Source organism: Streptomyces canus (genome assembly GCF_030816965.1).
GTDB lineage: Bacteria > Actinomycetota > Actinomycetes > Streptomycetales > Streptomycetaceae > Streptomyces > Streptomyces canus_E.
In genome coordinates this window covers 7,246,437-7,304,107 of record NZ_JAUSYQ010000002.1, presented here as the reverse complement: position 1 = coordinate 7,304,107, position 57,671 = coordinate 7,246,437, and the positions used below count along the sequence as shown (strand labels likewise).

The 57,671-nt window shown below is 71.4% G+C and carries 41 protein-coding genes (2 of these 41 cut by a window edge); 12 read left to right on the top strand and 29 right to left on the bottom strand.

All coding sequences use genetic code 11. From position 1 onward, the window contains the following. From QF027_RS34660 to QF027_RS34650, 3 genes are all read left to right on the top strand, one after another. Positions 1-811, top strand: the 3' portion of a protein-coding gene (locus QF027_RS34660; RefSeq protein WP_306975699.1) for a hypothetical protein. 17 nt of this gene lie to the left of the window's left edge; 811 of the gene's 828 nt are visible here — the last part of the coding sequence; its start codon lies off the left edge, out of view; the stop codon is at positions 809-811. 137 nt (positions 812-948) lie between these two features. Next, entirely contained in the window at positions 949-1,275 is a 327-nt protein-coding gene (locus QF027_RS34655; RefSeq protein ID WP_266568565.1) for a DUF397 domain-containing protein, read from the top strand. Positions 1,276-1,580: 305 nt separating this feature from the next. After that, positions 1,581-4,490, top strand: a complete 2,910-nt coding sequence (locus QF027_RS34650; protein WP_307079036.1) for an SCO5717 family growth-regulating ATPase — start codon at positions 1,581-1,583, stop codon at positions 4,488-4,490. 60 nt (positions 4,491-4,550) lie between these two features. Here the strand turns inward: QF027_RS34650 and QF027_RS34645 are convergent, their stop codons facing one another. The 9 genes from QF027_RS34645 to rimP form a co-directional block, all read right to left on the bottom strand. Beyond that, positions 4,551-5,501, bottom strand: coding sequence for a bifunctional riboflavin kinase/FAD synthetase (locus QF027_RS34645; RefSeq protein WP_306975703.1), 951 nt, complete (start codon positions 5,499-5,501; stop codon positions 4,551-4,553). Between the two features lie 124 nt (positions 5,502-5,625). After that, entirely contained in the window at positions 5,626-8,976 is a 3,351-nt protein-coding gene (locus tag QF027_RS34640; RefSeq protein WP_307079034.1) for a trypsin-like peptidase domain-containing protein, read from the bottom strand. An 800-nt stretch (positions 8,977-9,776) separates the two neighbouring features. Further along, the gene (truB, locus tag QF027_RS34635) at positions 9,777-10,682 is read right to left on the bottom strand and encodes a tRNA pseudouridine(55) synthase TruB (RefSeq protein WP_307079032.1); all 906 of its coding nucleotides are present in this window, start codon (positions 10,680-10,682) and stop codon (positions 9,777-9,779) included. Then, positions 10,679-11,131 carry a 30S ribosome-binding factor RbfA gene (gene rbfA / locus QF027_RS34630; protein WP_037708684.1) on the bottom strand — a complete coding sequence of 151 codons (453 nt, stop codon included), beginning with the start codon at positions 11,129-11,131 and terminating at the stop codon, positions 10,679-10,681. The genes truB and rbfA overlap by 4 nt, the downstream gene beginning before the upstream one ends. A 36-nt stretch (positions 11,132-11,167) precedes the next feature. Next, on the bottom strand, positions 11,168-11,461 hold the full coding sequence (locus QF027_RS34625; RefSeq protein WP_031052658.1) for a DUF503 domain-containing protein: 294 nt from the start codon (positions 11,459-11,461) through the stop codon (positions 11,168-11,170). A 139-nt stretch (positions 11,462-11,600) separates the two neighbouring features. Beyond that, complete coding sequence (infB, locus tag QF027_RS34620) at positions 11,601-14,756, bottom strand: translation initiation factor IF-2 (protein ID WP_306975712.1); 3,156 nt, start codon at positions 14,754-14,756, stop codon at positions 11,601-11,603. Between the two features lie 162 nt (positions 14,757-14,918). Continuing rightward, on the bottom strand, positions 14,919-15,200 hold the full coding sequence (locus QF027_RS34615) for a YlxR family protein (RefSeq protein ID WP_306975713.1): 282 nt from the start codon (positions 15,198-15,200) through the stop codon (positions 14,919-14,921). A 124-nt stretch (positions 15,201-15,324) separates the two neighbouring features. After that, positions 15,325-16,317 (bottom strand): transcription termination factor NusA, encoded by a 993-nt coding sequence (gene nusA / locus QF027_RS34610; protein WP_306975715.1) that lies wholly within the window; start codon positions 16,315-16,317, stop codon positions 15,325-15,327. A 2-nt stretch (positions 16,318-16,319) separates the two neighbouring features. Beyond that, positions 16,320-16,832 (bottom strand): ribosome maturation factor RimP, encoded by a 513-nt coding sequence (gene rimP / locus QF027_RS34605; protein WP_307079030.1) that lies wholly within the window; start codon positions 16,830-16,832, stop codon positions 16,320-16,322. A gap of 175 nt (positions 16,833-17,007) precedes the next feature. Here rimP and QF027_RS34600 point away from each other — a divergent pair, with 175 nt between their 5' ends. The 3 genes from QF027_RS34600 to QF027_RS34590 are packed head-to-tail and all read left to right on the top strand — an operon-like array spanning position 17,008 to position 18,930. Further along, positions 17,008-17,529 carry a hypothetical protein gene (locus QF027_RS34600; protein WP_306975719.1) on the top strand — a complete coding sequence of 174 codons (522 nt, stop codon included), beginning with the start codon at positions 17,008-17,010 and terminating at the stop codon, positions 17,527-17,529. After that, a complete protein-coding gene (locus tag QF027_RS34595; RefSeq protein WP_306975721.1) occupies positions 17,526-18,011 on the top strand; it encodes a ferritin-like domain-containing protein in 486 nt (161 codons plus the stop codon). The genes QF027_RS34600 and QF027_RS34595 overlap by 4 nt, the downstream gene beginning before the upstream one ends. Before the next feature lie 28 nt (positions 18,012-18,039). Next, positions 18,040-18,930: an aminoglycoside phosphotransferase family protein gene (locus QF027_RS34590; RefSeq protein ID WP_306975723.1), complete on the top strand. Its 891-nt coding sequence runs from the start codon at positions 18,040-18,042 to the stop codon at positions 18,928-18,930. 48 nt (positions 18,931-18,978) lie between these two features. Here the strand turns inward: QF027_RS34590 and QF027_RS34585 are convergent, their stop codons facing one another. From QF027_RS34585 to QF027_RS34575, 3 genes are all read right to left on the bottom strand, one after another. Further along, a complete protein-coding gene (locus tag QF027_RS34585) occupies positions 18,979-20,682 on the bottom strand; it encodes a proline--tRNA ligase (protein WP_306975725.1) in 1,704 nt (567 codons plus the stop codon). Positions 20,683-20,754: 72 nt separating this feature from the next. Further along, positions 20,755-21,285 (bottom strand): GNAT family N-acetyltransferase, encoded by a 531-nt coding sequence (locus tag QF027_RS34580; RefSeq protein WP_306975727.1) that lies wholly within the window; start codon positions 21,283-21,285, stop codon positions 20,755-20,757. 49 nt (positions 21,286-21,334) lie between these two features. Further along, the gene (locus tag QF027_RS34575) at positions 21,335-22,183 is read right to left on the bottom strand and encodes a GNAT family N-acetyltransferase (RefSeq protein WP_306975730.1); all 849 of its coding nucleotides are present in this window, start codon (positions 22,181-22,183) and stop codon (positions 21,335-21,337) included. A 125-nt stretch (positions 22,184-22,308) separates the two neighbouring features. Between QF027_RS34575 and QF027_RS34570 the strand changes: the two genes are divergently transcribed. Continuing rightward, complete coding sequence (locus tag QF027_RS34570; protein ID WP_307079028.1) at positions 22,309-23,046, top strand: hypothetical protein; 738 nt, start codon at positions 22,309-22,311, stop codon at positions 23,044-23,046. A 10-nt stretch (positions 23,047-23,056) separates the two neighbouring features. Here the strand turns inward: QF027_RS34570 and ispG are convergent, their stop codons facing one another. The 4 genes from ispG to QF027_RS34550 all read right to left on the bottom strand — a co-directional run bounded on the left by ispG (position 23,057) and on the right by QF027_RS34550 (position 29,122). Beyond that, positions 23,057-24,214, bottom strand: a complete 1,158-nt coding sequence (ispG, locus tag QF027_RS34565; RefSeq protein WP_057616679.1) for a flavodoxin-dependent (E)-4-hydroxy-3-methylbut-2-enyl-diphosphate synthase — start codon at positions 24,212-24,214, stop codon at positions 23,057-23,059. Positions 24,215-24,557: 343 nt separating this feature from the next. Then, entirely contained in the window at positions 24,558-25,850 is a 1,293-nt protein-coding gene (locus QF027_RS34560; RefSeq protein ID WP_306986515.1) for a M50 family metallopeptidase, read from the bottom strand. An 8-nt stretch (positions 25,851-25,858) separates the two neighbouring features. Further along, a complete protein-coding gene (gene dxr / locus QF027_RS34555) occupies positions 25,859-27,115 on the bottom strand; it encodes a 1-deoxy-D-xylulose-5-phosphate reductoisomerase (RefSeq protein ID WP_307079026.1) in 1,257 nt (418 codons plus the stop codon). Positions 27,116-27,190: 75 nt separating this feature from the next. After that, the gene (locus tag QF027_RS34550) at positions 27,191-29,122 is read right to left on the bottom strand and encodes an acyl-CoA dehydrogenase family protein (RefSeq protein ID WP_306975737.1); all 1,932 of its coding nucleotides are present in this window, start codon (positions 29,120-29,122) and stop codon (positions 27,191-27,193) included. Positions 29,123-29,723: 601 nt separating this feature from the next. On the opposite strand from QF027_RS34550, the gene QF027_RS34545 reads away from it, so the two are divergent. Both QF027_RS34545 and QF027_RS34540 read left to right on the top strand, forming a co-directional pair. Then, positions 29,724-30,737 (top strand): LacI family DNA-binding transcriptional regulator, encoded by a 1,014-nt coding sequence (locus QF027_RS34545; protein WP_306975738.1) that lies wholly within the window; start codon positions 29,724-29,726, stop codon positions 30,735-30,737. Positions 30,738-30,821: 84 nt separating this feature from the next. Further along, a complete protein-coding gene (locus QF027_RS34540; protein WP_306975740.1) occupies positions 30,822-32,861 on the top strand; it encodes a glycoside hydrolase family 31 protein in 2,040 nt (679 codons plus the stop codon). Between the two features lie 55 nt (positions 32,862-32,916). Here QF027_RS34540 and QF027_RS34535 read toward each other — a convergent pair whose 3' ends face one another. From QF027_RS34535 to QF027_RS34500, 8 genes are all read right to left on the bottom strand, one after another. Then, positions 32,917-33,540 (bottom strand): chorismate mutase, encoded by a 624-nt coding sequence (locus QF027_RS34535; protein WP_307079025.1) that lies wholly within the window; start codon positions 33,538-33,540, stop codon positions 32,917-32,919. 35 nt (positions 33,541-33,575) lie between these two features. Beyond that, complete coding sequence (locus QF027_RS34530) at positions 33,576-34,286, bottom strand: glycoside hydrolase family 12 protein (protein WP_306975745.1); 711 nt, start codon at positions 34,284-34,286, stop codon at positions 33,576-33,578. Positions 34,287-34,323: 37 nt separating this feature from the next. Next, positions 34,324-36,537: a glycosyl hydrolase family 95 catalytic domain-containing protein gene (locus tag QF027_RS34525; protein ID WP_307079023.1), complete on the bottom strand. Its 2,214-nt coding sequence runs from the start codon at positions 36,535-36,537 to the stop codon at positions 34,324-34,326. Continuing rightward, positions 36,534-38,528 (bottom strand): beta-galactosidase, encoded by a 1,995-nt coding sequence (locus QF027_RS34520; RefSeq protein WP_307079021.1) that lies wholly within the window; start codon positions 38,526-38,528, stop codon positions 36,534-36,536. The genes QF027_RS34525 and QF027_RS34520 overlap by 4 nt, the downstream gene beginning before the upstream one ends. After that, on the bottom strand, positions 38,528-40,768 hold the full coding sequence (locus QF027_RS34515; RefSeq protein WP_307079019.1) for a WD40/YVTN/BNR-like repeat-containing protein: 2,241 nt from the start codon (positions 40,766-40,768) through the stop codon (positions 38,528-38,530). Before QF027_RS34515 ends, QF027_RS34520 begins: the two co-directional genes overlap by 1 nt. Positions 40,769-40,890: 122 nt before the next feature. Beyond that, positions 40,891-41,817 (bottom strand): carbohydrate ABC transporter permease, encoded by a 927-nt coding sequence (locus QF027_RS34510; protein WP_031039072.1) that lies wholly within the window; start codon positions 41,815-41,817, stop codon positions 40,891-40,893. Further along, a complete protein-coding gene (locus QF027_RS34505; RefSeq protein ID WP_307079015.1) occupies positions 41,814-42,866 on the bottom strand; it encodes an ABC transporter permease in 1,053 nt (350 codons plus the stop codon). Before QF027_RS34505 ends, QF027_RS34510 begins: the two co-directional genes overlap by 4 nt. Further along, on the bottom strand, positions 42,866-44,545 hold the full coding sequence (locus QF027_RS34500) for an extracellular solute-binding protein (protein WP_307079013.1): 1,680 nt from the start codon (positions 44,543-44,545) through the stop codon (positions 42,866-42,868). The genes QF027_RS34505 and QF027_RS34500 overlap by 1 nt, the downstream gene beginning before the upstream one ends. A 327-nt stretch (positions 44,546-44,872) precedes the next feature. Here QF027_RS34500 and QF027_RS34495 point away from each other — a divergent pair, with 327 nt between their 5' ends. Further along, positions 44,873-47,710, top strand: coding sequence for a glycoside hydrolase family 3 C-terminal domain-containing protein (locus QF027_RS34495; RefSeq protein ID WP_307079011.1), 2,838 nt, complete (start codon positions 44,873-44,875; stop codon positions 47,708-47,710). A 96-nt stretch (positions 47,711-47,806) separates the two neighbouring features. On the opposite strand, the gene QF027_RS34490 is transcribed toward QF027_RS34495, so the two are convergent. From QF027_RS34490 to QF027_RS34480, 3 genes are all read right to left on the bottom strand, one after another. Further along, positions 47,807-49,252: an aldehyde dehydrogenase family protein gene (locus QF027_RS34490; protein WP_307079009.1), complete on the bottom strand. Its 1,446-nt coding sequence runs from the start codon at positions 49,250-49,252 to the stop codon at positions 47,807-47,809. 94 nt (positions 49,253-49,346) lie between these two features. Next, a complete protein-coding gene (locus QF027_RS34485) occupies positions 49,347-51,008 on the bottom strand; it encodes a PucR family transcriptional regulator (RefSeq protein ID WP_307079007.1) in 1,662 nt (553 codons plus the stop codon). A 106-nt stretch (positions 51,009-51,114) separates the two neighbouring features. Next, complete coding sequence (locus tag QF027_RS34480) at positions 51,115-53,226, bottom strand: ATP-binding protein (protein WP_306975765.1); 2,112 nt, start codon at positions 53,224-53,226, stop codon at positions 51,115-51,117. Between the two features lie 226 nt (positions 53,227-53,452). Between QF027_RS34480 and gabT the strand changes: the two genes are divergently transcribed. Together gabT and QF027_RS34470 are read left to right on the top strand one after the other, a co-directional pair. Continuing rightward, positions 53,453-54,787 (top strand): 4-aminobutyrate--2-oxoglutarate transaminase, encoded by a 1,335-nt coding sequence (gabT, locus tag QF027_RS34475; protein WP_307079005.1) that lies wholly within the window; start codon positions 53,453-53,455, stop codon positions 54,785-54,787. 186 nt (positions 54,788-54,973) lie between these two features. Beyond that, the gene (locus tag QF027_RS34470) at positions 54,974-55,798 is read left to right on the top strand and encodes a phosphatase PAP2 family protein (protein WP_306975769.1); all 825 of its coding nucleotides are present in this window, start codon (positions 54,974-54,976) and stop codon (positions 55,796-55,798) included. Between the two features lie 131 nt (positions 55,799-55,929). On the opposite strand, the gene QF027_RS34465 is transcribed toward QF027_RS34470, so the two are convergent. Together QF027_RS34465 and QF027_RS34460 are read right to left on the bottom strand one after the other, a co-directional pair. Continuing rightward, positions 55,930-56,385, bottom strand: coding sequence for a hypothetical protein (locus QF027_RS34465; RefSeq protein ID WP_306975771.1), 456 nt, complete (start codon positions 56,383-56,385; stop codon positions 55,930-55,932). A 121-nt stretch (positions 56,386-56,506) separates the two neighbouring features. Then, positions 56,507-57,671 carry the 3' portion of an NAD(P)/FAD-dependent oxidoreductase gene (locus QF027_RS34460; protein ID WP_307079003.1) on the bottom strand. It continues 254 nt past the right edge of the window, so 1,165 of the gene's 1,419 nt are visible here — the last part of the coding sequence; its start codon lies off the right edge, out of view — the gene reads right to left on this strand; it ends in the stop codon at positions 56,507-56,509.

Sequence of the window (57,671 nt, the reverse complement as noted above, 5' to 3'; positions counted from 1 at the left end):
CCGTTCCTCAGGGCGCTCCGGCTTCGGATCGTCGACTCCGGGCTTTCCCGGACAGCGTCCCGGGCATCTGCCCCGCTCCCCCGAGCCCGCCCGGCTCGGTCCCGAGCGGCGTCTGCGCGAGGCCTTCGGTCTGCTCGGCCCCCGGCGTGAGCGTCACCTCGTCGACGCCGACGTCCTGGCGCAGCTGACGCTGCCCGTCGGTGACGACGGTCTGATCCTCGGTATCGACCCCGACAACCAGCCCGCGGTGCTGGGACTGTGCCGCCCCACCCGCCTGGACATGGTGCTGGTGGGCGGTACCTGGCTGGCCCAGGTCATCGCCCTGCGGGCGGCGGCGATCGGCGCGCGCGTGGCCGTGGAGACGGCACGTCCGCAGCTGTGGGCGCCGATGGCGCAGGCCGCCGGCGGCGGCCAGCAGTGCGTGACGGTGCACCAGGTGGGCCGGATCGCCCCGCAGGGCCCGTCCCCGGCCAGCCCGGTGCTCATCATCCGCGACCTGGGCATCCGCCCGCCGCGCAGCCGTCTCACCACGGCGCCCTGGCAGTCGGTGCTGACCCTGCTCCCCTACCTCGGCCCGACTGCCCCGCGGCTGCTGGCCAACGCGGATGTCGTCGGCGTACAGCGGATCTCGCCGCAGGAGTCCCAAGTGGTCGGCAGGTCCATGCGGTTGCCCCAGGGTGATGCCGCGTCCCTGCCGTCCCTCTCCGACAACGTCGCCCTGTGGTGCACACAGAAGCACCGGCAGTACGTGATGACCCAGCCCACCGACGCGGAGACCGGTCTCCTCGGGGCGCCCCGCCGGATGGACTGACGGGCGGGCTCGTGACGCGGCCAAGGTGTCGGCCCCTCACACGAGTTCGTAACCGAACCGTTGCGCCGTGTGAGAGGGCCCAGGCCAAGTAGGGTGCTCGTGCACGAGGTTCGCTCATGAGAAAGGGCCCGCCGACCATGACCGACGCGGACGACATCGCCGCAAAGACACCGGACGAGGACGTCAAGGCGCGAAAGGCGAGGGAACGGGACGAGCTGTACGGCCTGGACATCTCCGGCGTCGAGTGGCACAGCGCGCCCGGCACCGAGGAGCACGAGGAGCGCGTCGAGATCGCCTACCTCCCCGAGGGCGCGGTGGCCATGCGGTCCTCCCTGGACCCGGACACCGTGCTGCGGTACACGGAGGCGGAGTGGCGGGCCTTCGTACTCGGCGCACGCGACGGCGAGTTCGACCTGGAGGCCGCACAGCACCAGGGCGGGCTCACCGCGGAGCAGGCGGAGTAGGCAGCACGGCCCGGCCCCGGCCGGGACAGAGCCAACCGCGCCGGGCTTCAAGAGACGGACAACCGTCACAAGACCGACATCGAGGCAGGCACCGGCCCGTTGGGCGCGAGCGCACAGCGGACGGGCCTGCCCCGCCGACGCCGGTGGCGTTTACGCTTGATGCGGGTGCGACGTAAGAACCCACGGCTGGGTTGTTCGCGTCCAGGGGACTTCAGACGGATCGGACACCAGGAACGGTCGCCCCCAGCCCGGCACATGAGTGCCCACACGGCACGAGGGTGCCCGACCCCACAGCAGGAGGAATTGTGCAGAGCGATCGGGACGGGCTGCGCGCGGGCTGGACCACGCCCAGCGACGACCAGTCCGACGCGGAGTCCGCCACCGAGATGACGGGCGAGTTCACCATCGACTACGCCGCGCCTGCCTGGTATACGCAGAGCGCGGCGCCCGAGGCCGAGGCGGAACCTCCCGCGCCCGCCGCTGCCCCCACCGCGCCTGCACCGCACCCCGGTTACCCCGACACGTCCGGTTCCGCACCGTCGGCTCCCGTTCCCGGCCCGCAGTTCGACCCGTCCGCGGGTCCGGCCGGCGCGACGCCACCGCCTCCGCCGCCGTGGGCGGGGAACCCCGGCGCGGCCCCCCAGCCCCCGCAGAGCGGCTACGGCTACCCTCAGCCGCCCGCACCCCCGAACCCCCAGAGCGGTTACGGCTACCCGCAACCGCCCGCACCCCCGAACCCCCAGAGCGGCTACGGCTACCCGCAACCGCCCGCACCTCCTACGGCACCCACCGCGGCGCCGGTGGCTCCCGCACCCCCCGCGGCCCCGGTGACCCCCGCACCTCCCGCGCCCCCCGTGGCTCCCGCACCCTCTGCAGCCCCCGGCTCCCCCGCCGCAGACGGCGGTGCGGCTTCCGCCGGAGGTGAAGCGGAAGGCCGTATCGACGCGTCCTCCGCCACGGCGACCAGCGCCCCGCAGCCCCCCGCAGCCCCGTCGCCGGAGGCACCCGCCGCGCCCACCGCCCCCGAGCCACCGGCCCCCGCCGAAGCCCCGCAGGGGTCCGCGGAGGCGGACGCCGAGGCACCGGCGGCCCCGTCCCCGAGCGAGGCCGGATCCACATCCGCCTCCGACGACGAGAAGGGAACCGACGAGGGCACAGCCGCCCCCCAGGCGCCCACCGCCGGAGCCTCGGCACCGGAGGCTCCTGAGGCACCGGAAGGCCCGGAAACCAACACGCCGCCGGCCTCCGCCCCGGGCGGTGACGCCGAGCCGCAGGCAGCCGCGCCCGACGCTCCGACCACGCAGACCACCGCACCGGACCAGCCCCAGGCTCCGCCGGCCGCCGCACCCGAGCAGCCCGACGCCCCGCAGGAAGGCTGGCGTCCCCCGCCGGCACCCCAGGGCGCCGTCCCGCCCCTCCCGCCCCAGTTCGCGTCGGCGGCCCCCGGTGCGGCACCGACGTCGGCCCCGGAGTGGACCACGGGTGGACAGCCCGGTGCCCCGCTCCCGCCCGCGCAGCCGACGGCCGCACCCCAGCCCCAGGCGCCGCAACCGGCACCCGGGGGCTGGCCGGCCACTCCGCCGCAGCCCGAGGGCCAGCCGGCACAGGGCGGCTACGGCTACCCACAGCCGCCCGCTTCCCCGAACCCGCAGAATCCGCAACACCCGCAGAGCGGCTACGGCTTCCCCCAGCCCCCTGCGCCCCAGCCCGGCCAGGGCGGCTACGGCTACCCTCAGCAGCCCGCGCCCCCGAACCCCCAGAGCGGCTACGGCTTCCCGCAACCGCCCGCACCCCAGCCCGACCAGAGCGGTTACGGCTACCCCCAGCAGCACCCCGCACAGCCCGGCCAGCCGGGTCAGCCCGTGCCGCCGCCCCCGGCACAGCCGCAGGCCCAGCCGGGGCAGCCGCAGTTCCCGGGACAGCAGCCGCCGCAGGCACCCCAGCCCGGCCCCTACGCGGGCGCTCCGGGCCAGCCCGGCGTGGACCCCCGTACCGGTGGAGCCTGGCCCGCGGCCGTCCAGCACGACCAGCGGCAGCAGGTCGCCGGCGCGGGCGCGCCGCTCGGCTACAACGCCGCGGTCGAGCTGACCTCGGACCGGCTGGTCAACAGCAAGAAGCAGAAGGCCAAGAGCAGCCGTCCCACTCCTGGTGGCTCGAAGTTCAAGCTCGGCGGCAAGAAGGAGGAGCAGGAGAGGCAGCGCAAGCTCGACCTCATCCGCACCCCGGTGCTGTCCTGCTACCGGATCGCGGTGATCAGCCTCAAGGGCGGCGTGGGCAAGACCACCACGACCACCGCCCTCGGCTCCACCCTCGCCACCGAACGGCAGGACAAGATCCTCGCCATCGACGCCAACCCGGACGCCGGCACCCTCGGCCGCCGGGTGCGGCGCGAGACCGGCGCCACCATCCGCGACCTGGTCCAGGCGATCCCGTACCTCAACTCGTACATGGACATCCGCCGGTTCACGTCCCAGGCGGCCTCGGGCCTCGAGATCATCGCCAACGACGTCGACCCGGCCGTGTCCACGACGTTCAACGACGAGGACTACCGGCGCGCGATCGACGTGCTGGGCCGCCAGTACCCGATCATCCTCACGGACTCGGGCACGGGTCTGCTCTACAGCGCCATGCGAGGGGTCCTGGACCTCGCCGACCAGCTGATCATCATCTCGACCCCGTCGGTGGACGGCGCGAGCAGCGCCAGTACGACGCTGGACTGGCTGTCGGCGCACGGGTACGCGTCCCTGGTCTCGCGGTCCATCACCGTGATCTCGGGTGTGCGCGAGACCGGCAAGATGATCAAGGTGGAGGACATCGTCACCCACTTCGAGCAGCGCTGCCGGGGCGTGATCGTCGTACCGTTCGACGAGCACCTGGCGGCCGGTGCCGAGGTCGACCTCGACATGATGCGGCCGAAGGTCCGGGAGGCGTACTTCGACCTCGCCGCGATGGTGGCCGAGGACTTCGTGCGGGCCCAGCAGGAGCAGGGCCTGTGGACGGGGCAGGGCGGCCACCAGCCGCCGACCATGGCTCCTCCGATGCCGGGCCAGCAGCAGCAACCCCCCGCCGGACAGCCGCAGCAGCCCCAGCCGCCGTTCCAGGGCTTCCCCGGCGCACAGCCCGGCCAGCCCTGGCAGACCGGCCAGCCGGGTCAGCCGCAGCCCGGGTTCCCGCAGCCGCCGTACGACCCGAACGCGGGTCAGCCGCCGCAGTAGCCGAAGGAAGAGGGCCGGCACCTTGAAGGTGCCGGCCCTCTTCCTTTGTCCCTACGACCTTCAGCCGCCGGCGCCCTCGGTCAGCTCACGGCACCGCTGCACATCGACGGCCATCGCCTTGAGCAGCGCGTCCAGCGACTCGAACTTCTGCTGTCCGCGCACATAGGCGAGGAAGTCCACCGCCACGTGCAGGCCGTACAGGTCGAGCCCGACGCGGTCGATCGCGTACGCCTCCACCGTGCGCTCGGTGCCGTCGAACTGCGGGTTGGTGCCGACGGAGATCGCGGCCGGCATCGCCTCGCCCTGGGCGTGCAGCCAGCCGGCGTAGACGCCGTCGGCGGGGATGGCGGTGTGCGGGAGGGTCTCGACGTTGGCGGTCGGGAAGCCGAGCTCGCGCCCTCGCTGGGCGCCGCGGACGACCACGCCCTCCACCCGGTGCGGGCGGCCCAGGATCTCGCCGGCGCCCTCCACGTCACCTTCGGCGACCAGACGCCGGGTCAGGGTGGAGGAGAAGGGCTCGCCGCCGCCCGCCGTGCCCGACACGTACAGGTCGACGATCTCGACCTCGAAGTCGTAGGTCTTGCCCTGCTCGGCGAGGAAGTCGCAGTTGCCCGCGGCCTTGTGGCCGAAACGGAAGTTGGGGCCCTCGACGACCGCCTTGGCGTGCAGCTTGTCGACCAGGACCTTGGCGACGAAGTCGGCGGGCGAGAGCTTCGAGAACTCCGTGGTGAAGGGGAGGATCAGGAGCGCGTCCACGCCCAGCTCGGCCATGAGCTCGGCGCGGCGGTGGTGCGGGGCCAGCAGCGGCGGGTGGCTGCCGGGGCGGACGACCTCACTGGGATGCGGGTCGAAGGTGACGACGACCGAGGGGACGCCCAGCTCGCGCGCCCGGTCCACGGCATGCCGGATGATCAGCTGGTGCCCGCGGTGGACCCCGTCGTAGGAACCGATGGTGACGACGCTGCGCCCCCAGTCCTCGGGGATGTCCTCCAAGCCACGCCAGCGCTGCACTGTGACCGCTCCTCGTCGAACCCGTGTCCGTATTGACTCTTGCGACTTACGCAGGTCTAAGGGTGCCATGCCGCGTGCCCGTCGCTCGCATCGGCATGGGGGCTGTGACCCGACGCACGCGAAGTCAGGCGGGAACCGGTGCACCCGCCAGGTTCTCGATCATCCGCCGGGTGCTGGGGCCGACCACCCCCGCCCACTCCTGCGGGGCGTCGGCGAGCCAGCCGGCCACCAGCGCGGCGAACCCGGGCACGTGCCGGCCGAGGTCGACGAGAGCGCGGTCGAAACTGATCGCACCCAGGGGGGTACGGACGAGGAGGAGGCCCGTGCGCCGGACGAGGTCGCGGACGCCGTCCCCGCCGCGCGCGGCGGCCGCGGGCAACAGGGCGACCAGGACCGCGGGCTCCCGTTCGTGGTCCAGGAGGAAATCGAGGAGTTCCTGGCGCAGCGGGCGCGAGGCGGGGGTGCCTGGGCCGACGAGCACGGCCGCCAGCGCGGCCCGCACCCTTTCCGGGGCGCCTTCGAGCAGTCCGGTGACCAGCGGGAGGAGCACGGCCCGGGCGGCCGGGCCCTGGTCGAGGCGCCGGTCGACGTACGCGGCCACGTCCCCGGCGGTCTCCGGGCGCCGCTGCACCGCCTCCCGCACCAGCACGGCCACCCGACGGGCCAGGGCGGGCGTGGTGACGTCGGCGAGCGTGCGCAGCGCCTCCCCGCCACCCGGTCTGCGCAGCCGCTCCCGGAAGGCTTCCAGGACCGGATCGGGGTCGGTGGCGAGTGCGGGGACCAGCGCGCCGGGCGGGAATTGCGGGTCGCCGGCCGTGAAGTGCCCGAGTGCCTGCGGGAGATGCCGGGCACGCGTGCGCGGGTCGCGCACCAGCAGGGCGAGCGCGCCGCCGTGCAGGGTGCGGTCCTCGGGGCGGGCGAGCAGCGCGAGGGCGGCGTAGCGCAGGAGTTCGCGGTCGGCCTCGGTGCGTACGTGCGGGGCGGCCCGCAGTCCGTACGCCACCGCCGCCACCCGCCGTGCCGGCCGCTCGTCGTGCGCCCACCGGTCCACGGCCCGGCACACCGCCGACGGCTCGTCCTCGGCCAGCACGGCGAGCAGTTCATCGGCCCGCCGGTGCGCACAGCCGACGAGCACCTCGGTGAGGTCGTCCAGGGCCCGGGTCCGGTGCGTGTGCAGCAGCGCCTGCGCGGCCTTCGCCACGGTCGCGTGCGGGGTCGCGGGCAGCGGCCGCTCGTCGTCGAACCAGCGGGTGAGATGCGGCTGTACGGCGGTGGGGTCCGTGGCCAGCAGCTCTGCCACGGCGTCCAGGAACCGGGGGCCGGGCTCGTGCGGGGGCCCGTCGGCGAGGACGAGGCGGCGCAGCAGGTCGATGCGGGCGCCGTGCGGGAGCGGGAGGGCGGTCCAGAAGGCGGGCCCGAACGCGGGCGGGACCGCTTCCTCCTGGCGGCGCCGGTCCACCAGGCGGTCGGTGAGCCGCCGCAGGACATCGGTGTACGGCGTCGCGTCGGGCACCCGCAGCAGGGTCTCGGTGAGAAGGTGGGCCGCCCACCAGGAGTGCGGGTCGGCGTCGAGGGCGCCGAGCAACTCCTCCAGTCGGTACGCCAGTTGCGGTGCGCCGTGCTGGCGGGCGACGAGGAGCAGCGCCTGGACGACGGGGCCGATGCGGTGGTGCGGGACGGGGAGGGGGTGTTCCCGTCCGGTGCTGTGGTGGACCAGGGCGCGCAGGGCCTCGTCCAGGTCGAGGTGGGTGCCCTGGATCCAGTCGGCGAGTTCCTCGTGGGCGAAGCGGTAGCCGCTGCCGGCGGGGAGGAGGAGGCCCTCGGTGAGGACGGCGGAGGCCCAGCCGGTGCCGCCGAGCCGCTTCGGCGCCGGACCCCAGGGGAACACCGCCTCGAACGACTCCCGGTCCAGCTCCCCGTGCCCCGGACCGAGGCTGCGGCGGGCGGCCTCGTGGACCTGGCCGGAGACCTTCGCGGCGAGCCTGCGGACGGCGGTGCCGCGCAGGCCGCTCGCCGTGGCCAGCCGTACCGCGATGCGCAGGCACATCAGGTCGAGGTACGCCGAGAAGACCTCGTCGCGGCCCACGGGGGCGTGAGGGGGGTCCGGGAGAGCCGCGCGGACCTCGGAGAGGAGCCGGAGGGTGAGGGGGTGGCGGTCGTCGGGGGCGGTGAGGACGCCTTCGGGGAGGGCGTGGCGGGCCCGGGCGCGGCGGGCCTCCTCGTCGGTGAGGTCGGCGAGGCGTACGCAGGGCGGAAGGTGCCCCTCCGGGTTGCCGTACAGCAGTTCCTCCGGGAAGTCCGCGCCCTCCCAGTACTCCTCCCGGCACGCCACCACCAGCCGCGCCCCCGTCCTGGCCAGCCACTTCGCCGTGCCCTCCGTCCACTCGGCGAGGCGGTGGGCCAGGACCGGGGGCATCTCCTCGGGGCCGTCGAGGAGGAGGAACAGGGGGCGGCCTGCGATGCCGGAGAGGCGGGCCAGGCGTTCGGGGGTGAGGTCGCCCAGGTCGGCGGGGACGATGTCCGTGGAGGTCGCCACGATCCGGGCGGCCCTGGTGAGCGCTCGGCTTGCCGCGTCGGCCACCGAGGCGTCGGTGTCCTCGAGGTCGGCGCCGCGCAGCCAGAGGGTGGGGGCCGGGGCGGGGCTCCGGTGGCGGCGGGCGGCGAGGGCCGCGAGTTGTGTCGTACGGCCGCTGCCGGGCGGTCCGACGAGGCCGAGGACGCCGGCCGAGCCCGCGGTGAAGGCGGCGAACTCCCTTGTGACCGCTGCCCGTTCGACCGGCTCGGTCGCCTCTTCCCGGCCCACGTGACCGGCGAGCGTGCCCGGCGGGCCGTCCTGGGCCACCGAGGTGGCCGTCAGTTCCAGCACGCCGGCGAGGTTGAGGTCGGCGCCGTACGCCGGGACCGTCGCCGCGTTCTCCGCGAGCAGGTCGGCGAGGGGGCCGGTCCGGACGGAGCGGAGCGGGACCGCGTATCCGCTGTCGCGGTGGCCGCACTGCAGGGCGGTGCCGAGGACGGCGACCACCGCGCCGGTCTCGGCGTCGAGCACGGGGCCTCCGGCGGCCCCGCCACCCAGCCGCAGGGCGTCCCGTCCCGCGGTGCCGATCGCCAACTCCAGGACGTCTTCGAGGAGATGGAAGCGGTCGGTGGCGGTGTAGGTCACGGAGGCCGGGCCGAGCACACGGGCCTCGCGCCAGCAGCCGGCCGGGAGCCGGACGTAGGTGCCGGTCTCGACGGTGTCGCGCACGGACACCGGCAACGGGTCCACGCCGAGTCCTTCGGCGCGGACGAGCGCCAGATCCAGCTCGGGCAGCGCGGTCACGGCATCGGCGGACACCACGCGACTGCGGTCACCGCCGACGTGCAGCACGAGCCGGGCCAGCCCGTCGACGGCCTCATGGCTGGTGACGACGGTGCCACGGTGATCGGCCACGAACCCGAGCCCTCGGGGCCGACCGGCCAGATCAAGGATCCGCACGAGTCCCTCGTCCCGCCCGGCCCCGGGAACCAGCCCGCGTTGCCGCCCCCGCGCATGCCGCGACCGCTCCTCGCACCCGCTCCGGCCGGGCCGTTCGGTATCGCCGGTCTCGCGACGGCCACCCCGATCGGACCGTACGGCCTTACCGACCTCCCGGTCACCCGGCCGGACCCGCCAGATCTCCTGATCCGTCCCGCGGTCATCGCGCCCGCCGGAACCTGCCGCCGGGTCGCTCTGCCGGAACCGTGGGTTCTCCTCGCGGGCCGCGCGGTCACCCCACCGGACCCGCGGACCCGTCTCACGCGGCTCCCGGCCCGCAGACCCCGTAGGCAGGCCCGTCTCACGCGACTTCCGACCCTCGGACTCCGCAGGCCAAGCCACATCCCGCGACTCCCGACCCCCAGACCCCGCAGACCGACCCGGCTCCCCCGCGATCCCTTCCCCCCGCCCCAGCGTCTCCGCGCCGGTGCCGGAGGCGAGAGGCGCCGTTGCGTCGGCGGAGTCATCTCCTGCCGCCATGGCCGTACCTCCCCGCCGTACGCACGTTCCTGTTGTCGACGGTAGGCGTGCGGTGATCGGCGGCACAGATCGTGTGGTGAACGCGCCCCCTTCCACTCCCCCGGTTCACTCCGAGCGCCTGCCCGCGCGGGTGAATGGAAGCGGGCGGGCGGATACACCCTAGGGGTGGGGGAACCGAGGGGGGACCGTGGAGCGGCGGCACAACCCCGTGACCGCCGCTCCACGGCCAAGCAGCCTCGGTGCTCCCCCGGAGGGGGCCCCAACGCCCCGTCAGACCAGGCCTAACCGAAGACGGCCAGACTCTTCGCCTTGCCCTTCTGTTCCTCGACCAGTGCCAGGAAGCGGCCCTCGGGGTCGAAGACGGCCACCGTTCCGGCGCCCGTGTACTCGTCGGGCATGTCGAGCCGTACGCCGTTGGTGAGCAGCTTGGCCCGGCGGCCGTCGACGTCCCAGCGGGGGAACGCGGCTGTCGCGGCCTCGGCGATCGGCATCACCGTCAGCTCCTGCTGGAGCTGGTCGAGGGTCCTGGCCGAGTCCAGCTTGTAGGGGCCCACACGCGTGCGGCGCAGAGCCGTCAGGTGGCCGCCGACGCCCAGGTCTGCGCCCAGGTCGCGGGCCAGGGCCCGGATGTAGGTGCCGGAGGAGCAGACCACGGAGACCACCAGGTCGAGGACCGGGGTGCCGTCCCCGGCGACCGCGTCCCGGACGTCGTGGACCGCGAAGGACGAGATGGTGACGGGGCGAGCGGGGATCTCGAAGTCCTCGCCCTCACGCGCCCGTTTGTACGAGCGCACGCCGTCGATCTTGATGGCGCTGACCTTGGACGGCACCTGCATGATGTCGCCGCTCAGCTTGGCGATCCCGGCGTCGACGGCCTCTCGGGTGACCTTCGAGGCGTCTGCCGACCCCGTGATCTCGCCCTCCGCGTCGTCGGTCAGTGTCGTCTGGCCGAGCCGGATCGTGCCCAGGTACTCCTTCTCGGTCAGCGCGAGGTGCCCGAGGAGCTTGGTGGCCTTCTCGACACCGAGGACCAGCACGCCCGTCGCCATGGGGTCGAGGGTGCCGGCGTGTCCGACGCGGCGGGTCCTGGCGATCCCGCGCATCTTGGCGACCACGTCGTGCGAAGTGAAGCCCGACGGCTTGTCGACGATGACAAGGCCGTCGGGCGGCGGGTTCTTCTGGGTCATTCGGCGGCGTCGTCCGTCTCGTCCTCGTCGCCCGGCTTCCGGTACGGGTCCGCGTCACCGGCGTAGGCGGCACCCGCCGACACCTCGCGCACCTTCTCGTCGGACTGTCGGGCCTTGTCGAGGAGGTCGTCGATGGTCTTGGCGGTGTCGGGCAGCGCGTCCGCGACGAAGGTCAGCGTCGGCGTGAACTTCACACCCGCCGCCGCCCCCACGGCGGACCGGAGCACGCCCTTGGCGCTCTCCAGTCCGGCGGCCGCGGCCGCCCGCTCCTCGTCGTCCCCGTACACGGTGTAGAAGACGGTCGCCTCCCGCAGGTCACCCGTGACCCGGGTGTCCGTGATGGTGACATTCGAGCCGAGCCGCGGGTCCTTGATCCCGCGCAGCAGCTTCTGGGCCACCACCTCTCGGATGAGGTCCGCCAGCCTCTTGGCGCGCGCGTTGTCGGCCACTGGTCCGTCTCCTTAGTAACTGTCTTGCTGCTTGCTTCAGTCTTCGTCGCTGTGGAGCCTGCGTCGAACCGAGAGCAGTTCCACCTCGGGCCGCGCGGCGACCAGCCGCTCGCAGCGGTCCAGCACGTCGGTGAGGTGTCCTGTGTCCCCGGAGACCACCGCGAGCCCGATCTCGGCCCTGCGGTGGAGGTTCTGATTGCCCGTCTCCGCCGCGCTCACCGCGTACTTGCGCTGGAGCTCGGCCACGATCGGACGGACGAGAGAGCGTTTCTCCTTCAGCGAGTGGACGTCACCGAGGAGCAGGTCGAAGGACAGAGTCCCCACATACATGTGTGTATCCGGATGTCCCGCCGGTTCGGGGTACGGGCGCCGCGCTTGGACGCCAATACGGGGAACCGTACACGCAACGGCCGGGGCCGATCGACGGATATTACGTCCGCCGACCGGCCCCGATCGCGTGCTACGACGATCAGCCGCGCGGCTTCTCGCGCATCTCGTACGTCGCGATGACGTCGTCGACCTTGATGTCGTTGAAGTTTCCGAGGTTGATACCACCCTCGAAGCCTTCGCGGATCTCGGTGACGTCGTCCTTGAAGCGACGCAGACCGGAGATGGTGAGGCTCTCCGCGACGACCTTGCCGTCGCGGATGAGGCGCGCCTTGGTGTTGCGCTTGACCTCGCCCGACCGGACCAGGACACCGGCGATGTTGCCCAGCTTGGACGACTTGAAGACCTCGCGGATCTCCGCCGTACCGAGCTCGACCTCTTCGTACTCCGGCTTGAGCATGCCCTTGAGGGCTGCCTCGATCTCCTCGATCGCCTGGTAGATGACCGAGTAGTAGCGGACGTCCACACCCTCGCGCTCGGCCATCTGCGCCGCACGGCCTGCCGCGCGGACGTTGAAGCCGATCACGATGGCGTCCGAGCCCATCGCCAGGTCGATGTCCGACTCCGTGACCGCACCGACACCGCGGTGCAGGACGCGGATGTCGACCTCTTCGCCGACGTCCAGCTGGAGCAGGGAGGACTCGAGGGCCTCGACGGAACCAGAAGCGTCACCCTTGATGATGAGGTTGAGCTGCTGGACCTCGCCGGCCTTGAGCACCTTGTCCAGGTCCTCGAGCGACACACGGCGCGTGCGCTTGGCGAACGCGGCGTTGCGCTCACGGGCGGCGCGCTTCTCAGCGATCTGACGGGCCGTACGGTCCTCGTCGACCACCAGGAAGTTGTCGCCCGCACCCGGGACGTTGGTCAGGCCCAGGACCTGGACCGGCGTCGCGGGTCCGGCCTCGGCGACGTTGTTGCCGTTGTCGTCGAGCATGGCGCGCACGCGGCCGTAGGCGTCGCCCACCACCATCGTGTCGCCGACCCGCAGCGTGCCTCGCTGGACGAGGACCGTCGCCACGGCACCGCGGCCGCGGTCGAGGCGGGACTCGATCGAGATGCCCTGCGCGTCCTGGTTCGGGTTGGCCCGCAGGTCGAGCGAGGCGTCGGCCGTCAGGATCACGGCCTCCAGCAGGGAGTCGATGTGCAGACCCTGCTTGGCGGAGATGTCGACGAACATGGTGTCGCCGCCGTACTCCTCGGCCACCAGGCCGTACTCGGTCAGCTGACCGCGCACCTTGGTCGGGTCGGCACCCTCGACGTCGATCTTGTTGACCGCGACGACGATCGGGACGTCGGCCGCCTTGGCGTGGTTGAGCGCCTCGACCGTCTGCGGCATGACGCCGTCGTTGGCCGCGACGACCAGGATCGCGATGTCCGTCGACCGGGCACCACGGGCACGCATGGCGGTGAACGCCTCGTGACCCGGGGTGTCGATGAAGGTGATCGCGCGGTCTTCTTCGTTGACCTGGGTCGAGACCTGGTAGGCACCGATGTGCTGGGTGATGCCGCCGGCCTCGCCCGCGATGACGTTCGTCTTGCGGATGGCGTCGAGGAGTCGGGTCTTACCGTGGTCGACGTGACCCATGACGGTCACGACCGGCGGACGGACGACCAGGTCCTCGTCGTCGCCCTCGTCCTCGCCGAACTCGATGTCGAAGGACTCGAGCAGCTCGCGGTCCTCCTCCTCGGGGCTGACGATCTGAACCGTGTAGTTCATCTCGCCCGCGAGGAGATGCAGCGTCTCGTCGGAGACGGACTGCGTGGCCGTGACCATCTCGCCGAGGTTCATCATGACCGCGACGAGGGACGCCGGGTTGGCGTTGATCTTCTCCGCGAAGTCGGTGAGGGAGGCACCGCGCGACAGGCGAATGGCTTCGCCGTTGCCGCGAGGCAGCATCACGCCGCCGACCGACGGGGCCTGCATGGCCTCGTACTCCTGGCGCCTCTGCCGCTTCGACTTGCGACCGCGACGCGCGGGACCGCCGGGACGACCGAAGGCGCCCTGCGTGCCACCACGGCCACCGGGACCGCCGGGACGACCACCGAAGCCGGGACGACCGCCGCCGCCACCGCCGGGACCACCCGGACGGCCGGCGAAACCGCCGCCACCGCCACCGGGACCACCGGGACGACCGGCGAAGCCGCCGCCACCACCGGGACCGGCCGGACGACCGGCGAAGCCGCCGCCGGGACGACCGCCGCCGCCACCGCCGGGACGACCGCCGCCGCCGGGACCGCGGCCGCCGGGGCCACCGCCGCCGGGACGCGGGCTGCCGGCAGCCGGACGCTGCGGCATCATGCCGGGGTTGGGACGCGGGCCGCCGGGGCCACCGCCGCCGGGACGGGGACCGCCCTGCGGACGGGGCATGCCGCCCGGGCTCGGACGCGAGCCGCCCGGAGCCTGCGGACGGGGACCGCCCGCCGCGCCCTGGGGACGGGGACCGCCCTGGCCCTGGCCCTGCGGACGCGGGGCGCCGCCGGGACGCTCACCGGGACCGCCAGGGCCGCCGGGGCGCGGGGCACCGCCCGGACGGGGCGCCTGCGGGCGCGCCATACCGGTGGAGCCACCAGAGGTGAAGGGGTTGTTGCCCGGACGGGGACCGGCCGGACGAGCGCCGGGACGGGCACCCTGGCCGCCCGGACGCGGAGCGCCGGGACGGTCGCCGCGCTCACCGCGGCCCTGGCCACCCTGGCCGGGACCGCCGGCGGGACGCGGGGCGCCCGGACGCGGGGCCTGGGAGGCCGGACGCGGAGCACCCGGACGCGGGCCGGAACCCTGGCCCTGGCCGCCCTGGCCCTGGCCCTGGGAGGCCGGTGCGGCGGGAGCCGCCGGGGGTGCCGTGAACTCGGGCGTGGTCGGAGCCGGGGACGCCGGGGCGGGCCGCGGCGCGGGCTTCGGGCCCGGAGTGGGACGGGAGCCGGGAGCGGCCGGGGCGGCGGGAGCCGCGGGCCTCTCGGCGGCGGCCGGCTTGGGAGCCGGCGGGCGCGGGGCGGCCGGACGGGCGGCCTGCGCGGGAGAGGGGGCTGCCGGCCTGGCCGGGGCAGCCTTGCGTGCGGGGGCGGACTTGCCGCCTCCGTTGCCCTGCTGGAGGGCGTCCGTCAACTTACGGACAACGGGCGCTTCGATGGTCGAAGACGCCGAACGGACGAATTCACCGAGTTCTTGGAGCTTGGCCATGACGACCTTGCTCTCCACCCCGAACTCCTTGGCGAGTTCGTATACCCGGACCTTAGCCACTTCGCTCCTTTTAGGTCCGGGTGCGTCCGGACCGTCGCTACTTCATGGGCGTACTCATCGCGTGCTCATCGAGTGCTCATCGCAATCTCGACCTACTTCCAACTCGCGGGGTACCAGGGCCGCACGGGGGTTCCGCGCGACGCTTCTTACGGTGTTGCCTGCTCAGCAACTGTCTGTCTGCTCGACGTACTGGCGCAACGCCTTTATGTCGAGCGCTCCCGGGGCGCGCAACGCCCTCGTGAACGCCCGGCGGCGTACCGCCTGGTCGAGACAGACCAGGGCGGGGTGTACGTACGCACCCCGGCCGGGCAGCGTACCGCGAGGATCAGGGACGCATGCGTCCTCGATCGCCACGATGCGCAGCAGATCGGTCTTGGCCGCTCGCTGCCTGCACCCCACACAGGTGCGTTCAGGGCGTGCTCGGGCGGGCGTCCGGCCAGACACTCTTAAGTCTACCTCCCCGTACCGACCTCACCCCTTCGGGGCAGCGATCGAACGGTTGTTGTCGTGATCTAAGCCACCTACGGCTTGGATCTATTCCCCAGCGCCAATGCGCCGGCGCCATGCGTCAGCGCTCTTCGCCGGCCTGCTCGGTGTCCGGCCGGATGTCGATCCGCCAGCCGGTGAGCCGGGCCGCGAGCCGGGCGTTCTGCCCCTCCTTGCCGATGGCGAGGGAGAGTTGGTAGTCGGGGACCGTCACCCGCGCGGAGCGGGCGGCCATGTCCACGACCTCGACCTTGGACACCCGGGCCGGCGACAGCGCGTTGGCGACCATCTCGGCCGGGTCGTCCGACCAGTCGACGATGTCGATCTTCTCACCGTTCAGCTCACCCATGACATTGCGCACACGTCCGCCCATGGGACCGATGCAGGCGCCCTTGGCGTTCAGGCCCGACCGGGTGGACCGTACGGCGATCTTGGTGCGGTGACCGGCCTCGCGGGCGATCGCGGCGATCTCGACGGACCCGTCGGCGATCTCCGGCACCTCCAGGGCGAAGAGCTTCTTCACCAGATTGGGGTGCGTGCGGGAGAGGGTGACGGACGGACCGCGCACACCCCTGGCCACTCGTACGACGTACGACCGCAGCCGCATCCCGTGCGGATACGTCTCACCGGGGACCTGCTCCTGCACCGGCAGGATGGCCTCCAGCTTGCCGATGTCGACGAGCACGTTCTTCGGGTCACGGCCCTGCTGGACCACACCCATGACGATGTCGCCCTCGCGCCCCGCGTACTCGCCGAGCGTCGCGTCGTCCTCGGCGTCGCGCAGCCGCTGCAGGATGACCTGCTTGGCGGTGGTGGCGGCGATACGGCCGAAGCCGGAGGGGGTGTCGTCGAACTCGCGGGCCTCCTGACCCTCCTCCAGGTCCTCGGGGTCCTCCTTCGCCCACACGGTCACATGGCCGCTCTCGCGGTTGAGCTCCACGCGCGCGTGACGGCGGCTTCCCTCGGTGCGGTGGTAGGCGATGAGGAGGGCCGACTCGATCGCCTCGACCAACAGGTCGAAGGAGATCTCCTTCTCCCGTACCAAGCCCCGCAGGGCACTCATGTCGATGTCCACGGCTACGCCTCCTCTTCCTGCTCGTTTTCGTTCTTGCTGTCCTTGCGGCTGAACTCGACCTGCACGCGTGCCTTGTCGAACTCGGAGAAGGCGAGTCTGCGGGCGGTGGCCTTGCGGCCCTTCACGCCGGGCACTTCGACGTCGAGGCCTTCGTCGTCGACGTTCAGGATCCTGGCGACCAGCTCGCCGCCCTCGGTCAGCTGGAACTTCACCAGCCGGCCCACGGCGCGCACGTAGTGACGGTGCTCCTTGAGGAGGCGCTCCGCGCCCGGGGTGCCGACCTCGAGGGTGTACTCCCCCGCGCCCATCGCGTCGCTCTCGTCGAGCTTCGCCGAGAGCGCGCGGCTCACATCGGCGATCTGGTCCAGGTCGGCACCGGTGTCCGAGTCGACGACGACGCGCAGCACTCGCTTTCGCCCTACGGAGTCCACTGCGATCTCTTCGAGATCCAGGCCCTGGGAGGTGACGAGCGGTTCCAGGAGCTCTCGCAGCCTCTCGCTCTGGGTGGTGCTCATCCGGGTGACTCCTCGGCCGCGTGTGCTGTTGTGGGTAGGTCGCGTGTCTGGTGAAAGGGTATCCGGTCGCAGGGGGTGTTGCCGTCCAGGTGACCTCGGATGCGCGGGTACCGTGATCGCCAGCGGGGTGACCTCCCGCCCGTGTGTTCGTACGAGCTTCCTGAGGACGTCTGTCGTGCCGTACCCCCCTCCGCCGCGCGTCCCCTCGTGGCCGCGCAGAAGATCCCTGCTCGCCTCGGTCGCCGGGGGCGCCCTGCTGGTCGGCTGCTCCGACGGGACCGGGAGCACCGAGGAGGGCACCGCCGGCAGTCCGTCCGTCGTCGAGCGGGCACGCGTGCGTGCGGCTCGGGACAGCCGGGGGATCGTCGAGCGGTACGACGCCGTCCTCGCCGCCCATCCGGCGCTGGCGGAGCGGGTGGGGCCGTTGCGGGCGGAAGCCGTGCGGCATGTGGAGGCGTTCGGGGAGACGGTCGCCAAGTCCTCGCCCACCGCGTCGCAGGCCTCGCCCGCACCGTCGGTCACGGTGCCCGCGACCGAGAAGGACGCCCTCGCCCAGCTCGCCGCCGCCGAACGGGCGCTCGCGGACCGGCGGGCCAAGGCGCTGCTGGACGTACCGGGCGAGCTGGCCCGGCTGCTGGCCTCCGTGGCGGCGGCCGGTGCGGCGCACGCCTATCTGCTGATGGAGGGGACCCGGTGAGCGACGACAACGACAAGGAGCTGGAGGCCTTCCAGAAGGCGCTGGCCGCCGAGCACGCGGCCGTGTACGGCTACGGCGTCGTCGGCGGCCGGATCGGTCAGGGCCGGCGAGCGGAGGCGAAGGCCGCCTATGACGCCCACCGGGCCCGGCGGGACGGGCTGGTGCGCCAGGTGCGGAACATGGGCGGAAAGCCGGTGGCCGCGGCCGCGGCGTACGCGCTGCCCTTCCCGGTGCCGGACTCGGCCGCGGCGATACGGCTCGCCGCCGATCTGGAGGAGCGGGTGGCCGGGGTGTACTCCGACCTGGTGCGGGCAACCGAGGGCGGGCGGCGGAGCACGGCCGCCGAGGCGCTGCGGGAGGCCGCGGTGCGGGCGGTGCGCTGGCGCGGCGAGAGCGTAGCCTTCCCTGGGCTCGCCGAGCGGGCGGTCACGGTGTCGTCCTCGGCCTATGGCCCGGTTTCTTCGTCAGCTCCCACGGCGTAACGCGGTACAGGAAGGAAACGACTCGCGCATGGCTTTCGAACCACCGCAGCGGCTGGTGCGGGCGCTCGGCGAGAGCGCGCCGGACGGTGACGACTGGGTGGAGAGGCTGCCCGAGACCGCCGAACAGGCCGTCGCGCTGCGCGAGTTGACCGTGGAGCGGGTTCAGGTGCCCGGGGGACGCAGCAGCCTCGTGGTGCTCGTGCGGCGCGCTGACGGGACACCGGCCGTGCTCAAGCTGGCCCCGGCCCGAGCCCGGCCGGAGAGCGAGCGGGCGGCGCTCGCGCACTGGGACGGGCGGGGGGCCGTACAGCTGCTGGAGCCCTTTGTCGCCGAGGGAGTGCTGCTGCTCGAGCGGCTGCATCCGGATGTGTCCGTGCGGTCCCTGCCGGAGGCGAAAGCGCTGCTCGAGGCTGCCGGGGCGCTGCGGCGGCTGTGGGTGGAGCCGCCCGGTGACCATGTCTTCGAGACGGTGGCCGAGCGGACCGGGCGGCAGGCCTCGCTCATGCGGGGTGCTTCCGCGGAGGTGGCGGGACTGGTGAGCGCGGCTCTCGATGCGCGGGAGTCGTTGCTGGCCGCGCCGCCGGAGGAGCGGTTGCTGCATGGGACGTTCCGGCAGAGCAAGGTGCTGTCCGGTGTGCGGTCTCCCTGGCTGGCTGTCGGGCCTGATCCTGTCGTCGGGGAGTGCGCGTTCGATCTCGCCCGGCTGGTGCGGGACCGGGTGGAGGACCTGATCGCCTCGCCGTCGGGGGCGGCGACGACCCGCCGGCGGATCAAGCGGCTTGCGGAGTCACTGGAGGTGGATCAGGAGCGGTTGCGGGGGTGGACGTTGTTCCGGGCCGTGGAGTCGGGGGTCCGGGCGCTGCGGGTGGGGCGGCCGAAGGACGCCGAGTTGCTGTTGGAGTTCGCCGGGTGGCTCTGAGGCCGTACGGCGGCGGCCGCCGGTGCGACGGCCGCCGTACGTTCCCTCTCAAGCGGTCAGGCGGGCGATCGCCTCGTCCACCGTCAGCTCCTCGCGCTCACCGCTGCGGCGGTCCTTGAGCTCCAGGACGCCCTCGGCGGAGCGGCGGCCCGCGACCAGGATCTTCGGTACGCCGATGAGCTCGGAGTCGGTGAACTTCACACCCGGGGAGACACCCGCGCGGTCGTCGACGAGGACCCTGAGGCCCGCCTCACGCAGCTTCTCGGAGACGTCGAGGGCCAGTTCGATCTGGAGGGCCTTGCCGGCGGCGACGACGTGCACGTCGGCCGGGGCGACCTCGGCGGGCCAGCACAGGCCCTTGTCGTCGGCGGTCTGCTCGGCGAGGGCGGCGACCGCGCGGGAGACGCCGATGCCGTAGGAGCCCATGGTCACACGGACCGGCTTGCCGTTCTGGCCGAGGACGTCGAGCTTGAGGGCGTCGGCGTACTTGCGGCCGAGCTGGAAGATGTGGCCGATCTCGATGGCGCGGTCCAGCTTGAGGCCGGTGCCGCACTTCGGGCACGGGTCGCCCTCCTGGACGACCACGACGTCGACGTACTCGTCGACCTCGAAGTCACGGCCCGCGACGACGTTCTTCGCGTGCGTGTGCTCCTTGTTGGCGCCGGTGATCCAGGCGGTGCCGGGGGCCACCCGCGGGTCGGCGATGTACTTCACCTTCTCGCCCAGGCCCTGCGGACCGACGTAGCCGCGGACGAGGTCGGGGCGGCCGACGAAGTCCTCGGCGCTCACCAGCTCCACGGCGGCGGGCGCGAAGTGCGCCTCCACCTTGTCCATGTCGACCTCGCGGTCGCCGGGGACGCCGACGGCCACGATCTCACCGTCGACCTTCACGAGGAGGTTCTTGAGGGTGTCGGAGGCCTCGACGCCGAGGTGGGCGGCGAGGGTCTCGATGGTCGGGGTGTCGGGGGTGGGGATCTCCTCGAGGGCGGCGACACCGGCCGCGTCCACCGGCTTCAACTCGTAGGTGATCGCCTCGGTGTTGGCCGCGAAATCGCAGTTCGGGCAGTCCGCGAAGGTGTCCTCGCCGGCCTCGGCGGGGGCGAGGAACTCCTCCGACTTGGAGCCGCCCATCGCGCCGGCGGTGGCGGCGCAGATGCGGTAGTCGAGGCCCAGACGCTCGAAGACCTTCTGGTAGGCCTGGCGGTGCAGGGCGTAGGACCGGGCCAGGCCCTCGTCCTCGGTGTCGAAGGAGTACGAGTCCTTCATCAGGAACTCGCGGCCGCGCAGGATGCCGGCCCGGGGGCGGGCCTCGTCACGGTACTTGTGCTGGATCTGGTAGAGGATGACCGGCAGGTCCTTGTAGGAGGACGCCTGGTCCTTCACGATCAGCGTGAAGATCTCCTCGTGGGTCGGGCCGAGGAGGTAGTCGCCGCCCTTGCGGTCCTGGAGCCGGAACAGTTCGGGGCCGTATTCGTCCCAGCGTCCGGTCGCCTCGTACGGCTCCCTCGGCAGGATGGCGGGGAGCAGCACCTCCTGGGCGCCGATCGCGTCCATCTCCTCGCGGACGATCCGCTCGACGTTGGCCAGCACCTTCTTGCCGAGCGGCAGCCAGCTCCAGATACCGGCCGCGGTCCGGCGGACGTACCCGGCACGGACGAGCAGCTTGTGGCTGAGGACCTCGGCGTCCGCCGGGTCGTCGCGCAGCGTCTTCGCCATCAACTGGGACATGCGCTGGACCGGTGCGTTCGCCATGGTTCTCGTACTCCTGCTGCGTCTAGGTGATGCCAGGAGGGTAGCCGGGCGGGCTGGGCCGGTGGAAATCCGTCAGCGGCGGCGCAGGGGCAGCGGTGCGCCCATCACGGCGTACGGCTTCGGGGCGCTCGGGAAGAGGACCTGGCGGGCGAGGTCCTGGTAGCCGAGGGAGTGGTACAGGCCGCGGGCCGGGCTGTCGGTGTCGATCGCGGAGAGGATCGAGCGGGGCTCCGCGGCGCTGTCGGTGATGGTGGTGATCAGGGTGCGGCCGATGCCGCGGTTCTGGTGGTGGGGGTGGACATGGAGCTCGGTGATCACGAACGAGTCGTCGAGCCAGATGTCGTTGTGCTGGGCGCGGAGGTAGGGCTCCACGACGGTGGACCACCAGTGGGTGCGGTCGTTGGGCATGCCGTACACGAATCCGACCAGGTGCCCTCCGACGGTCGCGCCGAGGGCCCTCGCGCCGGGATAGGTCATGTGGCGGAGCACGATCTGGCGGCGGACCGCTACCTCGTCGACGCCGAGGCCGAATGCGATGGCCTGTACTGCCAGGGCCTCGTCCACGTGGGCGGACAGGTCCAGGGGGCCGATGACGAGGTCCATGCGGGCAGCGTACAGGGGGGTTTCAGGTGTGTGCCGGGGGCGGGTCGGCTCAGAAGAGGATGCTCATGAAGGCGCCGATCTCCTGGAAGCCCACCCTCGCGTAGGCCCGCCTCGCCGGGGTGTTGAAGTCGTTGACGTACAGGCTCACCACCGGTGCCACGTCCGCCAGGGCGTACCGCAGTACCGCCGCCATGCCCGGGGCCGCCACTCCCCTGCCCCGGTACTCGGGGGCCACCCACACACCCTGGATCTGGCAGGCCCGGTCCGTCGCGGCGCCGATCTCCGCCTTGAAGACGACCTTGCCGTGTTCGTCGAGGCGGGCGAAGGAGCGGCCGGAACCGACCAGTTCGGCGACGCGGGCCTGGTAGAGCAGGCCGCCGTCGCCGGCCAGCGGGGAGACGCCGACCTCTTCCGTGAACATCGCCACGCACGCCGGCATGATCGTTTCCATCTCGTCCTTGCGGATGCGGCGGACGTACGGATCCGGGGCGATGTCGGTGGGCATGCGGTCGGTGACCATGAGGGGCTGCTGGGCGCGGACCTCCCGCGCCGGGCCCCAGCTGGGTTCCAGCAGGCGCCAGAGCTGGGCGGTGGGTTCGGCGGGGCCGACGATGGAGGAGCAGCGGCGGCCGGAACGCCGGGCGCGGTCGGCGAAGGCGCGGACGGCTCGGGGGGTCGCGCAGATCGGGACCAGGTTGGCGCCGGCGTAGCAGAGGGACGTGAGCATGCCGTCCTCGTACCAGCCCCACATCTCGCCGCCGAGCCGCCACGGGTCGAGGCCGGCGACCTGCACCCTCGACGTCACGAAGGCGTTCGCGACCGGATCGCGGTCGAGCACGGCGAGCGCGGCGTCCAGGTCGCTCGGTTCGAGGACCCGGGAGGTCGTCTGGGTCAACACGGGCGGGGCCTCACACTGGGGTCTGCTGATCTCCGCACTGTACCTGCGGAAGCTGAGCCGTGCCGCCCCCGGTTCGGGGGCCGTTCGTTGCTGACACGCCCGACCCGCGCTGATAGGAACGTCGGATGATCTCGACCCCAGTGCGATCCGACGCCCGGAACTGGCCCGACGAGCAGCTCGCGGAGTTGTTCGGCGAGGGCTTCCCCTCGTTCATCACCGCCGACCGGCTGGTGAAGGAGTACATCGGCCGGGTACGGGAGTTCTTCGCGGGGCTGGATCTGATGCTGCTGGACGCGGACGGGGTTCCCGTCGCCGCCGGATGGGGGGTGCCGCTGCGGTGGGACGGCCGGGCCGACGCGCTGCCCTCGGGGTACACGGACGCGCTGGTGTGGGCCGTCGAGGGTCATGAGCAGGGCATCGAACCCGACACCCTGGTGATCTGCGGGGCGATCGTCACCCCGTCGCTGACGGGGCAGGGGCTCGCCGGGCGGATGCTCACCGCCTTGCGGGAGGCCGGACAGGATGCGGGGCTGGCGCGGGTCATCGCGCCCGTGCGGCCCACGACCAAGGCCCGCTATCCGCTGACGCCCATCGAGTCGTTCCTGCGATGGCGACGGGAGGACGGCACCGCCCTCGATCCCTGGATCCGGACCCACGAACGGCTCGGCGCCCGGATTCTCGCGCCGGCCCCCGTCTCACAGACGATGACCGGCACGGTCGCCGAGTGGGAGGGCTGGACGAGCCTCGCCCTCCCCGAGTCCGGCGACTACGTCATCCCGGAGGGGCTGAGTGTGCTGCGGGTCGACCGGGACGCCGACGTCGGCCTCTATCAGGAGCCGAACGTCTGGATGCGGCACCGGTGAGCCACGGGCGTCAGCCCGCGACCGACACCGACGGCTCGCCGGAGGCGATGCCCTCCGCCTCCATCTGCTCGGCGATCTTCATCGCCTCTTCGATGAGGGTCTCCACGATCTTCGACTCGGGGACGGTCTTGATGACCTCGCCCTTGACGAAGATCTGGCCCTTGCCGTTGCCGGAGGCGACGCCGAGGTCGGCCTCGCGGGCCTCGCCGGGGCCGTTCACCACGCAGCCCATGACCGCGACGCGGAGCGGGACCTCCATGCCGGTCAGGCCCGCGGTGACCTCTTCGGCCAGCTTGTAGACGTCGACCTGGGCGCGGCCGCAGGACGGGCAGGAGACGATCTCCAGGCCTCGCTGCTTGAGGTTCAGGGATTCCAGGATCTGGTTACCGACCTTGACCTCCTCGACCGGCGGGGCACTCAGCGACACCCGGATGGTGTCGCCGATGCCCTGGGAGAGCAGCGCGCCGAAGGCGACGGCCGACTTGATGGTGCCCTGGAAGGCGGGGCCGGCCTCGGTCACGCCGAGGTGCAGCGGGTAGTCGCACTGGGCGGCGAGTTGGCGGTACGCCTCGACCATCACGACCGGGTCGTTGTGCTTGACCGAGATCTTGATGTCCCGGAAGTCGTGCTCCTCGAAGAGGGAGGCCTCCCACAGGGCGGACTCGGCCAGCGCCTCAGGGGTCGCCTTGCCGTACTTCTGGAGCAGCCGCCTGTCCAGGGATCCGGCGTTGACGCCGATCCGGATCGGCGTGCCGTGGTCCTTCGCGGCCCGCGCGATCTCCTTGACCTTGTCGTCGAACTGCTTGATGTTGCCCGGGTTGACGCGTACGGCCGCGCAACCGGCCTCGATCGCCGCGAAGACGTACTTGGGCTGGAAGTGGATGTCCGCGATCACCGGGATCTGCGACTTGCGCGCGATGGTCGCGAGGGCGTCGGCGTCGTCCTGGGTCGGGCAGGCCACGCGCACGATCTGGCAGCCGGACGCCGTGAGCTCGGCGATCTGCTGGAGCGTCGCGCCGATGTCCGAGGTACGCGTGGTCGTCATCGACTGGACAGAGACCGGGGCGTCGCCGCCCACAGCCACCGTGCCGACCTGGATCTGCCGGCTCTTCCGGCGTTCGGCGAGCCTGGTCGGAACGGACGGCATGCCGAGAGAAATCGCAGTCATCTGCTGTGCAACCCCAAGTCGTGGATCAAGGTCCAGGTCCCGTCAGCGCCGGGCTCCGGACTTCGAGATTACGGCAAGGGACCGGGCGCGAGCACATCACGGCCGTCAAACCCGCCCAATGGAAGACGGCCCGGCACAGAGCATGCCGGGCCGCCTCGAACGCCGTATGACTAGGAGATTCTCACCGGGTCAACCACACGGGCACCCAGCGAGATACTGGGCTGTGGCTCAGCGATCGGTCCCGAGCTGATGGACAGCACCGGAGCGGTTCCGTGGCTCAGCGCAGGAGTGCCCTCTCCCTCCTCGCTGAGGATCTCCACGAACTTCGGAAAATGACCGGTTCTCAGCTGAGGCGGACCGGGTTGACCACATCGGCGACGAGCACCAGCAAGGTGAAGCAGATGAAGATCCCCGCCACCACATAAGCGACCGGCATCAGCTTCGCCACGTCGAACGGGCCCGGGTCCGGGCGCTTCAGGACCTTCGCCAGGTTGCGGCGCAGGGACTCCCACAGGGCGCCCGCGATGTGGCCGCCGTCCAGGGGCAGCAGCGGGAGCATGTTGAAGAGGAACAGGGAGAGGTTGAAGCCCGCGACCAGCATCAGCGCCATGGCGAGTTGCTGGGTCGGGGGGATGTCGAGCGTGAAGATCTCGCCGCCCACCCTCGCCGCGCCGACCACGCCCATCGGGGAGTCCGGCTCGCGCGGGGCGTCGCCGAAGGCCGCGTTCCACAGGGCCGGGATCTTGCCGGGCAGGGCGGCCAGGGAGTCGACGGCCTCGCCGACGCGGTCACCCATCCAGACCAGGGAGTCGCCGAAGTCCTGCTTGACGATGCCGGTGGCCGCGCTGAAGCCGAGGAAGCCGGCGGTGACGTACTCGCCCTGGACGTACTGCCCGCTGGAGTCCTTCTTGGCGACCTGGTTGCTGGCGATCTTCGCGGTGAGGGTGACGTCCTTGCCGTCGCGCTCGACGACTATCGGGACCGTCTTGTCGGGGTTGGCGCGGATGAGGTCGGAGAGCTTGTTCCAGTCATCGGTCTTCACGCCGTTGAACGCGATGATCTTGTCGCCCGCCTTGAGGCCGGCGGCCGCTGCCGGGGAGGCGGGGTCGGAGGCCTTGCAGTTCTCGCGGTTCTGGCTCTGGGCGATCACGCACTTGGAGACCGAGCTGACCGTGTTGGTCTGCTGGGAGATGCCGAAGCCCATGAGGACCGTGAGGAACAGCGCCACCGCGAGGATCAGGTTCGCGAAGGGGCCCGCGAACATCACGATGACGCGTTTCCAGGGCTTACGGGTGTAGAAGAGGCGTTTCTCGTCGCCGGGCTGGAGCTCCTCGAAGGCGGCCGAGCGGGCGTCCTCGATCATGCCGCGCCAGGGGGAGGTGGAGCGGGCGCTGATACGGCCGTCGTCGCCGGGCGGGAACATGCCGATCATGCGGATGTAGCCGCCGAAGGGGACGGCCTTGATGCCGTACTCCGTCTCGCCCTTCTTGCGCGAGAAGACGGTCGGTCCGAAGCCGACCATGTACTGCGGCACGCGGATGCCGAAGAGCTTGGCGAAGGACAGATGTCCCAGCTCGTGCCACGCGATCGACACCAGAAGGCCGAAGGCGAAAAGCCCTGTGCCGAGGATGAACATCAGGGTCGTCATGCACGGGCCTCCGCCGTCTGTGCCGTCAGTTCCCGGGCCCGGGTCCGCGCCCAGGTCTCCGCTTCGAGGACGTCCGCGACGGTGAGCGAGGTTCCCCCGCGCGGGGTGCCGTGCTCGTCCACCACCCGGGTCACGGTCTCCATGATCCCGTTGAACGGCAGCGCGCCGGCCCGGAAGGCCTCCACGCACTCCTCGTTGGCGGCATTGAACACCGCCGGGGCCGTGCCCGCGAGCTGTCCCACGTGTCTCGCAAGGTTGACCGAAGGAAACGCGTCGTTGTCGAGCGGGAAGAACTCCCAGGTCGACGCCTTGCTCCAGTCGAAGGCGGGCGCCGCGTCGGGGACGCGCTCGGGCCAGCCGAGACCAATGGCGATCGGCCCGCGCATGTCGGGGGGCGTCGCCTGGGCGATCGTGGATCCGTCCGTGAACTCAACCATCGAGTGGACATACGACTGGGGATGCACGACCACCTCAATGCGGTCGAAGGGAATGTCGTAGAGGAGGTGTGCCTCGATGACCTCCAGCCCCTTGTTGACGAGCGTCGCGGAGTTGATCGTGATGACCGGGCCCATGGCCCAGGTGGGGTGGGCGAGGGCGTCCTCGACGGTCACCTGAGCGAGGTCGGCTCTGGTACGGCCGCGGAAGGGGCCGCCGGACGCGGTGACGACGAGCTTGCGTACGTCGGCCCTGGTCCCGGAGGCCAGGGCCTGGAAGAGGGCCGCGTGCTCGGAGTCGACCGGGATGATCTGCCCGGGCTTGGCGAGGGACTTCACCAGCGGGCCGCCCACGATGAGCGACTCCTTGTTGGCGAGCGCGAGGGTGCGGCCCGTTTCCAGGGCGGCGAGGGTCGGGGCGAGGCCGATGGAGCCGGTGATGCCGTTGAGGACGGTGTGCGCGTCGGAGGCGGCGACCTGTGTGGCCGCCTCCGGGCCGGCGAGGATCTCGGGGAGCGGCTCGCCCGTGCCGTAGAGACCGCTGAGCGCTTCGCGCAGCTGCGGTACGACGTCCTCGCGGGCGACCGCGACGGTCCGCGCCTTCAGCCGGTGCGCCTGCTCGGCGAGGAGCGCGACCCGGCCGCCGTTGGCGGACAGTGCGGTCACCCGGAACCGGTCGGGGTTGCGCAGCACGAGGTCGATGGCCTGGGTGCCGATGGAGCCCGTGGAGCCGAGGATCACCACGTCCTTGGGACCGTCGCCCGGGAGGGGGTCGTAGACCAGGTGTGGGTCGGCGAGGGGGGCTGGACTGTCGCTCATCCCTCCATTGTGGCCGTAAGAGCGGTGTAGGAGGACAGCGCGTCCCCGTCTCCGGGGGCGCGCTGTCGTGAGTGGTCAGCGGATGGGCCGGTGCACGTTCTCCTTCTCGGAGGGGCCGGGGGTCGCGTCCGCGATCCAGACGCCCTCGCCCGAGGGGTCGACGATGCCGTCCTCCAGCCAGGCGTAGGTGCCGGACATGACTCCCTTGACGACCTTGCGGTCCTGGTCGTCGGTGTTGTTCCAGAGGCGGCCGAAGAGTTCCTCGACGCGCAGGCGGGACTGGTGGCAGAAGGCGTCGGCGAGCTGGTAGGCCTCGCGGCCGTGGGATTCGGTGGTGTAGAGGAGTTCGGCGCGTACGCAGGCCGCGCTCATCGCGAAGAGTTCGGCGCCGATGTCGACGATGCGGCCGAGGAAGCCCTGCTTGGTCTCCATCCGGCCCTGCCAGCGGGACATGGCGTAGAAGGTGGAGCGGGCGAGTTTGCGGGCCGTTCGTTCGACGTAGCGCAGGTGTACCGAGAGGTCCACTTCGCGCTTGAACTCGGCGTAGGAGGTGGGCAGTTGGCCCGGTCCCGCCACCAGCTTCGGGAGCCACTTGGCGTAGAAGACGCCCGCGTTCGCGCCCGCCTTCGCCTTGTCGCCGAGGGACTTCTCCGGGTCGATGAGATCGCCCGCGACCGAGAGGTGGGCGTCGACGGCCTCGCGGGCGATCAGCAGGTGCATGATCTCCGTGGAGCCCTCGAAGATGCGGTTGATGCGCAGGTCGCGCAGGACCTGCTCGGCGGGGACCGCCTTCTCGCCGCGGGCCCTGAGGGACTCGGCGGTCTCGAAACCCCGGCCGCCGCGGATCTGGACGAGTTCGTCGGCGACGAGCCAGGCCATCTCGGAGGCGTAGAGCTTGGCGAGGGCGCCCTCGATGCGGATGTCGTTGCGGTTCTCGTCGGCCATCTGGCTCGAGAGGTCGAGTACGGCCTCCAGGGCGAAGGTCGTCGCCGCGATGAAGGAGATCTTGGAGCCGACGGCCTCGTGGTGGGCGATCGGCTTGCCCCACTGTTCGCGGGCCGCGGACCACTCGCGGGCGATCTTCAGGCACCACTTGCCGGCGGCCACGCAGGAGGCGGGCAGCGAGAGACGGCCGGTGTTGAGGGTGGTCAGGGCGATCTTCAGGCCTGTGCCCTCGGGGCCGATGCGGTTGGCCGCGGGCACCCGGACCTGGTGGAAGCGGGTGACGCCGTTCTCGATGCCGCGCAGGCCCATGAAGGCGTTGCGGTTCTCGACGGTGATGCCGGGTGAGTCGGTCTCCACGACGAAGGCGGTGATGCCGCCCTTGTGGCCCTCGGACTTCGGGACGCGGGCCATCACGACGAGCAGGTCGGCGACCACGCCGTTGGTGGTCCACAGTTTCACTCCGTCGAGGATGTAGTCGTCCCCGTCGGGTACCGCGCTGGTCGCGAGGCGTGCCGGGTCGGAGCCGACGTCCGGTTCGGTGAGGAGGAAGGCGCTGATGTCGGTGCGGGCGCACCGGGGCAGGAACCGCTCCTTCTGCTCCTGCGTGCCGAAGAGCTTCAGCGGCTGGGGTACGCCGATCGACTGGTGGGCGGACAGCAGCACGCCGATCGCGGGGCTCGCGGAGCCCACGAGGGCCAGCGCCTTGTTGTAGTACACCTGGGTGAGGCCGAGGCCGCCGTACTTGGTGTCGATCTTCATGCCGAAGGCGCCGAGCTCCTTGAGCCCGTCCACGACGTCGTCGGGGATCCGGGCCTCGCGTTCGATGAGGGCGCCGTCCACCCTGGTCTCGCAGAAGTCGCGGAGCTTGGCCAGGAAGTCCTCGCCGCGCTGGGCGTCCTCGTCGGGGGGCATCGGGTGGGGGTGGATGAGGTCGAGCCGGAAACGCCCGAGGAACAGTTCCTTGGCGAAGCTGGGCTTGCGCCAGTCCTGTTCCCGGGCGGCCTCCGCCACCTCGCGGGCCTCGCGCTCGGTGACGACGGGCTTGGTGGACGGTGCGGACATCAGGCTCACCTCGTCGTGAATCGGGATCTTGGGTGCCGTATGGTTACCGACGGGTGCTACCCGATCGTATGTACCCGATCCGGGGCGAGGCCACCACCCTGCGTGCGGCCGTTCAGCCGATGTCGACGGAAAACGACTTGGTGTCCAGTCGGCCGGTGCCCGTGCAGCACCGGATGCCGCGCACGTAGTTGTCGTGGCTCGGCGGCTTACGCCGGACGAGTGGCTGGGCGGCGGCGGCGGACTGCTCGAGGTGGGTGGTACCGCTGGTGCTCGTCCGGCGGGACCCTCACCTTCCGCACCCCGCCCCAGGTGTACCGTGCCCATCCCGCTCTCACCGGGGTCCCCACGGGCTCCATGGCCCCCCGCGGCCAGTCGTGGTAGGCAGGAAGGCGTACCCCCGTCGCGGCCGTGAACGGGCAGGCCGGAGCGGGTTCGCCGGTGTCGGGGCCTTGTTCGTGCGTCGCTCGCACGAGAGTCCTTGTCGAAGCGCTTCGACAACCTATGGACACCCACTCCCGGGGGAGCTACTGTCGAACCACCCTCACCCGCCCCTGTTCGCACTGCGCACTGTCGAAGCGCTTCACAAAGCTTGGAGAGCTGGATGGTCACCCTCGCCGAGGTCGCCCAGCACGCCGGAGTCTCGGCGAGCACGGTGAGCTATGTCCTCAGTGGCAAGCGGTCCATCTCGACGAGCACCCGGCAGCGGGTCGAGGAAAGCATCCGCGAGCTCGGCTACCACCCGAACGCCGGCGCCCGCGCCCTCGCCAGCAGCAGGTCGAACATCATCGCGCTGATGATCCCGCTCCGCACCGACATGTACGTGCCGGTGATGATGGAGATCGCCATCGCGGTGGCCACCACCGCACGGACGCACGGGTACGACGTCCTGCTGCTCACCGGCGAGGAGGGTCCCGACGCCGTACGACGCGTCACCGGCAGCGGGCTCGCCGACGCGATGATCCTGATGGACGTCGAACTCGACGACGAGCGGCTGCCGTTCCTGCGCGGCACCGACCAGCCCTCCGTGCTCATCGGCCTCCCCGCCGACACCTCCGGACTCACCTGCGTCGACCTCGACTTCCGGGCCACCGGCGCCCTGTGCGTCGAACACCTCGCGAAGCTCGGCCACCGCGACATCGCTGTCATCGGCGAGGCCCCCGCCGTCTACGAACGGCACACCGGCTTCGCCGAGCGCACTCTGGACGGACTCCGGTCGCGGGCCCAGGAGTTGGGCGTACGACTGCTGCACCGGCCGTGCGACGGCGGGTACGACGCGATGGCCGTGACGCTCGCCCGCGTCCTCGACGAGCGTCCGTCCACCACGGGCTTCGTCGTGCAGAACGAGCAGGCGGTCGAGCCGCTGCTCGCGCTGCTGCGCCAGCAGGGCCGGGCCATTCCCGAGGACGTCTCGGTGGTCGCGATCTGCCCCGAACAGGTCGCCGTCCAGGCCTCGGTGCGGCTGACATCGGTCGCCATCCCCGCACAGGAGATGGGCCGGCACGCCCTGGAGCGGCTGGTCGCCAAGCTGGAGGGCCGCGGTGAGGACGAAGTCGTCCTGATCGAACCCGAGTTGACGGTCCGGGCGAGCACGGGCCCGGCGCCTTCGGCGTCCTGACACCTCACACACCAGACCTCACACACCACGCGTCCCGTGCCGGTGCGGCACGCCCCTGTCTGCATTCCTTCAGGAGCACTCCTCGTGAATCAGCCTGCCGAAAGCCAGCCCAAGGTCACTCTCGCGCAGTCGTCCCCCACCGTCGGCACGTTCCGGGAGCGGGACGGCGCGCTGGAGTGGAGCGGGCGCCAGGAGACCGTCCGTGTCGAGCCCTGGGGTCCGGACGCGGTCCGGGTGCGTGCCCGGCTCGGCGGGCCGATCCTCGAGGGGCTGCCGGGCGCCCTGCTCGACGAGCCGCCGGCCACCGAGAGCACGGTCAAGATCGGTGACGGGGAAGGCCAGCTGACGGTGGGCGCGCTGACCGTCCACGTCGACGCCGAGGGGCAGCTCCGCTTCCTGCGCACCGCGGACTCCGCCGAGCTCCTCGCGGAGGCCCGCGCCCACTTCTGGTGGCCCGGCTCGCGTCTGTACACCGCGGTCGGCAACGGCCACCACCGTCTCGAGCAGCGCTTCGCCGCCTACGACGACGAGAAGCTGTACGGCCTCGGCCAGCACCAGCACGGCAAGCTGGATCAGAAGGGCCTGGTCCTCGACCTGATCCAGCGCAACGCCGAGGTGGGCATCCCGGTTCTCGCCTCCAGCCGCGGTTACACCCTCCTCTGGAACAACCCGGCGATCGGCCGCGTGGAACTCGCCCGCAACGGCACGCGCTGGGTGGCCGACTCGGCCCGCCAGATCGACTACTGGATCACCGCCGGCACCCCGGCCGACGGTCAGCGCCGCTACAGCGGAGTGACCGGCCGGACGCCGATGCTGCCGGAGTGGGCGGCGGGCTTCTGGCAGTGCAAGCTGCGCTACCGCACCCAGGACGAACTCCTGTCCGTGGCACGGGAGTACAAGCGGCGCGGGCTTCCCATCTCCGCGATCGTCTGCGACTTCTTCCACTGGACGCACCTCGGCGAGTGGAAGTTCGACCCGGCCGAGTGGCCCGACCCGGCGGCGATGGTCCGTGAACTGGAGGAGCTGGGCATCAAGTTGGTGGTGAGCGTCTGGCCGTCGGTGTCGCCGCTCAGCGAGAACCACCCGGTCATGGAACAGCGCGGCTACTTCATCGGCACCCAGTACGGCCCGATGGCGCACGCCGACTGGCCCGACAAGGGGGTCGCCTCGACCGTCCAGGTCGCCTTCTACGACGCCACGAACCCGGAGGCCCGGGAGTTCATGTGGTCGAAGGTCCGCGACAACTACCTTGCTCCGTACGGCATCACGGCCTTCTGGCTGGACGCCTGCGAGCCGGAGCTCAAGCCCGGCTTCCAGGAGAACCTGCGCTACTGGGCGGGGCCCGGCCTCGAGGTCGGCAACATGTACCCGGCCGAGAACTCCCGCACCTTCCACGAGGGCCTGACGGCCGCCGGCGAGGAGGTCATCACCCTCAACCGCTCGGCCTGGGCGGGCAGTCAGCGCTACGGCGCCGCCCTGTGGTCCGGTGACATCGGCACCGACTTCCCGACCCTGCGTGAGCAGATCGCCGCGGGTCTCAACACCGCGATGTCCGGCATCCCGTGGTGGAACACGGACATCGGCGGCTTCCACGGCGGCGACCCGGACGACCCGGCGTACCGCGAGGTCATGGTCCGCTGGTTCCAGTTCGGCACGCTGTCGCCCTTGATGCGGCTGCACGGCTTCCGCGACCCGGGCATGCCGCTGGGACCGGAGATGACCGGTGGCCCGAACGAGGTGTGGTCGTACGGCGAGGAGGCCGGCGCGATCATGGAGAAGTACCTGCGGCTGCGCGAGCGGCTGAAGCCGTACGTCCTGAAGGTCATGCGCGAGGCCCACGAGGAGGGCCTGACGCCGATGCGGCCGCTCTTCCTGGAGTTCCCGGACGACCAGGCGGCGTGGACGGTCGACGACGCCTACCTCTTCGGCGCGGACCTCCTGGTCGCCCCGGTTCTCACGGCGGGCGCGACGGCCCGTACGACCTATCTCCCGGCGGGCGCGACCTGGACGGACGCGTGGACCGGTGAGACGTACGAGGGCGGCAGGACGGTGACCGTCGACGCCCCGCTGGACCGCATCCCGCTGTTCCTGCGGGACGGGGCGCGGCTTCCGGTGGCGGAGTAGCCGTACCGAAGCGGCCGGTCCCACGGGGGTGGGCCGGCCGCTTCGTCGTGTGGGGTCAGCTACCGCAGACCGAGCGCAGGGCGCGGGCCAGGGCCCTGGTGTGCAGGGCGTCGAGGTGGTCCTCGTGACGGACCTGGAGGGCGGCGAGCAGGAGCTCGGGACGGCAGGTGGCCGCCGCGCCCCGGTCGTCGGCGGTGGTGGCGAGGGCCTCGACCAGCGCGCCGGTCACTCGGTTGATCTCCTGCCGTACGACGCTCAGGTCCGGCTTGGTCGTCGGTGCCTCGTCGGGGTGGTCGCTCCACCGCTGGAACAGGCCGCGCTGGACGATCTTGTTCGCCTCGATCTGGTCGCGGAAGATCACTCGGATCTCGTCCGGGTCGGCGCCGAGCTGCTGGGCCTGGGCGGCGACGTTGTCGAGGACCTGCTGTTCGCGGGCGGGGTCGTCGATGGGGCTGTCGGTGCCCCACTTGGCGGCGGCGACCAGGTCGGCGGTGGCCAGGCGTTCGGCGGCGAGTTCGACGACGGGGTGCAGGGCGGAGAGGGAGCGGGCGGTGGCGTGGGGTGCCGCGGCCGTCCCGGAGAGGGGAACCGCGACCGCGGAACCCGTCGCGGTGAGAACGACGGCCGCGGTCGCGGTCACGGTGATCAGGGCACGTCGGAGGGGGGTGGTGGTACGCATGCCCCCATCACGCCCGACGCTGCCCCACGATCAGGTCAACTGCTGCTTACGGTCAGGTTGTTGGCGGTGAAGTTGAGACCACCGGACGAGCTGGTGATCTCGAATCCGAACTGCACGTCGCCGATGGTCTCGTTGCCGAACCAGCCCTTGGTGTCCTTGATCCACTTCAGGATCGGGAGGATGTTGACCGTGCCGGAGCTGGAGTTGGAGGTGCGGACGAAGGAGAAGACCTGGTTCGCGCCGTTGGTGCCCTTGTAGACGGTCCAGGTGTGGCCGCCGAGCGTCACGTTGCCCTGCGAGCTGCCGAGCGGCCCGACGGCTCCGGTCTTGTTGACCCAGAGCATGATCTCGTAGTCGTAGTCGGTGTCCCAGATGTCGTACGACGTGTTGTACGCGCCGGACGACGGGACCGAGACGTTGTAGCTGCTGGAGAGCGAACCCAGCGAGGTGATCGACTTGTTGATCACCTTCTTGGAGTTGGGGTAGGACTTGATGCCGCCGGTGTTGGGGTGGTTGGCGTTGACGCCCCAGTTGGTGCCGGAGTTGGCCCAGATGCACTGGCTGCCGGCGCCGGAGCCCCAGATGTTGTTGTAGAGCGTGTAACCGTTCAGGCTCGTGTTGGCCCACTGGTCGCAGGAGCTCCAGACGGCGGCGGAGGCCGGGGCCGAGGCGAGTCCGACGGTGGCGCCGATGGCCATCGCCGGGGCCAGTACGGCCATGGTGATCTTGCGCAGAGTGCTTGCCATGGTGTCCCTTTCCATGGGTGGGGGGAAATGCGGGGGGTTACCACGCCTCCAGACGGAGGACGTGGTCTTCTCCGGCGACGAGGTAGAGCGGCTCGGTGCCGGAGGAAGTCCGGAGTTCGACGCGGTGGGTGCGGGTGGGGCGCAGCACCGCGGTCGCTTCGGTGGGGCTCCAGGTGAGGTCGAGTACGGCCCCGAACCTGGTGCGGATACCCCGTAGTTCACCTCGGGGGCAGGTGGTGGGGACCGCCGGGAGCAGTACCAGCCGGTCCGGTGTCGACTGCACGAGCATCTCGACGAGGACGGCGGGCAGGGTGTGGGCGGCGTCCGCGTTGTACACGTTCCGGTTCGGGTAGTGCGCGCTCATCAGCGAGGCGTGGAAGAAGTCGCCCCCCAGGACCTGGCCCAGGGCGTGCGCGACCCGTTCGCCGTCGCGCAGCCGGGCCGCGACGAGGGCGTGGTGGAGATGGCCGTGGGCCGAGTCGTTCTCGGAGCCGCGGAGTTCGAGGGCCCGGTGGGCGGCCCTGGCCAGGTCGGGGGTGTCGTAGGGGGTGATCTCGTCGAGTGGCCAGACGCCGTAGAGGTGGCTGAGGTGGCGGTGGTCGTAGGTGTCGTCGAGACCGGGCCGGGCCCATTCGGCGAGGGCGCCGTCGGCGTTGACCCGGTGGGGAGGGAGCCGGTCGGCGAGGGTGCGCCAGGCTTGTGCCTTCTCGGGATGGTAGGCGGCGGCCGTGAGCAGGGCGTGCCGGGCGGCCGAGAGATCCATGGCCGCGTTGATCGCGCCCCAACTGGCGTTCGCGGGGCGGTTCTCGGGTGAGTAGGAGGGGACGACGACGAGATGTCCGTCGGCGTCCGTGCGGGTGAGGAAGTCCTCGTAGAACAGGGCGACTTCGGCGAGTGCGTGGGCGGTGCGCGGGTCCTGTGCGCCGCGGGTCTCGTCGTGGTCGACGAGGGGCTTGAGCAGCCAGTCGGCGCCCGCGGTCCACAGATGCAGCGGGTACTCGCGGTTGAAGTGGTACGTCAGCCCGGACTCGCCGTCGGAGTGGGGCGGGGCCACGACACCCCGGGTGCCGAAGATCTCGCGGGCGTTGTCCTGCCAGTCGGGCAACTGACGGTGGATCAGACAGGCCAGGGCTTCGGTGACTTCGGGAAGGGCCGCGCTCGCGGCCGACGCTGTCTGGAGGTTGACGTTGGCGTCGTTGGTGAACGCTCCCGACCAGGCCGTGGCCCAGTCGCCGGTCCACAGGCCGGTGAGCCGGGGCGGGAAGAGACCGCTGGAGGAGAGCAGGTGGTAGCGGCCGGCGGCGAAGAGGCGTTCCAGGAGGGCGGGGCTGTCGGGCCGCTCCAGCAACTCCGAGCCCGGCAGGGCGCGTTCGGCGGGGTCGGCGGCGAGGTCGAGGGTGACGCGTTCGTAGGCGGTGCGGTGGAGGGGGGTGTGCCGGTCCAGGAGCCGGGCGTACGCGTCGGCCCCCGACTCGGGCTCGGCTTCGGATTCGGGGACCAGGTCGCGCAGGGCCTCCGCGTGGGGTGCCGTGTCCAGTTCGCCGGTGTGCCGTACGACGCGGGTCAGCAGGAGGACGGACTCGGCACCGGTGACCTGCGCGCCCGGCGGGATGAGCGCGGTGCGGCCGCCCGTGGGGACGACCAGGGTGATGCCGGTGTAACGGCGGTCGCTGTCGGGGTAGCGGACGCAGAGGGTGAGCAGGGCCCCGTCAGCGGCGCGGACGATGCTCTGGCCGACCATCAGGGTGTCGGGTGCGCCCGGCAGCCGGTGGTCCAGCGAGACGACCAGGTCCGCCGCCTCGACCTGCTGGACGATGACGTCGTCCGCGCGCGAGACGAAGAGCTCGCTGCGCGACCCCTGGGACTCCGTGCGCAGGACGCCGGTGGTGAAGTCGACGGAGCGACGGTGGTCGGCAGCGGCCGCGCGCGGACGGCGCAGCCGGATCTGGAAGGCGGGGTGGAAGGGCTGCACCCACTGCAGCGGGCGTCCGTCCGTGAAGCGCTCGGCGGCGTCGAGCTCGCCGGCGAGCAACCGGTCCTGAAGCGCGGGGAGTTCGGCGGCGAGGCGGGGCGGGCGGGCGTGTTCGGCGCCGTTGGGACGGACGAGGGTGTGGTGCGTGACGACGACCCGCTCGTCGTTCGGTTCGCCGAAGACGAGAGCGCCGTGGTGGCCGTTGCCGCTGAGGAAGCCGTCCTCCCAGCGCGCGGCCGGTTCGGGTTCCCAGGTGCCGTGGACGGGTCCGTCGGTCATGGCTGGAGCACCGCCACTCCGTAGCGGCCCAGCGGGACCCGGTCCGTGAGGGACTGCCCCGTCAGCAGATCCTGGTGGGTGCCCGGCACGTCGACCGTCACCGGCTCGCGGCCGTGGTTGAGCAGGAAGAGCAGGTCACCGCGGCGGACGGCCTCGACCTGGTCGGGCAGGCCGTCGAGGACCGGTCGCGCACCCGCGCCCGTGGCGATCCCGGCGAGGAGCTCGCGCAGGGCGCCCGGCTCGGGAAGCGTCGACAGGTACCAGGCGCGGCCCCTGCGCAGCACGGCGGGCAGCCCGTCCAGCTCACCGCCCTTGTACGAGGCCTCTGTGGTGGCGTCCTCGGTCTTGTCGATCTCCTCCGACCACAGGGTGCCGCGGAATCCGCCTGATGAGCCGTCGCATTCCGCGTGCTCCCCCGCGTCCAGCGGCCACCACTCGTGCAGGGTGCGGATGCCGAACAGTGCGCGCAGCCGGGCGTCCATGCCGCCGGGGCGCACCCGGTCGTCCTCGTCGGCGACGCCGGTGAGGAATCCGGCGACGAGGGTGCCGCCCTGGCGGACGTAGGCGAGGAGGTTGTCGATCGCCGGGTCGGTGAGGGCGTAGAGCTGGGGGACGACGACCACCTTGTAGGCGGTGAGGTCGTGTTCGGGGTGGGCGAAGTCGGTGGTGAGGTGGGCTTCCCAGAGCGCGCGGTGCCAGGCCTTGAGGACGTCGGGGTAGTCGACCTCACGGGAGAGGCGGCCGTCCTGGGCGCCGGCCCACCAGGCGTGCCAGTCGTGCAGGACGGCGATGTCGTGGGCGGTGTGACGTCCCGTCACCTGCGCCGATATGGCGGCGAGTTCGGCTCCGAGCTGCTTGACCTCCTGATAGGTGCGTCCTTCCTCCCCCGCGTGGCTGACCATTCCGGAGTGGAACTTCTCCGCGCCCTGCCGGGACTGGCGCCACTGGAAGTAGCAGACGGCGTCCGCACCGCGGGCGACGGCCTGCAGGGACCAGAGGCGGTTCAGTCCACGGGGCTTGGGGTGGTTCACACCCCGCCAGTTGACCGGTCCGGCGGCCTGTTCCATGAGCATCCACGGCCCACGGGCCTGCGAGCGGGTCATGTCCTGGACCAGAGCGCCCTGTTGGGCCCCGAGGGGATCACGGGGGTCGGGATAGAGGTCGACGGAGACGACGTCCTCCTCCTCGGCCCAGCGCCAGGCGTCCTGGCCCACCCACAGCGGCATGAAGTTGCTGGTCACCGGGGTGCGTGGGGTGGCCCGGCGGACGATGTCCCGCTCGGCGAGGTAGCACTCCAGGAGCATGTCGGAGGTGAAGCGCTTGAAGTCCAGCACCTGGGTGGGGTTCTTCAGGTAGTGGGCGTGGCGAGGCGTGTGGACCTCGGCCCAGTCGCCGTATCCCTGGCTCCAGAAGGCGGTTCCCCAGGCGGAGTTGAGGGCGTCGAGGGAGCCGTAGCGACCCTGGAGCCAGGTCCGGAAGCGGGCGGCGGCCTCGTCGCTCCAGTCGTAGGTGCAGTACTCGTTGTTGATGTGCCACATCGTCAGGGCCGGGTGGCCGCCGTAGCGGGCGGCGAGGTCCTCGGTGATGGCGGCGGCGTAGCGGCGGTAGGTGGCGCTGGAGTGCGAGAAGTGCTGGCGCCCGCCCCAGTACTCGGTGCGGCCGTCCTCGGTGACGGGCAGGGTGTCAGGGTGCAGGTGGCCCATCCACGGCGGTGGCGAGGAGGTGGGGGTGGCGAGGACGACCCCGATGCCGTTGTCGTGCATCAGGTCCATCAGCCGGTCCAGCCAGCCGAAGTCCCGCTCCCCCGGCCGCGGTTCGAGCCTGGCCCAGGAGAAGACCCCGAGGGTGACGGAGTTGACGCCGGCGGCCTTCATCAGCCGGACGTCCTCCGGCCAGGTCTCCTCGGGCCACTGCTCGGGGTTGTAGTCACCGCCGTAGAGGATGCGGCCACGGGTGGCATCGCCCAGCGACGGCCTCTTTTCCACAGCCATCAGACGGGCTCCCCGTACTGGATGCCCCGGCCGTTGGTGGCGACGTAGACGCGGCCGTACAGCCGCGGGTCGGCGGCGATGGTCGCGCCGATCCAGCCCCACTGGTGCTGGTCGTCGTTGACGCGCACCCAGCTCTTCGCGCCGTCGTCGGAGCGGTACACGCCGGTGATCGCCTCCGTGGCGCCGACCTGGTAGATCGCCGGGTAGTCGGCGCCCTTGGCCGCCTTGCCGAAGGCGAGGGTGTGCGAGGCCCAGCAGCTGGTGAGCTTGGTGAAGGTCGCTCCGCCGTCGGTGGACCGGTGGAGGCCGTTGGTCTTGGTGCTCAGCCACAGGTCGCCGGAGCGTCCCGGGGCCGCGGTCAGCTGGAACTGGCTGTCGCCGGAGGGCAGTCCGCTCGCGCGCCCGGTGAAGGTGAGGCCGCCGTCCGTGCTGGCGAACAGGGTGCCGGTGTCGGTGTCGTACGCGTAGAAGCGTGTGGGGTCGGCCGGGTCGGCCAGCGGGGTGGCGCCCTTGGGGTAGCCGGCGACCTCGGACCAGGTCGCTCCGTTGTCGGTGGAGCGCTGGGCGGGGTACTTGGTGCCGTCCCAGTGCACGAAGGTCCACAGCAGCACGCTGCCGTCGGTGTTGGTGGCGATCGGCCCCGGCGCGTCCTTGGCGAGGGCGGGCTGGGTCGCGAAGGGCGCCCAGGTCTTTCCGCCGTCGTTCGAGTAGGCGCCGTTGCCGTGGTCGCCGAAGCCCGTGCGGACGACGTACGAGGGCTTGGCCGCGGCCTGGGCGAGTCCCGTCGCCGACCCGAACACGGGGTTGCTCGCCATGCCCCGTGACGGTGACGCCGTGAGCCGCTCGTGGTACATCACACCGATGTCCCCGAGCCCGCTGAGCAGGTGCGCCTCCCCGGTCGGGGGCGAGATCAGCTGCCGTACGGAGGTCTCCTCCAGGCCGCGGATCTGCGGCGCCCAGTGCTTGAGGTCCCGGGTGCCGTAGAGGGTGGCGCCGGTGCCGTAGACGATGTGCTCCGAGTCGTACGGATCGACGGCGAGGGCCTGGATCCACCAGCCGAACTTGGGCGCGTCGGCCCCGAAGGTCAGGAACGGGGTCTCGGACACGTCGAGGACCGCGGACTCCTTGAGGGAGATCCAGGTGCGGCCGCCGTTCGTGCTCCGGTACAGGGTGTCGACGGCCGCCCAGCGGTTGTTGGTGGAGACGACGACCGTGCCGGGCCGGCGGGCGTCGACGGCGACTCCGCCGTACCCGAAGGTGTCGGAGGAGCCTCCCCCACTCTCGGCTTCGCTCGAGCGGGAGGTGCCCCCAGCCGTCGTCCCGCCGGGCTTCACGGGCGTGACGTCGGTCCACTTGCCGCTCGCCGTGGCCAGCTTGTGCACACTGCCGTCGGACTGTCCGTTGGGGCCGGGCGCGTTGGCGTAGGTGACGTACAGCTCGCGGGTGTGGCAGTCGTAGGCCGCCCGGATCGGCACCTTGGCGGCGGCACCGGAGGGCTGCGCGGGGACGGCATCCCAGGTGGCCCCGTCGGCGGTGCGGTACAGGTTGGCTGCGGTGCCGTCCGCGTCGCCCCAGCCGGCGTAGACGCTGCGGCCCGCGGCGACGAGGAGGGTGATGCCCTGGCCGGTGGGGCTCGGGGTGGCCGGGAAGCTCACGGCCTTCCAGGTTGCGCCCCGGTCCGTGGACTTGAGCAGCCCGTCATGTCTGGTCCCCAACCACAACGTGTCACTGTCCCGAGGATCGACGAGCAGCCGCTCCCCGGCCCCCCGCCCGTCCTCGTTCCCACCGAGCTTCACCGTGAGATCGGTACGGGCCCAGGTGGCACCACGGTCCTCGGACCGCAGGACCGCCCCGTTTCCGGCCCAGGACTGGGCGTAGGTGCCGAGGGACACATACACCCGGTTCGGGTGAGCGGGGTCGACGGCGATCGCCTCGACCCCGAAGAGGTTCCAGTCGTCCCAGCCGAGATCGTCGTTGAGCGGAATCCAGCGCGCACTCCGGTCGTCCCAGCGATAGGCCCCGCCGATGTCGGTACGGGCGTAGGCGAGCCCCCGCACGGAGGGATGGAAGAGCACCCCGGTGACGAACCCGGTGCCACCGATGACGGCGGTGCGCCAGCGGTAAGTGGGGGTGACCGAGGCGGCTTCCGCACGCCCTTGCAGGGAAGGAACCGTGGTGAGCGCGGCGGCAGCCGCGGTCCCGGCCAGAACAGCACGCCGGCTAAGCCTGGACGTAAGCATGACAAACCTCGCTCTGAACTAAGGGGAAGTAAGCCCACTCAGGGGCGCGGGGAACTGCGCGCCCAGCCACAACACACCCGCAGCCGCCGGACGATCAAAAGGCCCCCTTGATCAGGCGCAGGTCACCCCTTCACCGCGCCCGTCAACATGCCCTTCTTGAAATGCCGCTGGACGAACGGAGAAGCAACGGCCACCGGAATCAACGCGAGCACCATCACCGCCATCTGCAACCCCAGCGCCGACAACTGCCCCGTACGAACCGCCTGCTGCAACCCCGTGGGGTTCGCCGTGTTCTTCTGGACCAGCTGGATGAGCACGTTCTGCAACGGCATCATGTCCTGATCGCTGAGATAGATGGACGCGTTGAACCAGGCGCTCCAGTACCCGACCGCGTAGAACAGCGAGATCACAGCCAGCACGGCCCGTGACAGCGGCATGATGATGGTCAGCAGGATGCGCAGGTCACCGGCCCCGTCGATGCGCGCGGACTCGGTGAGTTCGGGCGAGATGCCCATGAAGAAGGCACGCAGCACCAGGATGTTGAAGACGCTGACCGCGCTCGGCAGGATCAGCGAGAGATAGGTGTCGGTGAGTCCCAGCGACTGCACGAGCAGGTAGGTCGGGATGAGCCCGGCGCCGAAGAACATCGTCGCCATCATGATGACCAGGAAGAGCCGGTGTCCCAGACTCCCCGGCCGCGACAGACCGTAGGCCGCCAGCACCGACACCGCCATGGAGAACACCGTGCCGGTGAGCGTGACCCCGACCGAGACCATGATGGCCCGGCTGACCTGGCCGCCGCTGAGCAGTTCGGTGTAGTTGACGAAGGTGATGCCCTGGGGGATCACGACCAGGCCGCCGACCCGGTCGATCACCGGTTTCGGGGACAGGCTGGTGACGATCACGATCCACAGCGGGCCGAGCACTCCCAGGCAGCACAGCGCGAGGAAGCCGCTCTTCGCGGTGATGCCGGCCTTGCTGGGCGGCTCCTCCCACACCGGGCGGGCGGGGGCCTTGAGACTGCGGACGAGCTGCGTGTTGAGGCTCACTTCTGGTACACCCCCTGCTCGCCGAGCAGGTGCGCGAACTTGTTCGCACCCAGCACGAGGCAGATTCCTATGACTCCCTTGACGAGGCCGACCGCGGCCGCGTAGCTGAAGTCGCCGTTCTGGATACCCATGTTCCACACGTAGGTGTCGAGGACCTCGCTGGCCCCAGCGCCGACCGCGTCCCGCTGGAGGAGGAACTGCTCGAAGCCGACGCTGAGCGCGTCGCCGACCCGCAGCACCAGCAGCAGCGCGATCACCGGGCGCAGTGCGGGCAACGTGACGTGCCACATGCGCCGCCAGCGCCCGGCGCCGTCCATCGCGGCGGCCTCGTACAGGTCGGTGCTGACCGCGGCCAGCGCGGCGAGGAAGACGATGATCCCCCAGCCGGCGTCCTTCCACACGGCCTGCGCGGTGACCAGGTACTTGAACAGGTCCGCGTTGGTCATCAGGTCGAAGCCGCTCCAGCCGTGGTCCTCCAGGGTCTGGGCGATGATGCCCGCGCCGCCGAAGATCTGCTGGAAGACGGTGACGACGAGGACCCACGAGAAGAAGTGCGGCAGGTACATGATCGCCTGCGCCACGGCCCGCACCCGGGGCCGGATCACGCTGTTGATGAGCAGCGCGAGGGCGATGGGGATCGGGAAGAACAGCACCAACTGGAGCGCGAACAGCACGAGCGTGTTCTGCGTGGCGTCCCAGAACAGCGGGTCGTCGACCATCCGCGAGAACTGCTCCACCCCGACCCACGGGCTGTGGAAGATCGCCGTGATGCCGTTGCTGGAGACATAGGGGTCGTAGTCCTGGAAGGCGACGACGTTGCCCAGCAGCGGGACGTAGTTGAAGAGCAGGAGCAGGAGGATGACGGGCAGCGTCATCAGGATGAGCGCGCGGTCGCGGCGCAGCCGGACCCGGAAGGGAATCTTGCCGGCCTTGGCCGCCTTGCGCGGCACCCGCGCCTTCGTCACGGCGGCGGCGACCGCGGCCGTCGGTTCCTCGACGGCCGCGGGAGGACGAGTCCCGTCGGGCCTGCTCCCGGCCGTGATGGACATCAGTTGGCGCTGCCGTTCTTGTCGATGAGCTGCTTGTACCAGTCGCGCAGCTTGTCGCCGCCGGAGGACTTCCACGTGGAGATGGCCTGCTGGATGTCGGACAGCTTCTTGTTGCCGCGCACGTAGTCGATCTCGTACTGCTCGAACTGGCTGGAGAGGTTGGCGTAGCGGGTCGGCTCGACGATGTTCATGCCGAAGGTGGACGTCTTCTTCATGAACGCCCCCATCCGCTGCTGCCACTCGACCTGCTTGCGGGCGACCTCGGGGAAGTCGGGGTGGGCGAAGTAGGCGGCCGGTGCGGCCAGCATCACCCAGGCGTTGAGCACCTCGGAGTTGCCGAGGTCGTTCTTGACCGGGACGCCGTCCTTGACCGTGTAGTGGGTGCCCTCGACGCCGTAGTCGACGAGCATCCGCTCCTTGGTGCCGTAGGGCGCGGCCGAGAAGTTGGCGGCGGCCAGCGCGTTCTCGATCGTCGTCTTCGAGGCGCCCTTGCGGATCAGCGACCAGATGGTGGCGGGCGAGGAGGCGTACAGCTTCGGGTTGCCGCCGTCCGCGCCGAAGAGGTCCATGGCGTCGATCACGAGATCCGGGTTGGACTGGGCCTGTTCGGAGACCTTCCCGTACCAGTCGGCGATGTTGGTGCACCAGACCAGGGTCTGCCCGGCGGTGAACCGCTGGCCCGGGTCGCCCGAGCGCGCCTTGTCGTCGGGATGGACCACACCCGCGTCGTACAGCTTGCGGACCCACTCCAGGGCCTCGAGGTACTCGGGCTGCTCGACGCGGTACGTCAGCTTGCCGTCGGACCCGATGTCCCAGCCGATCGACCCGGAGCCACGGACGCCGAAGAAGCTCCACGCCGACCAGGTCATGTCACCGCAGGCCCAGACCTTGGCCTTGGCGCTGGTGGCGTCCTTGGCCCAGCTCATGAACTCGTCGGCCGACTTGGGTACCGAGTAGCCCTTCTTGTCGAAGATGTCCTTGCGGTACAGGGGCGCGATCCAGTTCGCGGTGGCGGCGGGCATCGGTATGCCGCGCAGCGCGCCGCCGAAGATACCCATGCGCCAGGCGTCGGAGGGGATCGCGGCCAGGTTCGGGTACTTCTTGACCTTGTCGCCCGCCAGGTAGGGGCCGAGGTCCATGAACTTCGCGGTGACGGCGTTCGAGATCTTGCCGACCAGTTCCCAGCTCGGCACGACCACCATGTCGGGGATGGCGCTGGAGGCGAGGACGGCGCCGAGCTTCTGGCCGTAGGTGTTGCCGTCCTGGTTCTGCCAGGTGATCTTGGTGCCCGCCGCCGCGTCGAGCGCCGTGTAGTAGGCGCAGCCGCCCTTCGGCGGGGAGCCCCAGAACGGGGACATGATCTTGAAGGGGGCGCCGGTGCCGAGCTTCTCCGGGACCGAGGTCTTGAGGGCGGCGAGGTCGACCTTGCCGGTGTAGCCGGCGGCCGAGCCGTTCTTGGACGGCAGGTCCGGGTTCGCGACCGTGCTGGCGACGAACGCCGGGAGCAGCTTGTCCGCGGCCTTGCCCGACGTGGTCCCTTCGCGCTCGCCGCTGTCCGAGCCGCCACAGGCGGCAAGCAGCGGCATCCCGCCCGCCACCGCGGCGGTGGGGACCGCCGTCGAGGCGAGGAAGCTTCTCCGGCTCGGCCCGGAGGAGGCGGAAGTGGCGTTCGGCGTCATTGCGTCAACCCTTCATGGCGCACCAGGACACCCGGCGGTGGAGCCGTCGGCTGCGGTGTCTTGAGTGAAACTGGCTGAGCTGAAGCGATGCTCCGACCGTTGCGACGGAATCCGTAGTCGAAGCGCTTCGATGTTGCTGTGAGGTTAAGTGAACACCCAGGGGTGCACAAGGGTCGATCCCAAGATTCCTCCGAGGCGTAAGGGGTGACCTTTTCTTATGCACCGCTTGAAGTGACGGTGTGGATCCCTTGACACCCGCCCCGATGTCGAATGAGCATCGAAGCGCTTCGAAAGCATCGAACCGATCCATCGCAGGGGGATCCCCACGTGACCGCACACCCGCCGCACACACCACCGTTTCGCGATCCGCACCTGCCGTTCGCGAAGCGCATCGACGATCTGCTGTCGCGGCTGACCCTCGACGAGAAGACCGGATTCCTGCACCAGTTCGCCCCGGCCGTCGAACGGCTCGGCATCTCCGCGTTCCGCACCGGCCAGGAGGCACTGCACGGCGTCGCCTGGATGGGACCGGCGACGGTCTTCCCGCAGGCGGTGGGCCTCGGCGCGACCTGGAACACCGATCTCGTACGCCGGATCGGCGAGGCGGTGTCCAAGGAGGTCCGGGCGATGCGCGCCCGCGACGACAGGGTCGGCCTCAACATCTGGGCACCGACGGTCAATCTGCTCCGGCACCCGCTGTGGGGCCGTAACGAGGAGGGCTACTCGGAGGATCCGAAGCTCACCTCGGCCATCGCCACCGCATACACCCGGGGACTGCGCGGCGACCACCCGACGTACTGGCGCACGGCACCGGTCCTCAAGCACTGGCTCGCCCACAACAACGAGACGGACCGGGCCACGTCGTCGAGCTCGGTGCGTCCGCGCGTGCTGCACGAGTACGACCTGCGCGCCTTCCGCGAGACGGTCGAGGCGGGCGCGGTGGCCGGGGTGATGCCGGCGTACAACCTGGTCAACGGCCGCCCCAACCACGTCTCGCCGTATCTGCGCGAGCACTTGCGCGCCTGGACCGACGAGGAGCTGCTGGTCTGCTCGGACGCGGGCGCGCCCTCCAACCTGGTCGACCACGAGCACTACTTCGACACCCACGAGGAGGCCACCGCGGCCTCCCTGCGGGCCGGCGTCGACAGCTTCACCGACCACGGCACGGACAGCTCGCAGATGGTCGGGCGGATCCGGAAGGCCTACGAGCAGGGCCTGTTGACCGAGGCCGACATCGACACCGCGGTCCGCCGGCAGCTCTCGGTCCGCTTCCGGCTCGGTGAGTTCGACCCGCACTACGACCCGCACGCCGACGTCAAGGACTTCGACACCCCGGCACACCGCGCGCTCGCCCAGGAGGCCGCCGAGCAGGCGATCGTGCTGCTCAGGAACGACGGCGTGCTCCCGCTCGCACCCGGCACCCGGCTCGCCGTGGTCGGCCTGCTCGCCGACGAGTGCAAGCGCGACTGGTACAGCGGCACGCTCATCCACCGCTCCACCCCGCTGGAGGGGCTGTACGAGCGGTTCGGCGCCGAGCGTGTGGAGTTCGCGGAGGGCGTGGACCGGGTCCGGCTGAAGACCTCCGCCGGGACGTTTCTGCATGTCCTGGCCTCCGAAGACGTCGAAGACGAGGTGCGCGGCGCCGAGGGCGCCCTGGACCCGGCGCTGCTCGCGGGCCGCACCGACCTGCCTCCGCTGACGACCGACGCGACCGGCACCGAGTTCGCGCTGGTCGACTGGGACGAGGGCGTCCTCACGCTCCGCGCCCCCGACGGCCGCTATCTCTCCGTCGCCGAGGACGGCTACCTGCGCGCCTCCGCCGACCAGCCGGGGGGCTGGGTCGTCCAGGAGACCTTCCGCCTGGAACCGCACGCGAACGGTCACCTCCTCAGGCACATCGGCACGGGCCGCCACGTCACTGTCGCCGCGGACGGAGTGAAGGTTGCCGACGAGAACGCGGAAACTTTCGAGCTGATCCTCGCCGAACGCGGCGAGGACGCAGTGACCCGCGTCACGTCCGAGGCCGACGTGGTCCTGGTCGTCGCGGGCAACGACCCGCACATCAACGGCCGCGAGACCGAGGACCGGGCGTCCCTGCGGCTTCCCGCCCACCAGGAGCGCCTGCTGCGGGCGGCGCGCGCCGCCAACCCCCGCACGGTCCTGGCCCTGGTCTCGGCCTACCCCTACGCGGTCGACACGTCCGGCCTGGCCGCGGCGCTCTGGACGGCCCACGGCGGCCAGGCGGCCGGCACCGCCCTGGCCCGCGTCCTGGCCGGGGACGTCTCTCCCGCGGGCCGCCTCCCCCAGACCTGGTACGAGAACGACGGCGACCTCCCCGGCCTCCTCGACTACGACGTCATCGGCAGCCGCCAGACGTACCTGTACTTCGAGGGCACGCCCCTGTTCCCGTTCGGCCACGGGCTGTCGTACACGTCCTTCTCGTACGGCGACCTCACGTCCCGTGTGACCGAAGGGACGCTGCATGTCTCGTTCGCGATCACGAACACCGGTGACGTCACCGCCGACGAGGTCGCCCAGCTCTACACCCGCGCGGTGGACCCGGCACTCCCCCGCCCCCGCCGCGAACTCGTGGCCCACCGGCGCGTGACGCTCGCCCCGGGCGCCCGGGAGGAGCTGTCCTTCGAAGTCCCCTTGCGCGCCTTCGAGTTCTGGGACGTGGCGCAGGGCCGCTCGCGCCTGGAGCCGGGCCCGTACGAGCTTCTGGCCGGTGCCTCCAGCGAGGACATCCGGCTGCGGACGACGGTCCTGCTCGACGGCGAGCCCGGCGCACCGCGCCCCGTGCTCCGACGGGGCCTGGAGGGCGCGGACTTCGACGAGCAGAGCGGCGTCGAGATCGTCGACCGGACGAGGACGGCGGGCGACGCGGTGACGGCGGCCGAGGGCCGTACCGGCGAACTGGTCTACCGGGACTGCGACTTCGGGGACGGCGTCTCCGGGGTCACCATGACGGTCTCCGGCCAGGGCGCGGTCGAACTGTCGCTGGACGGGGGCACGGTGCTCGCCGTGCTGCAGGTGGAGGAATCCGACTCCGGACCGTACGACTACACCACTCTCGGCGCCGGAATCGTCGCCGAAGGCGTGCACGACGTGCACCTCACGCTGCGCGGCCCGCTGCGGCTCGCGCACGTCGGCTTCTCCGGTTGAGGGTCCGGAGCGGCTGACGGCAAGAAGAGGCCCGGCACCGGAAGGCATCGGTGCCGGGCCTCTTCGAGAACCCTATATGGAAACGGTTCCCATGAGCTAGAGAGCGAGGCCCGTCAGCACCAGCACCCGCTCGTACGTGTAGTCGTCCATCGCGAACTTCACGCCCTCGCGGCCCACACCGGACTGCTTGACGCCGCCGTACGGCATCTGGTCGGCGCGGTAGGAGGGCACGTCGCCGACGACCACGCCACCGACCTCCAGCGCGCGGTGGGCGCGGAAGGCGGCCTGCAGGTCGTGGGTGAACACGCCTGCCTGAAGCCCGTACTTGGAGGCGTTGACGGCGGCGAACGCCGCGGCCTCGCCGTCGGCCTTCTGCACGGTGAGGACGGGGCCGAAGACCTCCTCGCAGGAGATCGTCGTGTCGGCCGGGACGTCGGCGAGGACGGTCGGCGCGTAGGAGGCGCCGTCGCGGTCGCCGCCGGTGAGCAGGGTGGCGCCCGCCTCGACGGCCTCCTTGACCCACGCCTCGACGCGTACCGCCGCGTCCTCGCTGACCAGCGGGCCCACGTCGGTCCTGTCGTCGGCCGGGTCGCCGGTGACCTGGGCCTCGACGGCGGCGACGATCCGCGGGAGCAGCCGGTCGTAGACCGACGCGTCGGCGATCACACGCTGCACCGAGATGCAGGACTGGCCGCCCTGGTAGTTGGAGAAGGTCGCGATGCGGGTCGCGGCCCAGTCGAGGTCGTCGTCGCTCGTGTAGTCGCCGAGGACGACCGCCGCGCCGTTGCCGCCGAGCTCCAGGGTGCAGTGCTTGCGCGGCACCGAGTCCATGATCGCGTAACCGACCTTCTCGGAACCGGTGAAGGAGATCACGGGCAGGCGCTCGTCCTGGACGAGGGCGGGCATCCGGTCGTTCGGCACGGGCAGGATGCTCCACGCGCCGGCGGGCAGCTCGGTCTCGGCGAGGAGGTCGCCGATGATCAGCCCGGAGAGCGGGGTGGCCGGGGCCGGCTTCAGGATGATCGGGGCGCCGGCCGCGATCGCCGGGGCGATCTTGTGGGCGCAGAGGTTGAGCGGGAAGTTGAAGGGCGCGATACCGAGCACGACACCCTTCGGGAAACGCCGGGTCAGCGCGAGGCGCCCCTGACCGCCCGGGTCGGTGTCGAGGCGCTGGGCCTCACCGCCGTTGAACCGCCGGGCCTCCTCCGCGGCGAACCGGAACACGGAGACGGCACGGCCGACCTCCCCCCGGGCCCACTTGATCGGCTTGCCGTTCTCGGCGGAGATCAGCTGCGCGATCTCCTCGGTGCGTTCGACGAGCCTGCGGCTGACGTGGTCGAGGGCGGCGGCGCGGACGTGGGCGGGAGTGGCGGCGAACTCGTCCCGTACGGCGTACGCGGCGGCCACGGCCTCCTCGATCTGCTCGTCGTCCGGCACGGCGACCTTGCCCACGAGCCGGCCGTCCCACGGGGAGGTGACGTCGAAGGTGTCCTCGCCGGTGACCTGGCGGCCGGCGAGCCAGAAGGCGTGGGTGGAAGTCATGGCTCCACGGTAGGGCCGGGAGGGCGGGATCGAATTTGTCCGGGGTGTAGCAGTGGGGCACTCGGACACTCCGGTTCGGCGCTCCCGACGGGGTCTATTCGGCCGACGTCGTCGCCTTCAACGCCAGCCACAGCTCCATCCGCGCATCGGCATCGTCCAGCGACCGGCCGAGGATCTCCTCGACCCGCCGCATCCGGTACCGCAGGGTGTGCCGGTGCACGCCGAGGTCCGCGGCCGCCGCGTCCCACTGGCCGTGCCGGGCGAGCCAGGCCCGCAGCGAGGCGACCAGGTCGCCCCGGCCGGTCGCGTCGTGCTCGTACAGCGGCCGCAGCAGCCCGTCCGCGAAGGCCCGTACCGCGTCGTCGGCGAGCAGCGGCAGCACCGACCCGGAGGCCAGCTGCTCGTGCTCGACGTGCACCCGGCCCCGTCGCCGGGCGACCGCCAGTGCCTGTTCGGCCTGCTTGTAGGCGGACGCGGCGGCGATCGGTCCCGCGGGGGCGGACACGCCGACGACCAGTTCGTCCTCGTCCCCGGCGCTTGCCTGTTCGCGGGTCCGCGCCGCCTCCAGCGCCACCGCGTACTCGCCGCACGCGGTGACGGCGGCCCCGCCGTCCGCGGCCAGCACCACCAGCCGCTCCCGTTCGGGGACCACGAGCACGGCCTCCCCGGAGCGGGCCGCCGCGGACTCCACGACCTCGGTGAGCGCCTCGAGCGGATCGCCGTTCGTGTCGGCGGCCGCGGCGAGCGCGGCGGCGGACGGGACCCGGGTGGGGGCGTCGGCGGCGATCCGCACGGACGACACGGCGACCGTCTCCGCCACGATCAGCCGGAAGGGCGCGTCCAGGAGCCCGCCGTACAGATCGCCCGCGACCGTGCGTGCGTGCTCCGGCTCGCCCGCGAGCAGCATCCGCAGCACCGCCGCCCCGATCCGCTGTTCGGCCGCCTGCAACGAGCGGGACCGCTCGGTCGTGAGCGTCAGCAGCGCGATCGCCGAGTGCACCGCGTACCGCTCCGCCGTACCGAGCGCCGCGGCCGTCCCCACCGCCAGCGCGGACCGCGGCCGTCGCCCGGTGCCCAGGGAGTGCAGCTCCACACGGTCGTCGTTGTCAGAAGTGCCGGACCCCCCGACCACGGAAGAGGCGGGCGCGGGCCGTTCCCGCAGCCGCTCCACGTCGGCGGTCAGGCGCGCCGCCCGGCGGCCGGCCCACTCCGGCGCGGTGGCGACGACGGCGCCCGAGGCGTCGTAGAGCGCCGCCCAGCCGTCCACCTGGGAGGCGAGCGCGGCGAGCAGCCCCTCCGGGCCGCCGGTCAGGGCCTGCTTGGTCAGTTCGCGCTGGGCGGCGAAGCCCGCGGTGACGGACCGGTACTGGTCGGCGGCGATCGCCGCGGACACGGCCTTGCTGATCGCGAGGAAAGGGGTGCGGCGCGGCACCTCGAGCAGGGGGAGCCCCTCGTCGCGGGCCGCCTCGACGAGGGCCCCTGGGATCTCGTCGTAATTGACCCCGACGGCGAACCCGAGCCCCACCACCCCCGCCGCGGCCAGCCGCTTCACATACCGCCGCATCGCCTCCGGATCGTCCGCGTCCAGCTTCAGCGCGGTGATCAGCAGCAGCTCCCCGCCCTCCATGTAGGGGACGGGATCGGCCAGCTCGCTGACGTGCGCCCAGCGGACGGGGACGTCCAGCCGGTCCTCGCCCGCGCGCACGGTCAGCTTGAGCGCGGAGTGATGGACGAGCGAGGCGAGGGTGGGTGGCATGAGGTCCGGGACCTTCGGAGAGGAGTGCGCAGAGGTGTGATCTTTTGGCCGCCGTGTATGAACGACCTGTGACGATTCTGCCTCACTGTACGGTCCTCAGCTCACGTCATCCCCGCAGATCCACCAGCAGCGGCGGCGCGTGCTCGCCCTTCACCGTGGTCAGCGACAGCACCGCGTGCCCCGGCGGCACCCCGTGCGCGAGCTCGGACGCGGACCACCGCTCCCGCTCGACCTGCCGCACGGTCACCGCCCGCGCGGTCGGCGCCTTGCCGGTGATGACCCGGCGCACCGCGTGCAGCACCTTGCCGGCCGGGGTCTCGGCGATGATCTGCCGGTCGGTGACGTCCCGCGCCTCGATCCACTCCTTGCCCCACACCTCGGCGAAGTCCTGCCCGTCCCACGGGGTGAGCCCGGACAGCGCCATCCGGCACCCGGTGGCCCCGAGCAGGGGCCCGCGCAGCGGCCTCGGTACGTCGTCCAGCGTCCGCAGCGTCAGCACCACTCCCGCGTTGCCGGACCGCAGCCGCTGGACGCCCCGTACGGCTTCGGGGGTCACGGCCCCCGTGGCGTCGTCGATGACCAGACAGGCGAACAGCGACCGGTCCTCGCGCACTGCGACGCTCGCCGTGAACTGTGCGAGCACCAGCCGCGTCAGCATCCGCGAGGCGTCGGCGTGCCCGCGCTGGGGCAGGTCGATCCGGACCCGGACGGGGTGGTCGAGGGCCTTCAGCGAGAACGGCCGCGACTGTCCGGACGTGTCGAAGAACCCCGCGAAGGCGGGCCGGTCGAGCAGCGCGACCCGGTCCGCGAGGATGCCTCCCACATCCCCCGGATTCCCCATCTGCCGCTCCCGCGCGTCGAGTTCACGCAGCAGCGACTCCTGCCGTGAGTCCTCGAGCCCCTTGCGCAGCGCGGCCATCGGCCCCGGCGCCCCGTCGAGCAGCTGACGCAGCTCCGGTACGGAGGGGAAGCGTCCGTGGACCGACCGGAACGGTCCGAGGAGCTGGGCCAGCACGGTGGTGGACCGCCGGGTGTCGCCCCCCTGATGAGGCTCGGCGAGGTCCCCGACGAGCGCCTCGGCGAGCACGGCCGCGGCTTCGTCCGGATCGGCCGTACCGCCGTACAGGTCGAGGTCGTACACCGACTCCGGATTCCCGATCTGTACGACGACGTCGTAGGCGTCGGCCGGTCCGAGCCCCGCGCCCGCGGCTCCGACCACCACGACGGCGGCCCGTCCGGCGAGGGCGTGCAGACACAACGACTCGGCGAGCGGCCTGACGACGGTTCCGGTCTTCCCTGAACCGGCCGGCCCCACGGCGAGCAGCGAGGTGCCGAGCAGCTCGGGTCCGAGCCCGAGCCCGGTCCCCCGATAGGCGTACGGATTACGGGCGTCGTCGGCGGTCGTCCCCAGCCGCACCTGCCCGGTGAGGAGATCGTGCCGCGCGAGCCGAGTGGGCAGATCCCGCTCCCCGGAGGGGTGCAGACAGGCGGCCGCGCCGTCCTGGAGCACGGCGCCGGTGAACGTGGCAAGCCCGAACCGCCCACTGCGCACGCCCTGCCAGGCACGGGCGATACGGGCGTGGTCGACGTCGCGCATCTGCCCGGCCTGCGCCGCCACGGTGAGCCGGTCAGCGGCGTCGTGGGCACCGGCGGCACGGAGTTCGTTCCACTGGGCGGGATCCTCCTCCGCTACCGGCGCGGGCGCCTGCCGGGGCTCGGGACGCTTCACCAGGGGAACCACGAAGCGCCGCCAGACCTCGCCCCAGCGGCCCAGCTTGCCGACCGTCACCATGATGACCAGGGCGATCAGCAGTTCGTACCCCTTGTACAGGATGAGATTGCCGATCTCGCTGCTGCTGTAGCGCCAGGAATCAGGAACGAGCAGCTTGAACGGCAGCGCCCACCAGGCACCCAAATAGCCGTTCTGCAGGAGCGACCACACGAGCCAGCCGACCAGGAACGCGATCAGGGCGCCGCTCAGCAGCTGCCTGGTCGAGATCTCCTCGGGCTCCTCGGCCGGCCGGGGCCGGTGTCCGAAGCGCCAGATACCGGGGGCCGCCTCCGGCCGGGGTGCGCGCAGCCAGGCCAGGAACGCCGACCCGTCCTGCCGCGGGGGTACCAGGGGGGCGCCCGTGGGCATCGGCGGCACATCGGACCGTGCCCGTGGCACAGGATTCGCATGCGTACCCCGCGCGTCCCGCGTCCCGTCGCTGTCCATCGCCCCTGCTCCCTGACCAGCCGTTCCGTCCACCATCAGCGGTCAATCTAACGCCCCCGCCAGGGGAGTTCACTGCTTACGTGGCCGGGCGTCGTGGCCGGCGCCATGTCCACCGCGGACAACCCGATCTCCTGACAACGCCCACATGGAGCATGCCCACCCCCCGGCCCCCGGCCTAGCCTGCGAGAAAAGAAGGTAAGCGTCAGCACCACCCCAGGAGCCCCTCATGACCGCACTGCCGCAGGAGCGCCGCCTCGTCACCGCCATCCCCGGACCCAAGTCACAGGAGCTGCAGGCCCGCCGGGTCGCCACGGTCGCGCAGGGGGTGGGGTCCGTGCTGCCCGTCTTCACCGCGCGCGCGGGCGGTGGGATCATCGAGGACGTCGACGGGAACCGGCTGATCGACTTCGGTTCCGGCATCGCCGTGACGTCCGTCGGCGCCTCCGCCGAGGCCGTCGTACGCCGGGCCTCCGCCCAGTTGGCCGATTTCACCCACACCTGTTTCATGGTCACCCCGTACGAGGGCTATGTGGAGGTCGCCGAGGCCCTCGCCGAGCTCACCCCGGGTGACCACGCCAAGAAGTCGGCCCTGTTCAACAGCGGCGCCGAGGCCGTGGAGAACGCCGTCAAGATCGCCCGCGCCCACACCAAGCGGCAGGCCGTCGTCGTCTTCGACCACGGCTACCACGGCCGCACCAACCTCACCATGGCGCTGACCGCGAAGAACATGCCGTACAAGCACGGCTTCGGCCCCTTCGCGCCCGAGGTCTACCGCGTCCCCGTCGCCTACGGCTACCGCTGGCCCACCGGCCCCGAGAACGCCGGCCCCGAGGCCGCCGCCCAGGCCATCGACCAGATCACCAAGCAGGTCGGCCCGGGCAACGTCGCCGCGATCATCATCGAGCCCGTCCTGGGCGAGGGCGGCTTCATCGAGCCCGCCAAGGGCTTCCTGCCGGCGATCAGCCGGTTCGCCCGGGACAACGGCATCGTCTTCGTCGCCGACGAGATCCAGTCCGGCTTCTGCCGCACCGGCCAGTGGTTCGCCTGCGAGGACGAGGGCATCGTCCCGGACCTGATCACCACCGCCAAGGGCATCGCCGGCGGCCTCCCGCTCGCCGCCGTCACCGGCCGCGCCGAGATCATGGATGCCGCCCACGCCGGCGGCCTCGGCGGCACCTACGGCGGCAACCCGGTGGCCTGCGCGGGCGCGCTCGGCTCGATCGAGACGATGAAGGAGCTCGACCTCAACGCCAGGGCGAAGAACATCGAGACGGTCATGAAGGCCCGCCTCACCGCCATGGCGGACAAGTTCGACGTCATCGGCGACGTCCGCGGCCGCGGCGCCATGATCGCCATCGAGCTCGTCAAGGACCGTACGACCAAGGAGCCGAACCCCGAGGCGACCGCCGCGCTCGCCAAGGCCTGCCACCAGGAGGGCCTGCTGGTCCTGACCTGTGGCACCTACGGCAACGTCCTGCGCTTCCTGCCCCCGCTCGTCATCGGCGAGGACCTGCTCAACGAGGGGCTCGACATCATCGAGCAGGCCTTCACCCGCATCTGAGGAGAGACACAGCAGGTCGGAAGCGGACTCGTACCTTCCGACACCAGCCGTCCCAGGCCTGACATCCCCCGGGATTCCGGGGCTGCGGCGGCGAACGGCAGAGGGTGTGAAGAAGGTGTGCGAGGTGGTTGCGAGGACGCGATTCAGCCTGTCGTACGCCGCCGCCCTGCCGTAGGTTCTACCCAGATGAGAGATACACCCCGCCCACAGGGGACTGTGGGCGACATCAGGCCGGGGCCTCCCCAGCTTCGACCTGGTCGTGCCCTCGCGCACACAACAGGAGCCTCCGGCTCCGGATCTCCTCACCGATCGGACAGTCGCCCGCCCCAAACCCCCCGGGGCGGCCGACCATCCGATCCGATCGGCCGCCTCGGAACCACCCCCCCTGTTCCGGGGCGGCCGGCCTTCCTCATCTTCCTTCTCGGAAGCGCGGTCCTCCTCTTCGCCCTGATCACCTGGCAGGTCGTCGAGGACGGACCGCTTCTGCGTGTCGACGAACGGGTCAGCCGCGCACTCGTCCACCCGGACCGCGCCTCGGCGGCCCTCGCCGACCTGGGCAATGTCGAGGTCGCGGTTCCGGTCCTGTTCGCGGCCCTCCTCTGGTCGGCCTGGCGGGCCCGCCGCACAGGTACAGACCGCTGGTGGCTGCCGCCCACCGCGGCGGCCGTCCTGATGGCACTGGTCCCGGCCCTCGTGGTCCCCCTCAAGGAGCTCACCGACCGCTCGGGCACCCCGGTCGTCCCGCCCGGTACCGGCTACTACCCCTCGGGGCACACCGCCACGGCCGCCATCGCCTACGGCGCCGCCACCCTGCTCGTCCTCCCCTGGCTCCGCACCACCCGCGCCCGCCGCGCACTCGTCATCCTCTACGGCCTTCTCGTTCTCGGCGTCTCCTTCGGCCTGGTCCGCCGCGGCTGGCACTGGCCTCTGGACGTGGTGGCCAGCTGGTGCCTCTGCACGGCCCTGCTGCTCGGGTTCTGGCTTTTCCTGGCACGCCTCGGCCGCCGCTGAACTCCTGGGCACACTGGGCGTTGTCGCTGCCGGCGGCGGACGCCCGCAGCGCCGAACTCCCACTGTGCACAGGACTCCCCGGTCCACGTCGGCCGCACGGGCGGCCGACGACGGCGCGGTGGTGCATCGGTTCAGCCGTCACCCTCCGTCGCCAGGCCCGCCGCCGCCTCGTGCATCGCCAGTTCGAGCAGCGCCGGATCGGCGAGAATGCCGGAGCCGTCCGGCGGGACCAGCCAGCGCACCCCTCCCCCGGCCACCCGGCCCGGGTACGGCACGACGATCCAGGTGCCGGCACCGGCCGTACGGATACCGGTGCCGAGCCAGCGGGCCGCGGTGCCCGGCGGTACGAAGAAGCCCATCCGGGCGTCGCCGAAGTCGACGAGCACCGGGCCGAGCCGGTCGAGGATGCGGGTGAGCACGTCGAGCGTCGGGTAGCCGAGTTCGCCCGGCAGAATCAGTACGTCCCAGGCCTTGCCGGCCGGAAGCAGCGCGACCCCGAGGGGATTGCGCTCCCACTCCCAGCGGCAGGCCTCGGGATCCGGTGCGACCGATGCCAGCCACTCGACCGCCGTCTTCGCCCCAGTCATAGACAGGACCTCCCTTTCTCTCATCGACGCTGATCACGTCACGAGAGAGGGGAAGGGCTCCTGCCGAGCCCTACGGGGGGTCTGACCACCCGTTGGAGTGAATCAGATCACATACGACCGTTCAGCTGTCGAATCCCAGACCGAGTTTGTCCATGGTCCGCAGCCACAGGTTGCGCCGCCCACCGTGCGAGTCGGCACGGGCCAGCGACCACTTGGTGAGGGCGATACCGGTCCAGGCGAAGGGCTCCGGCGGGAAGGGCAGCGGCTTCTTGCGGACCATCTCCAGCGAGGTCCGCTCGGTGGCCTCCCCGGCCAGCAGGTCCAGCATCACGTCCGCCCCGAACCGGGTCGCACCGACACCGAGACCCGTGTAGCCGGCCGCGTACGCCACCTTGCCGTGGTGCGCGGTGCCGTAGAACGCGGAGAACCGCGAGCAGGTGTCGATCGCACCGCCCCACGCGTGCGTGAAGCGGACGCCCTCCAGCTGCGGGAAGCAGGTGAAGAAGTGTCCGGCGAGCTTGGCGTACGTCTCCGGCCGGTCGTCGTACTCGGCCCGCACCCGGCCGCCGTACGGGTAGACCGCGTCGTAACCGCCCCACAGGATGCGGTTGTCGGCGGAGAGTCGGAAGTAGTGGAACTGGTTGGCGCTGTCGCCCAGGCCCTGCCGGTTCTTCCAGCCGATCGCCTCGATCTGCTCGTCGCTCAGCGGCTCGGTCATCAGCGCGTAGTCGTAGACCGGCACGGTGTACGACCGCACCCGCTTGACCAGGCTCGGGAAGATGTTCGTGCCGAGCGCGACCTTCCGGGCCCGGACCGAACCGTACGGCGTGCGTACGGCCATGGCGGCGCCGTACGACTTCAGGTCCAGGGCGGGCGTGTTCTCGTAGACCCGGACACCGAGTCCCAGACACGCCCGCTTCAGGCCCCAGACGAGCTTGGCCGGGTTGAGCATGGCCACGCCCCGGCGGTCCCACAGCCCCGCCTCGAAGGTCGGCGAGTCCACCTGCTCCCGCACCGCGTCGGCGTCCAGGAAGTCGACACCGTCGGCGAGGCCCTTCTCCTGGAGCTCCTCGTACCAGTCGCGCAGTTCCCGGGCCTGGTACGTCTCGGTCGCCACGTCGATCTCGCCGGTGCGCTCGAACTCGCAGTCGAGGTCGTGCCGGGCGACCGCCTTCTCGATCTCGTCGAGGTTGCGGGCGCCCAGCTCCTGGAGCTTGTGGATCTCGTCCGGCCAGCGGGTCAGCCCGTTGGGCAGACCGTGGGTGAGGGAGGCGGCACAGAAGCCG

Coding starts and splice junctions, on each gene's coding strand:
- QF027_RS34465 (WP_306975771.1), bottom strand. CDS start 56,385: ATGACTGGGGCGAAGACGGCGGTCGAGTGGCTGGCATCGGTCGCACCG.
- QF027_RS34545 (WP_306975738.1), top strand. CDS start 29,724: ATGGTCACCCTCGCCGAGGTCGCCCAGCACGCCGGAGTCTCGGCGAGC.
- rimP (WP_307079030.1), bottom strand. CDS start 16,832: ATGAGCACCACCCAGAGCGAGAGGCTGCGAGAGCTCCTGGAACCGCTC.
- QF027_RS34585 (WP_306975725.1), bottom strand. CDS start 20,682: ATGGCGAACGCACCGGTCCAGCGCATGTCCCAGTTGATGGCGAAGACG.
- QF027_RS34515 (WP_307079019.1), bottom strand. CDS start 40,768: ATGCTTACGTCCAGGCTTAGCCGGCGTGCTGTTCTGGCCGGGACCGCG.
- QF027_RS34655 (WP_266568565.1), top strand. CDS start 949: ATGACCGACGCGGACGACATCGCCGCAAAGACACCGGACGAGGACGTC.
- QF027_RS34505 (WP_307079015.1), bottom strand. CDS start 42,866: ATGTCCATCACGGCCGGGAGCAGGCCCGACGGGACTCGTCCTCCCGCG.
- QF027_RS34500 (WP_307079013.1), bottom strand. CDS start 44,545: ATGACGCCGAACGCCACTTCCGCCTCCTCCGGGCCGAGCCGGAGAAGC.
- QF027_RS34580 (WP_306975727.1), bottom strand. CDS start 21,285: ATGGACCTCGTCATCGGCCCCCTGGACCTGTCCGCCCACGTGGACGAG.
- truB (WP_307079032.1), bottom strand. CDS start 10,682: ATGACCCAGAAGAACCCGCCGCCCGACGGCCTTGTCATCGTCGACAAG.
- QF027_RS34590 (WP_306975723.1), top strand. CDS start 18,040: ATGGCTTTCGAACCACCGCAGCGGCTGGTGCGGGCGCTCGGCGAGAGC.
- QF027_RS34485 (WP_307079007.1), bottom strand. CDS start 51,008: ATGCCACCCACCCTCGCCTCGCTCGTCCATCACTCCGCGCTCAAGCTG.
- QF027_RS34625 (WP_031052658.1), bottom strand. CDS start 11,461: ATGTATGTGGGGACTCTGTCCTTCGACCTGCTCCTCGGTGACGTCCAC.
- QF027_RS34560 (WP_306986515.1), bottom strand. CDS start 25,850: ATGTTCATCCTCGGCACAGGGCTTTTCGCCTTCGGCCTTCTGGTGTCG.
- QF027_RS34550 (WP_306975737.1), bottom strand. CDS start 29,122: ATGTCCGCACCGTCCACCAAGCCCGTCGTCACCGAGCGCGAGGCCCGC.
- QF027_RS34570 (WP_307079028.1), top strand. CDS start 22,309: ATGATCTCGACCCCAGTGCGATCCGACGCCCGGAACTGGCCCGACGAG.
- QF027_RS34530 (WP_306975745.1), bottom strand. CDS start 34,286: ATGGCAAGCACTCTGCGCAAGATCACCATGGCCGTACTGGCCCCGGCG.
- QF027_RS34470 (WP_306975769.1), top strand. CDS start 54,974: ATGAGAGATACACCCCGCCCACAGGGGACTGTGGGCGACATCAGGCCG.
- dxr (WP_307079026.1), bottom strand. CDS start 27,115: ATGAGCGACAGTCCAGCCCCCCTCGCCGACCCACACCTGGTCTACGAC.
- QF027_RS34520 (WP_307079021.1), bottom strand. CDS start 38,528: ATGGCTGTGGAAAAGAGGCCGTCGCTGGGCGATGCCACCCGTGGCCGC.
- gabT (WP_307079005.1), top strand. CDS start 53,453: ATGACCGCACTGCCGCAGGAGCGCCGCCTCGTCACCGCCATCCCCGGA.
- QF027_RS34490 (WP_307079009.1), bottom strand. CDS start 49,252: ATGACTTCCACCCACGCCTTCTGGCTCGCCGGCCGCCAGGTCACCGGC.
- ispG (WP_057616679.1), bottom strand. CDS start 24,214: ATGACTGCGATTTCTCTCGGCATGCCGTCCGTTCCGACCAGGCTCGCC.
- QF027_RS34525 (WP_307079023.1), bottom strand. CDS start 36,537: ATGACCGACGGACCCGTCCACGGCACCTGGGAACCCGAACCGGCCGCG.
- QF027_RS34480 (WP_306975765.1), bottom strand. CDS start 53,226: ATGGACAGCGACGGGACGCGGGACGCGCGGGGTACGCATGCGAATCCT.
- QF027_RS34535 (WP_307079025.1), bottom strand. CDS start 33,540: ATGCGTACCACCACCCCCCTCCGACGTGCCCTGATCACCGTGACCGCG.